The 56,388-nt window shown below is 74.9% G+C and carries 44 protein-coding genes, 1 tRNA gene and 2 pseudogenes (1 of these 47 only partly in view); 25 read left to right on the forward strand and 22 right to left on the reverse strand.

The annotated features are described in order from the left end of the window. Positions 1–239 precede the first annotated feature (239 nt). Positions 240–371, reverse strand: coding sequence for a hypothetical protein (locus ACIQOW_RS37285; protein ID WP_262987117.1), 132 nt, complete (start codon positions 369–371; stop codon positions 240–242). A gap of 214 nt (positions 372–585) precedes the next feature. Between ACIQOW_RS37285 and ACIQOW_RS37290 the strand changes: the two genes are divergently transcribed. After that, positions 586–3,888: a lantibiotic dehydratase gene (locus ACIQOW_RS37290; protein WP_401092276.1), complete on the forward strand. Its 3,303-nt coding sequence runs from the start codon at positions 586–588 to the stop codon at positions 3,886–3,888. Then, positions 3,885–5,072 (forward strand): lanthionine synthetase LanC family protein, encoded by a 1,188-nt coding sequence (locus ACIQOW_RS37295; protein WP_401092277.1) that lies wholly within the window; start codon positions 3,885–3,887, stop codon positions 5,070–5,072. The genes ACIQOW_RS37290 and ACIQOW_RS37295 overlap by 4 nt, the downstream gene beginning before the upstream one ends. A 291-nt stretch (positions 5,073–5,363) precedes the next feature. On the opposite strand, the gene ACIQOW_RS37300 is transcribed toward ACIQOW_RS37295, so the two are convergent. The 4 genes from ACIQOW_RS37300 to ACIQOW_RS37315 all read right to left on the reverse strand — a co-directional run bounded on the left by ACIQOW_RS37300 (position 5,364) and on the right by ACIQOW_RS37315 (position 10,269). Then, positions 5,364–7,733, reverse strand: a complete 2,370-nt coding sequence (locus ACIQOW_RS37300; RefSeq protein WP_401092278.1) for a hypothetical protein — start codon at positions 7,731–7,733, stop codon at positions 5,364–5,366. Continuing rightward, positions 7,669–8,730 (reverse strand): patatin-like phospholipase family protein, encoded by a 1,062-nt coding sequence (locus ACIQOW_RS37305; protein ID WP_401092279.1) that lies wholly within the window; start codon positions 8,728–8,730, stop codon positions 7,669–7,671. Before ACIQOW_RS37305 ends, ACIQOW_RS37300 begins: the two co-directional genes overlap by 65 nt. A gap of 333 nt (positions 8,731–9,063) precedes the next feature. Further along, positions 9,064–9,561 carry a carbonic anhydrase gene (locus tag ACIQOW_RS37310; RefSeq protein ID WP_188297080.1) on the reverse strand — a complete coding sequence of 166 codons (498 nt, stop codon included), beginning with the start codon at positions 9,559–9,561 and terminating at the stop codon, positions 9,064–9,066. Between the two features lie 276 nt (positions 9,562–9,837). Next, complete coding sequence (locus ACIQOW_RS37315; RefSeq protein WP_401092280.1) at positions 9,838–10,269, reverse strand: hypothetical protein; 432 nt, start codon at positions 10,267–10,269, stop codon at positions 9,838–9,840. Positions 10,270–10,432: 163 nt separating this feature from the next. Here ACIQOW_RS37315 and ACIQOW_RS37320 point away from each other — a divergent pair, with 163 nt between their 5' ends. The 7 genes and pseudogenes from ACIQOW_RS37320 to ACIQOW_RS37350 all read left to right on the forward strand — a co-directional run bounded on the left by ACIQOW_RS37320 (position 10,433) and on the right by ACIQOW_RS37350 (position 16,785). After that, entirely contained in the window at positions 10,433–12,610 is a 2,178-nt protein-coding gene (locus tag ACIQOW_RS37320) for an SdrD B-like domain-containing protein (RefSeq protein ID WP_401092281.1), read from the forward strand. 108 nt (positions 12,611–12,718) lie between these two features. Continuing rightward, positions 12,719–13,033: pseudogene (locus tag ACIQOW_RS37325) on the forward strand (transglutaminase family protein); the annotation flags it as partial. 41 nt (positions 13,034–13,074) lie between these two features. Then, positions 13,075–13,326 (forward strand): hypothetical protein, encoded by a 252-nt coding sequence (locus ACIQOW_RS37330; protein ID WP_401092333.1) that lies wholly within the window; start codon positions 13,075–13,077, stop codon positions 13,324–13,326. 160 nt (positions 13,327–13,486) lie between these two features. Continuing rightward, positions 13,487–14,221: a hypothetical protein gene (locus tag ACIQOW_RS37335; protein WP_401092330.1), complete on the forward strand. Its 735-nt coding sequence runs from the start codon at positions 13,487–13,489 to the stop codon at positions 14,219–14,221. A 191-nt stretch (positions 14,222–14,412) separates the two neighbouring features. Further along, positions 14,413–15,540, forward strand: a complete 1,128-nt coding sequence (locus ACIQOW_RS37340; protein ID WP_401092282.1) for an FAD-dependent oxidoreductase — start codon at positions 14,413–14,415, stop codon at positions 15,538–15,540. A 230-nt stretch (positions 15,541–15,770) separates the two neighbouring features. Beyond that, positions 15,771–16,514, forward strand: a complete 744-nt coding sequence (locus tag ACIQOW_RS37345) for an alpha/beta hydrolase (protein WP_401092283.1) — start codon at positions 15,771–15,773, stop codon at positions 16,512–16,514. 127 nt (positions 16,515–16,641) lie between these two features. Continuing rightward, entirely contained in the window at positions 16,642–16,785 is a 144-nt protein-coding gene (locus ACIQOW_RS37350) for a hypothetical protein (RefSeq protein ID WP_401092284.1), read from the forward strand. Positions 16,786–16,794: 9 nt separating this feature from the next. Here the strand turns inward: ACIQOW_RS37350 and ACIQOW_RS37355 are convergent, their stop codons facing one another. The 3 genes from ACIQOW_RS37355 to pepN form a co-directional block, all read right to left on the reverse strand. Continuing rightward, on the reverse strand, positions 16,795–18,633 hold the full coding sequence (locus ACIQOW_RS37355) for an FAD-dependent oxidoreductase (protein WP_401092285.1): 1,839 nt from the start codon (positions 18,631–18,633) through the stop codon (positions 16,795–16,797). A gap of 134 nt (positions 18,634–18,767) precedes the next feature. Next, positions 18,768–20,003, reverse strand: coding sequence for a cytochrome P450 (locus tag ACIQOW_RS37360; RefSeq protein WP_401092286.1), 1,236 nt, complete (start codon positions 20,001–20,003; stop codon positions 18,768–18,770). A gap of 171 nt (positions 20,004–20,174) precedes the next feature. Beyond that, positions 20,175–22,673, reverse strand: a complete 2,499-nt coding sequence (gene pepN, locus ACIQOW_RS37365) for an aminopeptidase N (RefSeq protein ID WP_401092287.1) — start codon at positions 22,671–22,673, stop codon at positions 20,175–20,177. A 205-nt stretch (positions 22,674–22,878) separates the two neighbouring features. Here pepN and ACIQOW_RS37370 point away from each other — a divergent pair, with 205 nt between their 5' ends. After that, on the forward strand, positions 22,879–24,114 hold the full coding sequence (locus tag ACIQOW_RS37370) for an erythromycin esterase family protein (protein WP_401092288.1): 1,236 nt from the start codon (positions 22,879–22,881) through the stop codon (positions 24,112–24,114). A gap of 23 nt (positions 24,115–24,137) precedes the next feature. Here the strand turns inward: ACIQOW_RS37370 and ACIQOW_RS37375 are convergent, their stop codons facing one another. Continuing rightward, on the reverse strand, positions 24,138–25,610 hold the full coding sequence (locus ACIQOW_RS37375) for an MFS transporter (RefSeq protein ID WP_401092289.1): 1,473 nt from the start codon (positions 25,608–25,610) through the stop codon (positions 24,138–24,140). Between the two features lie 229 nt (positions 25,611–25,839). Here ACIQOW_RS37375 and ACIQOW_RS37380 point away from each other — a divergent pair, with 229 nt between their 5' ends. Further along, positions 25,840–26,679 (forward strand): helix-turn-helix transcriptional regulator, encoded by an 840-nt coding sequence (locus ACIQOW_RS37380; RefSeq protein WP_401092290.1) that lies wholly within the window; start codon positions 25,840–25,842, stop codon positions 26,677–26,679. Between the two features lie 64 nt (positions 26,680–26,743). Here ACIQOW_RS37380 and ACIQOW_RS37385 read toward each other — a convergent pair whose 3' ends face one another. The 3 genes from ACIQOW_RS37385 to ACIQOW_RS37395 all read right to left on the reverse strand — a co-directional run bounded on the left by ACIQOW_RS37385 (position 26,744) and on the right by ACIQOW_RS37395 (position 31,722). Then, on the reverse strand, positions 26,744–28,039 hold the full coding sequence (locus ACIQOW_RS37385; RefSeq protein WP_401092291.1) for an SWIM zinc finger family protein: 1,296 nt from the start codon (positions 28,037–28,039) through the stop codon (positions 26,744–26,746). Then, a complete protein-coding gene (locus ACIQOW_RS37390) occupies positions 28,036–30,981 on the reverse strand; it encodes a DEAD/DEAH box helicase (RefSeq protein ID WP_401092331.1) in 2,946 nt (981 codons plus the stop codon). Before ACIQOW_RS37390 ends, ACIQOW_RS37385 begins: the two co-directional genes overlap by 4 nt. 99 nt (positions 30,982–31,080) lie before the next feature. Next, complete coding sequence (locus ACIQOW_RS37395) at positions 31,081–31,722, reverse strand: PadR family transcriptional regulator (protein ID WP_401092292.1); 642 nt, start codon at positions 31,720–31,722, stop codon at positions 31,081–31,083. Between the two features lie 64 nt (positions 31,723–31,786). Here ACIQOW_RS37395 and ACIQOW_RS37400 point away from each other — a divergent pair. After that, positions 31,787–31,906, forward strand: a pseudogene (locus tag ACIQOW_RS37400) (daunorubicin/doxorubicin resistance ABC transporter ATP-binding protein DrrA); the annotation flags it as partial. Positions 31,907–32,056: 150 nt separating this feature from the next. On the opposite strand, the gene ACIQOW_RS37405 reads toward ACIQOW_RS37400, so the two are convergent. Further along, positions 32,057–32,127, reverse strand: a tRNA-Cys gene (locus tag ACIQOW_RS37405). A gap of 194 nt (positions 32,128–32,321) precedes the next feature. On the opposite strand from ACIQOW_RS37405, the gene ACIQOW_RS37410 reads away from it, so the two are divergent. Beyond that, positions 32,322–33,143, forward strand: coding sequence for a hypothetical protein (locus ACIQOW_RS37410; protein WP_401092293.1), 822 nt, complete (start codon positions 32,322–32,324; stop codon positions 33,141–33,143). 7 nt (positions 33,144–33,150) lie between these two features. Here ACIQOW_RS37410 and ACIQOW_RS37415 read toward each other — a convergent pair whose 3' ends face one another. After that, positions 33,151–33,822: a polysaccharide deacetylase family protein gene (locus ACIQOW_RS37415; RefSeq protein ID WP_401092294.1), complete on the reverse strand. Its 672-nt coding sequence runs from the start codon at positions 33,820–33,822 to the stop codon at positions 33,151–33,153. 705 nt (positions 33,823–34,527) lie between these two features. On the opposite strand from ACIQOW_RS37415, the gene ACIQOW_RS37420 reads away from it, so the two are divergent. Further along, positions 34,528–34,719, forward strand: a complete 192-nt coding sequence (locus tag ACIQOW_RS37420) for a hypothetical protein (protein WP_188294869.1) — start codon at positions 34,528–34,530, stop codon at positions 34,717–34,719. A gap of 73 nt (positions 34,720–34,792) precedes the next feature. On the opposite strand, the gene ACIQOW_RS37425 is transcribed toward ACIQOW_RS37420, so the two are convergent. From ACIQOW_RS37425 to ACIQOW_RS37445, 5 genes are all read right to left on the reverse strand, one after another. Continuing rightward, a complete protein-coding gene (locus tag ACIQOW_RS37425) occupies positions 34,793–35,233 on the reverse strand; it encodes a VOC family protein (protein WP_401092295.1) in 441 nt (146 codons plus the stop codon). A gap of 77 nt (positions 35,234–35,310) precedes the next feature. Next, positions 35,311–36,513 (reverse strand): glycosyltransferase, encoded by a 1,203-nt coding sequence (locus ACIQOW_RS37430; protein WP_401092296.1) that lies wholly within the window; start codon positions 36,511–36,513, stop codon positions 35,311–35,313. A gap of 150 nt (positions 36,514–36,663) precedes the next feature. Continuing rightward, positions 36,664–37,329, reverse strand: coding sequence for an HAD family hydrolase (locus ACIQOW_RS37435; RefSeq protein ID WP_401092297.1), 666 nt, complete (start codon positions 37,327–37,329; stop codon positions 36,664–36,666). 54 nt (positions 37,330–37,383) lie between these two features. Further along, positions 37,384–38,919 carry an MFS transporter gene (locus ACIQOW_RS37440; RefSeq protein ID WP_401092298.1) on the reverse strand — a complete coding sequence of 512 codons (1,536 nt, stop codon included), beginning with the start codon at positions 38,917–38,919 and terminating at the stop codon, positions 37,384–37,386. Between the two features lie 139 nt (positions 38,920–39,058). Next, on the reverse strand, positions 39,059–40,534 hold the full coding sequence (locus ACIQOW_RS37445) for an amidase (RefSeq protein ID WP_188294864.1): 1,476 nt from the start codon (positions 40,532–40,534) through the stop codon (positions 39,059–39,061). 354 nt (positions 40,535–40,888) lie between these two features. On the opposite strand from ACIQOW_RS37445, the gene ACIQOW_RS37450 reads away from it, so the two are divergent. The 7 genes from ACIQOW_RS37450 to ACIQOW_RS37480 all read left to right on the forward strand — a co-directional run bounded on the left by ACIQOW_RS37450 (position 40,889) and on the right by ACIQOW_RS37480 (position 48,865). Further along, positions 40,889–42,025 carry a transposase gene (locus tag ACIQOW_RS37450; RefSeq protein WP_401092299.1) on the forward strand — a complete coding sequence of 379 codons (1,137 nt, stop codon included), beginning with the start codon at positions 40,889–40,891 and terminating at the stop codon, positions 42,023–42,025. Positions 42,026–42,361: 336 nt separating this feature from the next. Beyond that, positions 42,362–43,390 (forward strand): methyltransferase domain-containing protein, encoded by a 1,029-nt coding sequence (locus ACIQOW_RS37455; RefSeq protein ID WP_401092300.1) that lies wholly within the window; start codon positions 42,362–42,364, stop codon positions 43,388–43,390. A gap of 113 nt (positions 43,391–43,503) precedes the next feature. Then, positions 43,504–44,925: an iron-containing redox enzyme family protein gene (locus ACIQOW_RS37460; protein WP_401092301.1), complete on the forward strand. Its 1,422-nt coding sequence runs from the start codon at positions 43,504–43,506 to the stop codon at positions 44,923–44,925. Continuing rightward, positions 44,913–45,245, forward strand: a complete 333-nt coding sequence (locus ACIQOW_RS37465) for a Rieske 2Fe-2S domain-containing protein (protein WP_401092302.1) — start codon at positions 44,913–44,915, stop codon at positions 45,243–45,245. The genes ACIQOW_RS37460 and ACIQOW_RS37465 overlap by 13 nt, the downstream gene beginning before the upstream one ends. 39 nt (positions 45,246–45,284) lie before the next feature. Next, positions 45,285–46,622, forward strand: a complete 1,338-nt coding sequence (locus tag ACIQOW_RS37470; RefSeq protein WP_401092303.1) for an ATP-grasp domain-containing protein — start codon at positions 45,285–45,287, stop codon at positions 46,620–46,622. After that, on the forward strand, positions 46,619–47,317 hold the full coding sequence (locus tag ACIQOW_RS37475; RefSeq protein WP_401092304.1) for a LysE family translocator: 699 nt from the start codon (positions 46,619–46,621) through the stop codon (positions 47,315–47,317). The genes ACIQOW_RS37470 and ACIQOW_RS37475 overlap by 4 nt, the downstream gene beginning before the upstream one ends. A 174-nt stretch (positions 47,318–47,491) precedes the next feature. Next, on the forward strand, positions 47,492–48,865 hold the full coding sequence (locus tag ACIQOW_RS37480) for an FAD-binding oxidoreductase (RefSeq protein ID WP_401092305.1): 1,374 nt from the start codon (positions 47,492–47,494) through the stop codon (positions 48,863–48,865). Between the two features lie 98 nt (positions 48,866–48,963). Here ACIQOW_RS37480 and ACIQOW_RS37485 read toward each other — a convergent pair whose 3' ends face one another. Together ACIQOW_RS37485 and ACIQOW_RS37490 are read right to left on the reverse strand one after the other, a co-directional pair. Beyond that, positions 48,964–49,869 carry an Ada metal-binding domain-containing protein gene (locus tag ACIQOW_RS37485; RefSeq protein WP_401092306.1) on the reverse strand — a complete coding sequence of 302 codons (906 nt, stop codon included), beginning with the start codon at positions 49,867–49,869 and terminating at the stop codon, positions 48,964–48,966. Next, entirely contained in the window at positions 49,866–50,435 is a 570-nt protein-coding gene (locus tag ACIQOW_RS37490) for an RNA polymerase sigma factor (RefSeq protein ID WP_317620508.1), read from the reverse strand. The genes ACIQOW_RS37485 and ACIQOW_RS37490 overlap by 4 nt, the downstream gene beginning before the upstream one ends. Before the next feature lie 175 nt (positions 50,436–50,610). On the opposite strand from ACIQOW_RS37490, the gene guaD reads away from it, so the two are divergent. From guaD to ACIQOW_RS37510, 4 genes are read left to right on the forward strand one after another with little or no spacing between them, the layout of a single operon-like run. Further along, entirely contained in the window at positions 50,611–52,110 is a 1,500-nt protein-coding gene (gene guaD, locus ACIQOW_RS37495) for a guanine deaminase (protein ID WP_401092307.1), read from the forward strand. Continuing rightward, positions 52,107–52,679: a (2Fe-2S)-binding protein gene (locus ACIQOW_RS37500; RefSeq protein WP_401092308.1), complete on the forward strand. Its 573-nt coding sequence runs from the start codon at positions 52,107–52,109 to the stop codon at positions 52,677–52,679. The genes guaD and ACIQOW_RS37500 overlap by 4 nt, the downstream gene beginning before the upstream one ends. Beyond that, positions 52,676–53,680: an FAD binding domain-containing protein gene (locus tag ACIQOW_RS37505; protein WP_401092309.1), complete on the forward strand. Its 1,005-nt coding sequence runs from the start codon at positions 52,676–52,678 to the stop codon at positions 53,678–53,680. Before ACIQOW_RS37500 ends, ACIQOW_RS37505 begins: the two co-directional genes overlap by 4 nt. Next, positions 53,677–55,785: a xanthine dehydrogenase family protein molybdopterin-binding subunit gene (locus ACIQOW_RS37510; protein ID WP_401092310.1), complete on the forward strand. Its 2,109-nt coding sequence runs from the start codon at positions 53,677–53,679 to the stop codon at positions 55,783–55,785. The genes ACIQOW_RS37505 and ACIQOW_RS37510 overlap by 4 nt, the downstream gene beginning before the upstream one ends. Before the next feature lie 27 nt (positions 55,786–55,812). Here the strand turns inward: ACIQOW_RS37510 and ACIQOW_RS37515 are convergent, their stop codons facing one another. Beyond that, positions 55,813–56,388, reverse strand: partial view of a DUF5937 family protein gene (locus ACIQOW_RS37515; RefSeq protein WP_401092332.1) — the 3' portion only. The gene runs 510 nt beyond the window's last position; 576 of the gene's 1,086 nt are visible here — the last part of the coding sequence; the start codon falls outside the window, past its right edge; the stop codon is at positions 55,813–55,815.

Genomic DNA, 56,388 nt, shown 5'->3' on the forward strand with positions numbered 1-56,388 from the left:
GGGGGGGGGGGGGGGGGGGGGGGGGGGGGGGGGGGGGGGGGGGGGGGGGGGGGCGGGGGGGGGGGGGGGGGGGGCGGGGGGGGGGGGGGGGGGGGGGGGGGTTGGTGGGGGCGCCCCCGCGGGGGGGGGGGCGGCCGCGGGGGCCCCCCCCCCGCCGGGCCCCCCCCCCCCCCGCGCCCGGTCGTACCCGTACTACCGCTGGATCAGACGGACCGGCCCGATCGGGCCGGTCCCGCTGGTCAGATGCAGTACGGGCGGGTGCAGGACCCCTCACACGAGACACTGAACGCCGCGTCTTCCTGCTCGCCGGTCTCGGCGGCGACGAGGTCCTGCACATCGAGGTCGAACAGCTCCTGCATGTCGGTGGCCATGAGGGCCTCCCTTCGTCGGTGCCGCGACTGGCCGCGGCGGACTGCAGCGGACGTTAGGCACTCGTGCGGAGGCCCGACAATGACCGAGCACAGCTGAATAGACGGATTCAGCCAACTGTTGATGGCTTTTGATCAAGCATGGACAGTTTTCGATCATCGGGATAGAACGACCCGACGAAGCAGCGGTACGGGCGGCACGAGGCACGGGGGCACGGTGGGGAAGAAGACGGACGCAGCACGCCAGGACACGCTCTTCACCGCGACCGGCCCCGTCCTGCTGCGCGCACCCGCGCTGGCCCGCCGGCACCGCCACGCCGCCGGGTCCGGCGGGCCCGGTGGGGACACGCCCGCGGCCCACCTCGCCGAGGCCGCCGCCGATCCGGTCCTGCGCGAGGCGATCGAGGTCTCCAGCCCCTCCCTGGCCGACCTGCTGGACCAGACCGCCACCGCCACCGAAGCCCCTCGCCCCGCCGACGCCCCTGGCTCCGCCGAGGCCCCTCGCCCGGCCGCCCTGCGCCGCGGGGCCGAGGCCGTCGGCCGCTACCGGCTGCGGATGGCCACCCGCCCCACCCCCTTCGGTCTGATGGCCGCCGTCGCGCAGGCCCGCTTCGGCACCCGCGCCGAGGTCCGCTGGGACGGCGCCGAACGCCGCGCCTTCCGCCCCGACCTCGGCTGGCTCCTCCCGCTCCTGGACCGGCTGCGCACCGACCCGCAGGTGCTGGGCACCCTGCGGCTGGCCGTCGACCAGCAGGTGGCCCTGCGCGGCGACCGGCTCGTCCTGCCGTACCTGCCCGAACGGCGCACCGCCGCGGCCGGCGCCAGGTCCGCCGCCGGCGCCGCGGACACCGGCGCGCAGCCCGTCACCGAGCGGACCGTCCGCGCCACCGCCGTCGTCCGCGCCGCCGTCCGCCACGCCGCCCGCCCCCTGTGCCACGCGGACCTGCTCGCCGCGCTGGCCGCGGACTTCCCCGCCGCCCCGGCCGAGGCGATCGCCGCGCTCGTGCGCACGCTGGTCGCCCAGGGCTTCCTGCTGACCGACCTGACACCCCCGCCGGACAGCACCGACCTGCTCGGTCACGTCCTCGACCGGCTGCCCGACGGCCACCCCGTGGGCGCCGAACTCGCCGCCGTACGAGACCTGCTGGCGCAGGCCTCCGCGCTGCCGCGCGGGCAGGCCACCGCCGTGCTGCGCGAGGCGCGCCGGCGGATGACCGGCCTCGCGCCCGCCGACCGGCCGCTGCACGCCGACCTCGCGCTGGACGCCGAGGTGGTCCTGCCCGCGCGGGTCCGTACCGAACTGGAGCACACCGCCACCGTGCTGTGGCGGCTCTCCCCGCCGGCCACCGCCCCCGAGCACCTGCGCGCCTACCACGCGGAGTTCGTCGAGCGGTACGGCACCGACAGCCCCGTCCCGCTCACCGAAGTGCTCGACCCCGACACCGGCCTCGGCCCGCCCGCCGGCTACCGGCGCCCGGCCGGTGCCCGCGGCGCGGCCAACCCGCGGCCCACCCGCGCCCGCACCGACGCCGACGCGGCCCGCGACCGGGTGCTGGCCGAACTCGCCACCGGCGCCCTCGCCGACCGTGAGCCCGGCGCCCCGCTGCCCGAGGTCGTCCTCGACGACGACCTGCTCGCCCGGCTGGTCCCGTCGCAGGAGGAGCCGGGCGGCGCCGCCGACACCCCGCCGGCCTCCCTGGAGCTGTACGCCGAACTCGCCGCCGACTCCCTCGACGCCCTGGACGCCGGGCGGTTCCGCCTCGTGATCTCCCCGACGGCCGGCAGCGACCGCGCCGGTGCCACCTTCGGCCGCTTCGCCGCCCACCTCGCCGGTGCGGGCGCGGACGGCGGCGTCCTGCTCGCCGCCGCCGGCGCCTCCCCCACCGGTACTCCTGACGCCGGTGAAGTCCTGGACGCCCACCTGGAGTTCACCCCCTACCGCCCCCGCCACGCCAACATCGCCCTCACCCCCCGCTGGCTCGGCCACCGCGTCGCCGTCAGCGCCTTCCCCGACCCCGGCGGCCCCGCCGCCCTCCCGCTGGACGACCTCGTCGTCCTCGCCGACACCGAACGCCTCTCCGTCCACTCCCGCAGCCTCGGCCGCGAGATCCGCGCCACCGCCCACCACGCGCTCAACCTGCGCACCGGCGCCCCCAACGCGGCCCGCTTCCTCCAGGAGGTGGCGCTCACCGGCCAACGCCCCTGGCAGCCCTGGGACTGGGGCGCCGCCGCCAGCGCCCCCGCCCTGCCCCGCGTCCGCCGCGGCCGGGTCGTCCTCGCCCCCGCCACCTGGCGCCTCACCGCTCCCGTCCCCTCCGCCGACACCCCGTACGAGCAGTGGGCCGACGGCCTCGCCCGCTGGCGCCGCCGCTGGGGCGTCCCGGCCGCCGTGCGCCTGCTCAGCGGCGACCAGCGGATCAGCCTCGACCTCGACGACCCCTGGCACCGCCGCCTCCTGCACAGCCAGTCCCGCTCCGCCCGGCCCACCGTGCTCCAGGAGGACCTCACCGGCGACGGCGGCCTCACCGGGGACGGCGACGGCGACGGCGGCTGGCTGCGCGGCCCCGGCGGCGCCCACAGCGCCGAACTCGTCGTCCCGCTGCGCCGCGCCGCCCGCCCGTCGGCCCCGGCCCGCCCCGCGGCGCACCGGCCACTGCCCGCGCCCCACCCCCGTACCCCCGAACTCCCCGGCGGCCCCTGGCTGTTCGCCCGCATCGCCGCCGCCGAGGCCCGCCACGACGAGATCCTCGCCGACCACCTGCCCCGCCTGATCGCCGCCCTGCCCGGCGACGTGGACCGCTGGTTCTTCATCCGCTACCGGGACCCGGCCCCCCACCTGCGCCTGCGTTTCCACGGCACCCCGCCCGCCCTCGCCGCCGGCCTGCTGCCCATCCTCCACGACTGGGCGCACGACCTGCGCCGCGCCGGCCTCGCCGCCGACCTGCGTCTGGACGGCTACACCCCCGAGACCGACCGCTACGGCGGCCCCGACGCCCTGGCCCACGCCGAGCGCGTCTTCCACGCCGACAGCCTGGTCGCCCTCGCCGCCCTGCGCCTGGCCCGCGCCGCCCGCACCACGCCCGGGGAACTGCTCGCCGCCGTCAACCTCACCGCCACCGCCCAGGACTTCCTCACGGCCCGCCCCACCCCGCCACCCGTCGGCACCTGGATCGCCGCCACCTACCCCAAGTCCGAGCCCCACCACCAGGCCTTCCGCGCCCACCGGGGCACGGCCCTGCGCGCCATCGGCCCGGACGGCCCCACCACGCCCGCCGGCGGCCTGCTGCCCGCCGACCCCGATCTCACCGCCGCGTGGCAGCAGCGCGCCGCCCGACTCGCCCACTACGCCCCCCGCCTCACCCCGCCCTGCGCCGGACCGGCGCTCGCCTCCCTCCTCCACATGGGCCACAACCGCCTCGTCGGCATCGACCGCGAAGCCGAACGCCGCGCCTACGCCATCGCCCGCGGCACCCTCGAAGCGCACCGCACCCGCCCCACCACCCCGAGCGAGGGCCGATGACCCCCACCGAAGCCCTGCGGGCGGTCACCGCCCAGCTCACCGGCCCCGCCGAGCCCGGGTCCGTCCCCACCCCCGGGCTCGGGGCCGGCCGCAGTGGTGCGGCGCTCGCCCTCGCCGTGCTGGCCGGGGAGGACCCGGCGCTGCGCCGGGCCGCGCACGGACAGCTCGCGGACGCGGCGCGGGCGCCCGGCGCGATGCGCGGGGGCGGCCTCTACTCCGGTGCCGCCGCGGTGGCCTTCGCCGCCCGCGTCATGGCGCGGGCCCCCGGCGAGTACCGGGGGCTGCTGGACGCGCTGGTGCCCCGGGTCGGCGAGTCCGCCGCCGGGCGGGTGGCCGCACTGCGGGCCGATCTGGCGGCGGGGACGGGCCTGCGGGCGCACACCTTCGACGTGGTCTCGGGGGCGTCGGGTCTGGGCCGGCTGCTGCTGGCCCTGGAACCGGACGGGCCCGCGCTGGCCGGAGTGCTGGCCGCCCTGGTGGAAATGGCCGCACCGGCCGGCGGGGCGCTGCCGCGCTGGTGGACGGCGGGCGGCCCCGGGCTTCCCGGCGCGGACTCCGGCCACCCCCGCGGTCACGTCAACCTCGGTCTGGCGCACGGGATTCCGGGCCCTCTCGCGCTGCTGGCCCTGGCCCGGCTGCGGGACGTACGGGTGCCCGGCCAGGACGAGGCGATCGAGGCGCTGGCGCTCTGGCTCGCCGCCCGCGGGATGCCCGCCGGCGGCTGGCCGATGACGGTGCGCGTCGAGGACGTGGAGGAGGGCCGGCCGCCCGCCGACGCGCCGACCCGGGCGGCCTGGTGCTACGGCACCCCGGGCGCGGCCCGGGCGCTCTTCCTCGCCGGCACCGCGCTGGGCCGCGACGACTGGCGGACCACCGCCGTCACCGCGCTCACGGACGCCCTGGCCGGGCCCGCCGCATGGCACCTGGCCGGCGCCGGGCTCTGCCACGGCACCGGCGGCCTGCTGCGGATCGTCCAGCGCATGGCCGAGGACTCCGGTTCCGCGGCCCTGGCCGCCCACCTGCCCGCCCTCGCCGCGGCCACCGCCCGCGACCTCGCCGCCGCCCTCGCCGCCGGCGAGCCCGCCACCCTCCTGGAGGGCACCGCCGGCGCGGCCCTGGCCCTCCACGCGCACGCCCACCCCGGCGCCGCCGCGGGCTGGGACGCCTTCCTCCTCCTCGGCTGAGCCCGCTGCCAGCCGCCAGCCGTCAGAGTCAGCGGTCAGCTCAGGACGGCGAGTTCGGCCACCACGGCGCGGTGGTCGCTGCGCGGCAGGGCGTGCTCGGTGACGTCGACGGCGGTCAGCGCGGGCCCGTGCAGGACGTGGTCGATCTGGATCACGGCCGGGACGCGGTAGTCGGGGTGGTCCTGGGGCCAGGTCGGGAAGAGGCCCGCGCCGAGTTCCTCGTGGGTGTCGGTCAGGCCGGTGGCGATCAGGTCGCGCGGAACCCGCCCCGCCCGTCATCGGCGAGCGGCGTCACCGGCCGCCGAGGCGGCCGATCCGTTCGGCGGTCAGACAGGCGCGCACGATGGCCACCCGGACCAGCGGGCCGCCGAGGCCGCACTTGATGACGTAGAAGAGGATGAGGTTGGTCGAGGTGACCGCCAGCGCGTACACGTAGACGTCGTGCAGGAGTCCCAGGTAGAGCAGGGTGCCGACGGTGAGGACCGCGACCGCGTAGAACATCGAGGTCGGCGACCACTGGGTGAACGCCGCCAGACCGGTGATCTTGCTGTCGTCCTCGGGCACCGTGGTCAGCCCGAGCCGCCGGGAGCGCGCGATGACGGCGCGGACGTACGCCAGGGTGAGGAGGTTGGCGAGCCAGGTGAGGATCTGTCCGATCGCCGAGTTGACGGGCCACCAGCGCGGTTCGACCAGGGTGATGGCCAGCACCAGGCCGCACGGGACCACCGCCATGATCCGCATGATGGTCTCGGTGGCCAGGGCGAGCCTGCTCAACGAGCCGGCCCTGCGGCCGATGGCGAGCGGTGTCAGGCCGGAGAACAGCATCTGGTAGTACTTCGGGGCGGCGATGGCGTAGGACAGCCCGACCATGCGGGCCGGAAGGTTGGCCCGCCAGTCCGGCACGGTGTAGTCGGAGTGCCGCCACGAGTCGACGACCGGCAGGCCTTCACGGTCGCCGCCCAGGTGCTGGACCAGCTCGATCAGCCGGTTGTCCCAGGACAGGTTCAGGTCGCGGAACAGCCAGGTCAGGACGGCGAAGTTGGTGAGCGCCCACACCAGGGCCGACAGCAGCGACCAGCCGAGCAGCCAGGTGGCCAGCGGTGGCCGGCTGCCGGTCGCCGACGGGGTACCGCTTCGCCTGCGGCCGCGCCACAGCCGCCACTCCCGGCCGGGGTCGCCCGCCAGCGGCCGGGCCAGCTCGCGCAGCGCCCGCCACCCGGTTTCGACCCGCAGCTCGCCGCTGTCGCGCTCGGCGGCCCGGACCAGTTCGAGTTCGGCGAGGAAGCCCTCCTTCAGCCTGGCGTAGGAGAAGTCCCGCCGCTCCGGATCGGAGAAGATCAGCAACCGCCGCTCCGGGACGGCGTCGACCAGGTCCTCCAGGAACCGGGCCAGCTGCGGGGCCCGCATGTAGAAGACGTCCGGCACCACCCGCTCGGTGCTCTCCACCCCGGTGCCGAACAGCATCAGCAGCCGGCCCAGCGAGTAGAGGTCGGCCCGCAGGATGTGGCCGTCGCCGGACCGCACCTCGGGCGCGATGTACGAGGACGCCACGCCGGTGGCGCCGGTGATGGTGTGCGTGTACAGGTAGTTCCGGCCGAGGTCGACCAGCCGGAAGGTCCCGTCGGCGGCCGAGACGATGATGTTGGACGGCGAGAGGTCCGCGTGGACGCCGCCCGGCCCGCCGTGCAACGGGTTGTCCGCGGCGACCTGCTGAAGCTCCGCCAGCGCGTCGAACAGCTTCGACCCCTGCTCGCGGAGCCGGTCCAGACTCAGCCGCAGCTCGCCCGCGGGCCGGCCGGCGGCCTCGGCCCGGACGGTCTCGGCGAGGGTGCTGCCCTCGATGAACTCCATCATGATCCAGGTGTCGAAGCTGGCCCACACCCGCACCAGGTGCCGCAGGCCCTGAGCAGCCGACCCGTAGGTCCGCGCGTACTCCCGGGTCGCCTTGGCCAGGGTCTCGATCCGGGTGAACGGGTAGAGGACCAGCTTCAGCGCGAAGTCGGGGCGGGCCCCGTGCACCGCCCCGGTGGTGCTCCCGCGGAGGATCACGGACGTGCTGCCGTGACGGTGGAAGCGCAGGTTCGGGGCCATCGCCCGCCACTCCCGGACCGCCTGCTCGCTCTCCGGGGCGGGACGGCGCCCGGCGGCGGGCTCGGGGCTGTAGACGGCCGACACCACCCGGCCGACCTCCTCGTCCGCGGCGAGCACACCGCAGACCGCCGGGCAGTCGTGGGTGAGGGCACTCGCGTCCGCACCGCCCGCCGGGTCCGCGGCCGGAAGGCGGGAACGCTGCGCCTCGGACTCGGCCAGGCCGATCAGCGTCAGCAGGAACAGCCCCGTGAACCCGAAGACGTCGGCGCAGTCCTGCCTGAACGCTTCGCCCTGCTCCCGGTAGCCGGCGCACCAGGCCGTCAGACGGGCGATCACGGCCGTCCGTGAGCCGAGCCCGAAACGGGTGTCGAACGAGCGCTCGTCCACCGGTATGTCCTGCAGCACCCGCCGCCAGGCGGCTTGCCGGCCGGCGAGCCGCCTGGCGCCCTCCGGCCCGGCCGGCGACAGGCCCAGCGCCGATCGCAGGGAGGCCGTCCGGTCCTGGCTATAGCCCGTCAGGTCGCGCAGGGCCGCGAGCACCGGATCGAGTGCCACTCCTTGGGGCGCCATTCGCGGTCTCCACCACCGTCAGCCGGGGTATGGCATGGATGCGGCCCTGGGCGATCATCGCGGTGGGTCGGTTCTCCAACGCGCAGAAGGCCGTCTCGTAGGCCGTGCGGGCATGTTCGAGCAGCAGGTGCCGGTCCATCTCGTGCCGCTTCAGTTCCGGCATCCAGGGCAGCGGAGCGAGGTCCAGCACGTGCGGCCCGACCCCGCCGGACGAGTGCCGCTCACCGCGCAGCCACTCCTGGTCCCGGTACTTCTGCCGGATCGCCGCCAGGTAGCCGCGTCCCAGTCCGGTACGGAGCCGTTCGAGGTGCAGGTAGGTGAAGCGGTGCATCGGGGACACGCTTCCGCCGACGCGCTCGCGCATCGGACGGGTGCTCAGCGAGAGCACGTGCGTACAGCCGTCGTCGAGCGCGAGCCGGAACGGGAGCGCCGTGAGCACGCCGCCGTCCACCGCCCGTCTCCCGTCGGAGGTGCGCGCGGTGCCCGGGACCGCGATCGGCAGCCAGGCGGAGGCGCGCAGCGCCGTCTTGAGTTCCTCCTTGGAGGAGAAGTCGCGCAGCACGACCGTTCGCAGGGCGTCGACATCGGTGACCGGAACGGCCAGCCGGGCCGGAGAGTCGATCACCGCCGCGTAGTCCAGCGGTTTGACCCGTTCCATGACGTGCTCGAAGGAGTAGTCGAGATTCAGAATGGGCTTTCGCTGCAAGGCCCTGGAAAAGTCGACGAACCTGCGTGTCGTCAGGTCGTCGTAGTAGATCGAGAGCGAATACCAGGTGTTCCCCGCAAGGAAGTAGGCGCCGTTGATCCCGCCCGCCGAACACCCGTAGACCACGTCGAAGGCGTTCTTGAAGCCGTGATCCTCCAACTGGCACAGCATGGCGGCCGACACCACCCCGCGCATGCCCCCGCCCTCGACCGCGAGCGCGACCCGCGCACCGTCGGCGCGGCTCCCCGGCAGGCTGCCGGAGTCGCGCCTGGCCCGCAGGATTTCGAGCACGGGATGATCGGGATCCCAATACCCTTGTCCAGATATGAACCCGTCGGTCACAGTGACGTACTGTGCCACACGCGGAACGCGCCCGGCAGTGTTTTTTCACGGGACGACGGGGCGAAGATGCGGAGCGCCGGCCACCGCTTTCGCAAGCGGGGGGCGGCAATTCCGTTTACCGAGCGGGAAACCGGGCTCGGGAATTCCTGGCGCCGAAGTCGAATGCGGAGAGGCAGCGGCGGTCGGCCGCTGGGGGAAGACCACCGCCGCCTTCCGGGCCGGCCCCCTGATGACAGGTCCTAGCCGGGCCGGACGGGCCCGCCGCACCGGGGCGCCGTCGGGTCAGAGCACGACCTCCTTGAGGAGGCCGGTGGCGACGTCGAGGACGAAGCCGCGGACGGAGTCCGTGTGCGGGACGAAGGGGCTGGTGCGGATCCGGGCGGCGGACTGCCGGACGTCCGTCTCCAGGTCGGTGAAGGCCTCGGCGGCCCACGGGGGTTTGACGCCGGTCTCCTCCCGGATCGACTCGCGGAAGGCGTCGTCGCCGAAGGTGAGCATGCCGCAGTCGGTGTGGTGGATGAGGATGATCTCCCGCGTGCCGAGCAGCCGCTGGCTGATCGCCAGCGAGCGGATGGCGTCGTCGGTCGCCACCCCGCCGGCGTTGCGGATCACGTGCGAGTCGCCTTCGGCGAGGCCGAGCGCGCCGTAGACGTTGAGCCGGGCGTCCATGCAGGCCAGGACGGCCGTGTGGCGGGCCGGCGGGAGCGGGAGCGGCCCGTCGAAGGCCGAGGCGTAGTCGGCGTTGTTGCGCAGGTAGAGGTCGGTGACGGTGTCGGTCATGGTGGACGGCTGTCCCTTCGGTGCGGTCGGATCGTGGTGGGCCGGGGCACCCGGGAGCCCCCGTCCTCGCGGACCGGTGGGTGCGCGAGGCGCGGGCGGCACGAGGCGGCGGCCGCTTCTCGGCAGCCGCTTTCGCGACGGGTGTGCCCCGGGGCGCGGCGCGGACGGGCCGCCGGTCGGAGCGACGGCGGGTCCGCGCGGCGGAGGAGGCGGGCGGCCGTCACGGCGGCGCCGTCCGGCAGGGGGCGGAACGGCGCGGCCGGACCGGCCGGGCGATCAGACGCCGACCGGACAGCCGGTGGAGTGGACGCGGCCGAAGTCGATGTGACGACGGCGGACGAGCACGGTCATGCGGGCACCGTACTGCCCGGCGGAGCCGCCCGGGCGGGAATCGCCCGTTCTCCACTCCCCCGGGTGACCGCACCCCGGGGGACGCCGGCGGCGGCACCGGGTCGGTACGGCCGGCCGGCCGCCGAACTGCCAGGTGTGCACCTCGACGTCGGCGTACCGGTCCGCCGTCAGGACGGCGTGTGCCGTCTCCGCGTCCGGCGCCGGGACCAGCACCGCCGTGCCGAGCGGCGGGGAGCCGGGACGGTCGCGGTGGTAGCAGAGGAATTCCATGATCGTGTGGTCCCGTCGGGGAGGTGGCCCGGTCGAGCGGGTTTCGCCGCCGGGGACGACGCCCACCCGGATCGGCTGCGAACTCATGAGGTCGCATCCGAACTTGATGCGATTTCCGGCGCCTTCTCCGTCACACACACCGGTGAACCTGTCCCGAAGCGGGGGCGTGGTCGGCCGGTTGCCGCTCTCCTGGGGTCCTGTCCGGATCGGGCGTCCGCCCGCCGATCACGAGAGTGGGGCCCAGGTGGGGATGAGAAGACGAAGGACGGGCGTCGCGCGGGCCGCGGTGCTCGCCGTCGCGCTGGCCGGCAGCGGGTCGCTGACGGCGCCGGAGGCGTTCCCGCAGAGCGCGGAAGGAACGGTGACGGTCCGGGTGGTCCGGGCGGTGGACGCCTCGGGGGTGTGGACGCCCGCGCTGGAACCGGGGCTGCCGGGTGTGAGGGTGACGCTCACCGGCGGGGACCGGGTCCGCGTCGAGGGCACCACGGCGGCCGACGGGACGGTGACGCTGGCACCGCCGGCGCGCAGCAGGGAGCACGGCGGCGGGTACCGGGTGCGGGTGGTGAATCCGCGGCCGGGCGTGCTGTTCCCCGCCTTCGCCTCGCGGCAGGGGCTGGACGGCGCGCCGGACCGGCTGAGCTCCAACGAGGAGTTCGTCGACCTCTCCGGCGGCGCCGACGTCTCGTACACCACGGGGCTGTGGAGCCCCGGCGACTACTGCCAGAAGAACGCGACCCTGGTGACGACCTGTCAGAACACCACCTGGCAGGGCGGTGCGCAGCGCACGCTGGTGTCGTTCCCGTACGGTGCGCGCGGCCAGGACGGGGTGGACGTGAACGTCACGGACATCGCCACCGACGCGCAGACCGGCACGCTGTTCGGCATCGCGTGGAACCGGGCCGACCGGCGGGTGTTCTCCTCGGCGGCGGCCAAGCGCACCACGGGGTACGGGCCCGGTGGCGCCGGCGGGATCTACGTGACGGACCTGGCGCGGAAGCGGACCACGCTGTTCGCCACCGTCCCGGACGCCGGGGGCACGGCGCACGGGCCGGGGGCGGACGAGGCGTTCCTGGCGGTGCCGGGCAGGGAGAGCCTCGGCGGGCTGAGGGTGACGGACGACGGCAGGGACCTGTTCGTCGTCAACCTCAACGACCGCCGGCTGTACCGCTACGACGCCACGGCGGCGACCGCGTCGGCGCCGAAGGCCGTCTACGCCATCCCGGATCCGGGCTGTCCCGCGGCCGGGGACTGGCGTCCCTTCGGTCTGGGCCTCCAGGACGGGACCGGGTACCTCGGCGGTGTCTGCTCGGGCGAGTCGACGGGCCGGGCGTCGGACCTGCGGGCGGTCGTGCTGCCCTTCGACCCGGCCACCGGCCGGTTCCGGCAGGCCGTGCTGGACCAGCCGTTGGACTACCCGCGCCAGTCGACGGTCGGTGCGGGCCCGTGCGACGGCGCGGGCTGGTTCCCGTGGACGGACACCTACCCGGCGACGCAGAACGGGCAGGTCTGCTCCGGCTACCGCGCCCAGCCGGAGCCGGAGCTGGCCGAGGTCGGTTTCGAGACGGACGGCTCGATGCTGCTGGCCTTCCGCGACCGCCTCGCCGACCGGGCGACGGGGCAGGCGGCGGCGGGCGGCGCGGTCGGTGAGGTCCTGTCGGGCGGTGACCTGAACAAGGCCTGCGCGGCGGACGGCGGCTACGTGATGGACACCGACAACGGCTGCGGGCTCTCGCCCCGGGGCACCCGCTTCTTCGACACCAGCCGGATGGGCTTCCACCACAACGCGTCCTACGCGGGGATGGCGTTGTCCAAGGTCGAGTCCACCGTCGCGGTCTCCGGGTTCGACCCGAACAGCACGGCCTTCGGCTACGGCACGTCGTTCCTGCGGCGGGCGGACGGCGGGCAGGACCCGGTGTCCGGGCTGCGGCTCAACCCGGCGGACGTCCCCGCGCCGTTCGGCAAGGGCGCCTCGATGGGCGACCTGGAGGTGCTCTGCGACCGGGCGCCGCTCCAGATCGGCAACCGGGTCTGGTACGACGCCGGGCGCACGGGCGTCCAGCAGCCGGGCGGGCTCCCCGTGGCGGGTGCCACCGTCCACCTGTACGACGGGGCGGGCACGCTCGTCGGGACGGCGAGGACGACGGCGCGCGGCGAGTACTACTTCGACGACTCGAACGTGGACGGCGGCCTCACGCCGCGCACCGCGTACACGCTCCGGCTGGACGAGCCGGCCGACTACGCCGAGGGCGGTCCGCTGTACCGGTGGGTGCCCACCAGGCACGGCGTCGGTGACGATCCGCTCATCGACTCCGACGGCGTCGCCCCGCCGGGGGGACGATATCCCGAGCGGGCGCTGACCACCGGCGGACCGGGCGAGAACGACCACTCCCTCGACTTCGGGTTCCGGCGCTGCGGCTGCGGGCACTGACCCCGGTCGTGCGGGACGGGGCCCCGGGGCGCTTCGGTGCCCCGGGGCCCCTGTCCGAGGAGTGGAATCCCGCCCGCGGCGGACGGTGCGCGCGGCACCGTGGACGGCATGATCCTGCGACCGAAGACCGACGACCCCGCCGCCTACCTCGCGGCGGACGAGGTGATCGACCACCGGCACCCGGAGCTGCGCCGGCTGGCCGCCGAACTGGCCACGCCGGAGGCCGCGTTCCACCACGTCCGCGACCGGGTCGCCCACTCCGCGGACGCGGGCGCGTACAGCGGGGCGTTCCGCGCCTCCGGGGTGCTGGCGGCGCGCAACGCGATCTGCCACGGCAAGTCCCATCTGCTGGCCGCGCTGCTGCGGGCGCAGGGGGTGCCGGCCGGCCTGTGCTACCAGCGGCTGGCGGACGGCTCGGGCGGATTCGTGCTGCACGCCCTCAACGCCGTTCTCCTGCACGGTCGTTGGTCCCGCCTGGACGCCCGGGGAAACCGGGAGGGCTGGACGCGCGGTATGACCTGGAGCGGGAGCGGCTGGCCTGGCCGGTCCGGCCGGAGCTGGGCGAGCGGGACTACCCCGGGGTCTTCGCCGCACCGCCGGCCCCGCTGGTCCTGGCGCTCGCCCGGGCCGTGCCGGGCCGGCAGGGCTACGGCTACCTGCCGGCGGAACTGCCGGGCGAGGCGGCAGCCGGTTCGGGTGAGGCGGCGGCTCGGTAGGCTGCGGCGCGTGTTCGAGTCGTGCCCGCCGGTCAGCGGGCGGCGCACCGGCCGGCCCTGTCCGCACCTCGGGTTGCGGCGTCCGGACCACCGCCGTGAGCGGAGGCCGCGCGATTCGCATGACAGCCGCGGCCGGCTTCGCGATCATGGGCCGGTGGCCATGGAACCGGACCTTCTCAGCCTGGACATCGTCTGCCCACCGCCCGGCGAGGGAGGCACCGAGATCCGCCCGATCGTCAACGGCCGGGACCTCCTGGCCGGCCTGTCCCCCCGCGGCGGAGAGGGAGGCCCCCGGTTCGTGGGAGCAGGGCCCCGGTACCTGCTGCGCCGGACCAGGCCGCTGCGTGCCACGGCGACGCCCCACGAGGTTCGTCTCGCTGGGGCCGGGTGCGGTCTGGAGCGGTGCTGCGGTGCTCTGTACGTGACGGTCAGGCGGGACGGGGAGCAGGTCGTCTGGGCGGGCTGGCGCGACCCGGCCGATCAGGACTTCGACCTGCCGGAGCTCCGGTTCGCCGCCGATCGGTACGAGGCCGAGGTCCGGCGGGCCGAGGAGGACCGCGGCTGGAAGTGGCCGGCGGCGGTGGTCGCGACGCTGCTGGAGGCGGGGCTGAGGGAACGCGAGGACTGGCTCGCCCGGTGGGAGTGCGAGCTGGAGGCCGTCTGGGCCTCCCGCGAGGAACCGGACCGGATCAGCGTCGTCCTGCGGCATCCCCCTGGCAGGGAGGAGACGGATCTGCCCTGGGCCCAGTTCCTGATGACCCTTCCGATCTCCGCGGACGACCCGTCGGACCAGGCCGGGCGCCTCGAAGCACGGCTGACCGCGGGCGACCCCCGTGCCACGGCCGAGCTCTGCGGAGGTTCCGACCCCGACCAGGTGGGCTACCCGTGGCCGTAGCCGGCCGGCCCGGTCGGCGAATCGCCGAACGACCTGCGGTGTCGGCCGTCTGACAGACCTATACAGGTGGCCTGCCGGTCGTCCGGCGGGGCCGACGGCCGGATGACGGTGACACGAAGGCGGTGCCTGACACCGTCCAGGGAGCGGCCGGCCCGGATCGAGCGGGCGGCTCGATCCCGAAGGAGTCACCCATGCGCACACCCGTCACGATCATCGGCGCCGGGCTCGGCGGCCTCACGCTGGCCCGGGTCCTGCACGTCCACGGAATCCCGGTCACGGTCCACGAGGCCGAGCCCTCCCCGTCGGCGCGCTACCAGGGCGGGATGCTCGACATCCACGACGACACCGGGCAGCCCGCCCTGCGGGCGGCCGGCCTGCTGGACGAGTTCCGCGCCATCGTGCTGGAGGGCCGCCAGGCGATGCGGGTCCTCGGCACCGACGGGACGGTCCTGTTCGACGTGCCCGACGACGGCACCGGCGGACGCCCCGAGGCGCAGCGCGGCGACCTGCGGCGGATCCTGCTCGACTCGCTGCCCGCCGGCACCGTCCGGTGGGGGCGGAAGGCCACCGTCGTCCGGGCCCTGGGCGACGGCCGTCACGAGGTGGTGTTCTCCGACGGCACCGCCGTCACCACGGACCTGCTGGTCGGCGCCGACGGCGCGTGGTCACGCGTCCGGCCGCTGCTCTCCGCGGCCAGGCCCGAGTACGTCGGCAAGTCCCTCGTCGAGACGTACCTGGCCGACGCGCGCACCCGGTACCCGGCCACCGCGCGGGCGGTCGGCGACGGGTCGATGATGGCGTCGTCGCCGGGCAGGGAGATCTTCGCCCACCGGGAGAGCGGCGACACCCTGCACGCCTACGTGTGGATCACCGAGCCGCTGAACTGGTTCTCGGGCATCGACTTCACGGATGCCGCCGCGGCCGCCGCGCGGATCGCGCGGGAGTTCACCGGCTGGGCGCCGGAGCTCGTCGCGCTGATCACCGAGGGCACCGCGCCGGTCCTGCGTTCGCTCTACGCCCTCCCGGACGAGCACCGGTGGGACCGGGTGCCGGGGGTGACCCTGATCGGCGACGCCGCCCACCTCCAGGCCCCGAACGGCGAGGGCGCCAACCTGGCCATGCTCGACGGTGCCGAACTCGGCAGGGCGCTCGCCGCGCACCCCGACGACGTCGAGGCGGCGCTCACCGCGTACGAGCGGGCCATGTTCCCCCGCAGCGCGGAGGCCGCCGTCTCGTTCCCGGAGCGCGTCTCGGAGGGCTGGTCGGAGGGCGGCATGACCCCCGACATGATCGAGTTCATCACCGGGCAGGGCCGGTGACGAGCCGGATTCCGGCTCCCGCCGGGACGGCCGGGCGGGCCCCGGAGGCGGCGGATTTCCTCGGGACCGGTCCCGCGCCGGTCTGCTAGCCTTCCGAAGGCCGTGCGAGAGAACGAGGAGGTGGTACCCGTGAACGCAGTTTCGACATGGGTGCTCCCCTCCGGGGTCACGGTCGGGCGATAGGTCGTCCGGGAGCGCCGTTCAGAGCACTCCCGAAAGGCATGACCATCATGCGATTCACTTCCGAACAGCGCCTCGACGACGGCATCCTCGAACGCGAGTTCACCCTCGGCGAGATCCCCGGCACCCTGTGGACGCCCGCGTCCGCCTCCGCGTCCGCACCGGCTCCGCTGATCCTGATCTGCCCCCCGCCGCTCGGACTGGGCAGGATGTACCCCCGGCTGGCGGGGCGGGCCCGGTACTACGCGGCGGAGTACGGCTTCGCCGCGGCCACCATCGAGCTCCCCGGGAGCGGCGACCGTCCCCGCTGGGCCGCCGCCGACCGGGCCCGCGCCGACCTGCGCCGGGTGATGGAGGCCGGCGGGCCGGTGAGCGGCGAGATCGTCGATGCCCTGATCCTCCCGCTGGTCGAGAAGGCCGTCCCGGAATGGCGGGCGGCGCTCGACAACCTCCTCGCGCTGCCCGGGATCGGCGGCCCGGTCGGATACGAGGGGGGAATCATCTCCATCGGCGTCCGGCTGGCGGTGGTCGAGCCGCGCGTCTCGGCCGCCAGTCTGTTCGCCGGGAGTCTGGTGCCCGCCGCCGTCTTCGAGGAGGCCCGGCAGGTCACCATCCCGCTGCACGTCCTGTTGCAGTGGGACGACGAGGGGAACCCCCGGCAGGCGGCCCTGGACCTCTTCGACGCCTTCGGTTCCAGGGAGAAGACCCTGCACGCCAACATGGGCGGGCACACCGGCGTCCCGCAGTTCGAACTCGACGCCGGGGCCCGGTTCTTCGCCCGGCACCTGAAGTGACACCGGGCCGCCGGGCCGCCGGCGGGCGGTAGCCCGTACCGGCCGACGGCACTCCCCCGCCGGTGGGACGTCGCCGCCGTGCCGGGCGGGATCCCCGGCCTCACCGGGGATCCCGCCCCACGTCGAGATGGCCCTGAGGAAGGGCGGCGGGACGTACACCGTCGACTTCTGGCTCAACGCCCGGCAGGAGCTCGGCCGGTTCCGCGAGTTCGGCGAGCAGGACGGCGAGGCGAAGGCCGCCACCGCGGGCCCGGGCCCGGAAGCCGCGTAGCGGCGGCGGTCATCCGAGGTCGAAGGTGTTCGGCAGGCCGAGGCGGTAGCGGGCCTCGTCGAGCAGCTTGAGCGGTTCCAGCTCCGGGGGCCGGAAGAGGAGCCGGATCCGGCAGCGTTCGGCGGTCGAACCGTCCGCGTCCAGCAGGGCGTTGACGGCGCGCCGCGCGGACTCGTTGGCCCCTTCCATGGTGGCCAGGTCGACGTCGGTGCGGACGTAGTCGCCGGCCAGGAAGAAGTTGCCCACCGCGGTCGTGGCGGAGGGCCGGTGGTACAGCGTTCCGGCGGGGTGGACCAGCAGCTGCTCGCGGTTGGCCGGCGCCGGCCCGCCCAGACCGGTGACGGCCGGGTCGAGGAACCACGAGTGCACGTCCGCGTCCGCCGGCCACCCGGCGCCCGGCCGTTCGAGGGCCCGCCGGCACTGCGCCCAGACCTCGCGGGCCACCTCCTCACGGGTGCACTCCTTGGCCGTCCTGCCGTAGAGGATCCCGGGCCGGTCCCACTCCGAGACGCAGACCGAGAGGCAGTCGCGCACCGTTCCGTCGCCGTAGCCGGCCGCGAAGTCCCGGTCCCAGAACTGCGCCTGGCCGACCGCGGTGAGCGCCCACGGGGAGTCCAGGCAGACCGCGTGGCCGTGCACCAGCCGCACCGGGCGGCGCAGGTAGAACTGGATGCCCGTCATCCAGTCCGTGCCGATCGCGTCGCAGCGCGCCAGCTGGGGATCGGCGGCGCGCAGGCGCGGACCCCAGGTGGCGCGGGCGTGCTCGACCGGCAGCGCGCTGAGGTAGTGGTCGGCCCGCACCGTCTCGGGGGCCCCGCCGCCGGCCGGAGCGACCCGGACCCCGGTGATCCGGCCGTCGGCGTACAGCACCTCCCTGACCTCGGTCCCGGTCCTGAACACGACGCCCAGCGACGACAGGTGTGCCGCCCACGGGTCGATCCAGGCCTCGCTGGTGGGGCCGTTGAGCACCCGGTCGGGCTGTCCGTCGACGCCCCGCCCGAGCAGCCCGTTCAGCAGGAAGGCCTCGACGACGGTGCGGGCCACCGTACGGGTGCTGGCCTGCTCGGCCCGGGTCGCGACCAGGTCCCCGGACAGGCCGACGCCGAGGAGGCGCTGGTAGTCGTGGGACATCCGCCCGGCCCTGATGAAGTCCCACCACGGCACCCGTTCCCACTGCTGCTCGCGGCGCACGTCGCAGCTGGTCAGGTGGACCAGGACCCGGTCGACGAAGTAGGCCAGCTCGTCCGCGGGCAGGTGCAGCACCTCGTCCAGCGCGCCGGTCAGGGTCCGCCGCAGGGCGTCCGGGGCGAGGTCGCCCAGGTCGAGCGGCCGGGTGGTGAGGGTCCGGAACGGCAGGAGCAGGCCCGGGCGCGGGGCGTCGTAGGCCAGCAGCGCCTGGGTGGCGTCGCGCAGGTTGTCGTGGACGCCGCCGGGGTTGCCGGCGCAGGGGATGCGGCGCAGGGTGTCCGGCAGGTTGCGGTAGAAGCCGGGGAAGAACCGGAAGCCGTGCTCGCCCGGCAGCGCCCGGCGGCCGCCGGTCGCGCTGCCCGGCACGTCCATGCTCCTGGCCTTGCCGCCGAGCGCGGCGTGGTACTCGTACACCGTCACCCGGTAGCCGCGCTCGGCCAGTTCGTGCGCGGCGCTCAGCCCGGAGACCCCGCCGCCGAGGACCGCCACGCTCCGCCCGGAGCCGCCGCGGGCGCCGGTGCCCGCCCCGCGCGGGAGCGCGGCGGCACCCGCCGCGGGACCGGCGGCCACGGCACCGCCCAACACGGCGGCACGGGTGAGGAACTGACGTCGCGTCCGGCCGCTCACCGCAGCGTCCCGCGAACCCTCGGCCGATCCCATGATGCGCGCACCTCCGACTCCCCGGTCACCCGAACGGCGGGGTGACCCCGGTGTGCAACGACGGGACCCGGCTCCGGTCACCGGTCCGGGCCGAGGGCGCTACGGGAAGGCCGCGACGATGCGGTCCGGGGGTGTCACGCCGGGGCGGGCGTCGGGACGATCCAGAGCTCGGACGGGCCGCTGATGATGACGGACTCCAGCCGGGCCGGCGGCGTCCTGGACGGGTCCAGGACGCTGTCGGGGTAGGCGCCGAAGAGGCCGTCCAGGGCGACTTCGGTCTCCAGCCGGGCCAGGGGCGCGCCGAGGCAGAAGTGCGGGCCGTGGCCGAAGGACAGGTGCTCCTTGTCGGGGCGCGTCGGGTCGAAGTCGTCCGGCCGGTCCGGGTGGGCCTCCGGGTCCCGGCCGGCCGCGCCGAATCCGAGCAGGATCGGCTCGCCCCGGCGGATGACCACGCCGTCGCCGAGGTCGACGTCCTCCAGCGGGTAGCGGAGCGGGAGGTGCATCGCCGGGCTCTCGTAGCGCAGGGTCTCCTCGATGACGTCCGCCCAGCCGAGGGTGCCCTCGCGGACCCCGGCCAGGTGGCGGGGGTGGGTGAGGAGGGCCTGGACGGCGCTGGTGATGAGGTTGACCGCGGTCTCGTACCCGGCGCCGAGCATCAGGAAGAGGACGTCGCGGGACTCCTCCTCGCTGCGGCCCGTCTCGCCGCCGGTGCTGACGGCGGCCACGTCGCTGGCGAGGTCCGGCCCGGGCTCGCGTCGTTTGAGCTCCAGCAGTTCGGTCAGCACCACGTTGATGTCCGCCCGCGAGGCCGTCATCTGCTCGGTCGTCGCCGTCGTCGTCAGCAGGGTGCCCATCGCCCCGTCTATCCGGGGCCGCAGGTCGGCGGGTACGCCGAACAGGTCGCAGATCACCGTCATGGTCAGCGGGAGGGCGAGGGCGCGGCGGATGTCCACGGCCTCCCCGGGGGCGAGCGCGCCGACGAGGGCGGCGGCCGTCGCCTCGATCCCGGGGCGCAGCGCGGACACCCGGCGGGGTGAGAAAGAGGGTGCCATCCGGCGTCGGGCCGAGCGGTGTTCGGCGCCGTAGAGGTTGAAGAAGTTCTGCTGGAAGGCGATCGGTCCCATCGGCCATCCCTCGGGTACCGAGGCCAGGCCGGGCCAGTGCTTGCGCGGGTCGCGGGAGATGCGCGGGTCGCTGGTGAGGGCGCGGATCACCGAGCTGCGGGTGACGGACCAGGCGATGATGCCGTCGGGGAGTTCGACCCGTACGGCGGGTCCGGCGGAGCGCAGCTGCGCGTTCTGCTGGTGGAGGGTGCGGGCGGTCATGTCCAGGACCGGGCAGCCGCTGTGGTCCTGGGGTGTGGGAGCCATGGTGTTGCTCCTCGGGATCTCTCGGGGTGCCCCGTCAGGCCGTGCCGGGGCCTGTGCTCCGTTCTAGTGGGGTGCGGCGCGGTCGTCAACGGGGCCGCGCTCCGTTCGGATGCGCGGCCCCTGCTTTCCCCCTGCCGGGGGTTACTGCCGGTCGGGTTACTGCCTGTCGGGTTACTGGCCGGTCAGTGCCCGGGCCCGGACGGCGCGGCGCAGCGTGTCCAGCTGGTCCACCAGTCCGCGCCGGGTCGCCGCGGTGAGGTCCGGGTCGGCCAGGCAGGCCTCGGCCGCCCGTACGGTCCGTTCGGTGGCGGCGAAGGCGGGGAAGGCCGCGGTGGCGAGCACCCGGGCCAGGGCGGGGCCGCGGCGGGCGGTGGCCGGGCCCAGTTCCTCGAAGTAGCGCGTGGTCAGCCGGTCGAGCAGTTCGGCCTGTTCGGGCTGCCACAGGCCCCTGGCGGTGGCGGTGGCCAGGTAGTTGGAGAGTTCGCCGTGGAACAGGGTCTGCCAGGCGGCTTCCTTGGCGGCCGGGTCGGGCAGTGCGGCGCGGCAGCGGGCGGCGCCCTCCTCGCTGGTGTCGCTGGGGTCGGCGGCGAGTTCGGCGGCGATCTCCGGTTCTCCCGCCGCGCCGAGCACGCACAGTCGCAGCAGCAGGTGCCAGCGCAGGTCCGGGTCGAGCACCGGTCCGCCGGGCACCGTGCCGGCCGCCAGCCAGTCGCGCAGTTCGGTGGCCTGTGTCCGGTCGGCGGCGGTGTTGATCACGCCGCGGGCGGCCACCAGGCGCAGGCCGGTGCGGTCCGGTTCGCCCTCGGTGCGCCGCAGCAGGGTGCGGCAGACCTGTGCCAGGGTGGCGAGGGCGGCCGGGCGGGCGGCCGGCGGTACGGCGCAGTCCGCCACGAAGTCGCGGGCGAAGGAGAGCACCGCGTCCACCAGGTGGACGGAGGTCTCGCCGGGCAGGTGGGCGGCGACCAGCTCCAGGTACTCGCCGGGCGTCAGTTCCCCGTCGCGCACCTGGTCCCGGGCGGCGCTCCAGAGCACCGCCCTGGCGAGTTCTTCGGGCACGGCGCCGAGCGAGGACCGCACGGTCTTCCAGGAGCCGGGGTCGAGGCGGATCTTGACGTAGCTGAGGTCGGTGTCGTTGAGCAGGGTCAGCTCGGTGGCGGCAGCGGGCCGCACGGGCGCGGCGGTGGCGTCGGCCGTCAGGTCGAGCGGCACGCGGCCGGCCAGTTCCAGGGTGCCCTCGGCGGTGCGCCGGTAGTGGGCCGCGGTCAGCTGGTGCGGGCGGGGCGTGCCGTCGGGCGAGGTGTGTTCGATCCGGCCGTCGGTCAGCCGCAGGGTGTCCACGCCGGTGGTGCGCAGCCAGCGGTCGGCCCAGCCGTGGACGTCGCGGCCGGAGGCCGCCGCCAGTGCCCGGAGGAGGTCGTCGAGGGTGGCGTTGCCGAAGGCGTGTTCGTCGAAGTAGTCGTTGACTCCGGTGAGGAAGGCGTCCTCGCCGAGCCAGGCGACCAGTTGGCGCAGTGCGGCGGCGCCCTTGGCGTAGGAGATGCCGTCGAAGTTCTGCAGTGCCTGGGCGGTGTCGTCGACGGTGCCGGGTGCCACGGGGTGGGTGGAGGGGCGCTGGTCGGCGTCGTAGCCCCAGGGCTTGCGGTCGGCGGCGAAGCCGGTCCAGGCGCCGGTGAAGCGGGTGGAGGCGGCGGTGACGCTGTAGGCCATGTACTCGGCGAAGGACTCGTTCAGCCAGAGGTCGTCCCACCACTTCATGGTGACCAGGTCGCCGAACCACATGTGCGCCATCTCGTGGACCACGACCAGGGCGCGTTCCTCGCGCTTGGTGTCGGCCACGGCGGAGCGGAAGATGTACTCGTCGCGCAGCGTGACGCAGCCCGGGTTCTCCATCGCGCCGGCGTTGAACTCCGGGACGAAGCACTGGTCGTAGCTGTCGAAGGGGTAGCGGTGGCGGAAGACCCGGTGGTAGTGGTCGAAGCCCTGGCGGGTGATCTCCAGCAGTTCGGCGGCGTCGGTGTCCAGGTGGGCGGCGAGTGAGCGGCGGCAGTGCAGGCCGAGCGGGATCCCGTCGTGCTCGGCGCGTACGGAGTGCAGGGGGCCGGCGACCACGGAGACCAGGTAGCTGCTGATGGCCGGGGTGGTCGCGAACTCCCAGCGGCCGGGCGTGACCTGGCGGCCCGTGCTGTTGCCGACCACGGTCCACTGCGGCGGCGCGGTGACGGTGACGGTGTACCGGGCCTTGAGGTCGGGCTGGTCGAAGGAGGCGAACACCCGTGGGCCGTCGTCGAGGAAGGACTGGGTGTAGACGTAGTCCTCGCCGTCGGCGGGGTCGGTGAAGCGGTGCATGCCTTCGCCGGTGTGGGAGTAGGCCATGTGGGCTTCGACGGTGAGTTCGTTGTCGGCCGCGAGGCCGGTCAGCGGGAGGCGCCCGGCGCGCAGCGTGGTGGCGTCCAGTTCGCGGCCGTTCAGCACCGCTCGGTGGAGGGTGGCGGGTTTGACGTCCACGTAGGTGTCGGCGCCGGGCGTGGTGCAGCCGAAGCGGATCACGGTGGTGGAGCCGAACACCTCCCGGCCGAGGGTGAGGTCGAGATCGAGGTGGACGGTGCGGACGTCGAGCTGTCGGTGGCGCTCGGCGGCCTCGGTGCGGGTGAGTACTGAGGTATCGGACACGGGGATCATGCTGCTCCATCCGGCGGGCGGGCGACACCCGCTTTTCGGCAGAGGAGGCCCGGACGGCGCCGCCCTCTCCCCTCGGGGTCCGCCGTCCGGGCCCGCCGCCCACCGCACAGAGCCCGGCCACCGGGACGTCCACGCACCGGCGGCCGGGCGTTCGACGCTTGACTTCAAGTCGGCTTCAGGTACCAGACTGCGGGGCATGCCGAACGACACCGCAGTCACCCGCCACCAAGCCGCCTCCGACCGGCTCTTGACGGACAGTCAGGACAGCCTGGACAGTCAGGACGGCCGGGGTCCCGATGCCCTCCCGCTGTCCGCCGCCGTGCTCGACGAGATCGCCGGACGGCTGGCCTCCGGGCGGCCGGCGGTGGTCGGCCTCGGGGAGTCCACGCGCTTCTCGCGGGAGACCTTCGGGGTGCGGGACCAGCTGTTCCGCCGGCTGGTCCGGGACCACGGCTTCCGCGCGCTGGCCGTCCAGGACGGCGCGGGTGCCGCCGCCGCCCTGGACGCGTACGTGTCCGGCGGCGGGGGTTCGGCCGCGTCCGCGCTGGCCGGTGCCTGGCGTCCGTGGCGCACCGCCGGGATGGCCGCCGCCCTGGAGTGGATCCGGGCGTTCAACCGGGACCACCCGGGCGATCGGGTCCGGATCTTCGGCGTGAAGCCGGTCCAGGCGGGGCCCGCCGACTACGACGCCGTCCTGGAGCAGGTGCGCGCGGCGGCGCCGGAGCTGCTCGCGCGGGTGGCGGCCCATCTGGAGCCCGCCCGCACCGCCCACGGGACCGAGGAGCACGTGCAGCGGGCGCGGGGAGTCCACCCGGGCCGCCCGTTCGCCGAGCACGCCCGCGACGCACTCCGGCTGGTCGAGTCCCTCCCGGGTGCCGGCGACGCGGTCGCGAGGATGCGCCTGATCGTGGAGTACCACGAGCGCAGCGTCGCCGGGCGGGGCACCTACGCGGGCGAGGCCGAGGTGTGGGCCGACGTCGTCGCCGGCTTCCGGCGCAGGACCGCTCTGCGCACCGTCTACTGGGACGGCATCGCGCACACGTCGGCGGCCGACACGGTGCTGGGCCTGGTGCCGGATCGCGGTCCGCAGGCCACCGTCGGCAGCCTGCTGCGCGGGCGCTACGGCCGGGGGTATGTCTCCGCGGCGATCGGCTTCCACCACGGCGACCTCGGCGTCGCCGTCGCCCCGGAGCCGGCCGCGGACCTGGTCGACGCGAGGCTCGGCGAGACGGACCTGCCCGCCCGCTGGCTGGACCTGCGCCGGGAGGACGTGCGCCGCCGGTGGGACGGACCGGCGAAGGCCCGGGTCATCAGCGGTGTCTACACCACGGAGCGCGACGGCGCCGAGCACCTGGCCGTCGCCTCCCTGGCCGAGGCCTTCGACGTCCTCGTCCACATCCGCCGGACCTCCCCGGTGCGCCGGCTGCCGTGAGCCCGGGGCACCGGGAGGCGGTGTCAGCCGCGCCGCCCCGTGCGGCGAGCCGTGGCCGGGAGGCCGACGACGAGCAGCAGCGCGGCCGCCACGGCGTAGGCGAGGTGGTGGCCCGGCAGGGACAGGTCGCCGGGTCCGGCCGGGCCGGCGGCCTGGGCGAGGCCGGCCAGGACGGTGGGCCCGATGCCGCTGCCGATCTGCAGGGCGGTGGCGGTGACCGCGGAGGCGGTGCCGTGGGCCCGGTCCGGCACGTGGCGCAGGCCGGTGGCGGTGAGGGCGGGAAAGGCCAGGCCCTGTCCGACGCCGGTGACGACCAGGCCGGCCAGGACCGGTCCGGCGTAGGGGCTGTGCTCCCCCGCCGCGCACCAGATCAGCACGCCGCCGGCGGTGAGCAGCAGGCCCGGGACCAGGAGCGGGCGTGGTCCGCGGGTCCTCATCAGCCGCCCGGAGACCAGCGCGGCACCGGCGACGGCGAGGCTGACGGGAAGGACCGCCAGGCCGGAGGAGGCCGGGGACATCCCGCGCACCTGCTGGAGGTAGAGCGGCAGCAGGAACAGCGAGCCGGTGACGCAGAAGTAGAACGCGCCGGCCACCACCGCCGCGGTCCGCACGCCGCGGGTGCGCAGCAGGTCCCGGTCCAGCAGGACCGCGTCCCCGCCGCGGGTGCGGCCGCGGCGCCACCACAGGCAGCCGGCGGCGGCGGTGCCGGCCGCCACCGCGGCCGCGAGCGGGCCGCCGCCGGGGCGGGAGGCGAGGTCCGCGGCGAGGACGGTCAGGGTGATGGCCGTCACCAGCGCGCCGGCTCCCGTGAGGTCCAGCGGGCCGCGGCGCTGTCGCGCGCCCGGCGGCAGCCACCGTACGGCCGCCGCGGCGATGACCGCCGCGGCCAGGGCCTGGAAGGCGAACACCCAGCGCCAGCCGAGGGTGCCGGTGACCACTCCCCCGAGGACCAGGCCGGCTCCGTAGCAGCCCGCCTGCGCGGCGGAGAAGACGCCCAGGGCGCGCGAGCGCACCGGCCCGTCGGGGTACACCGAGGTCAGCAGGGCCGTGGCGGCCGGCATGGTGATCGCCGCCCCCGCTCCCTGGAGCACCCGCCCGGCCACGACCAGCCGGAAGTCGGGGGCGGTGAACGCCAGGACGGCGCCCGCCGCCAGCAGGGCCAGGCCGCCGACGAGCACCCGCCGGCGCCGCAGCCGGTCCGCCATGGCCCCGCCGCACAGCAGCAGGCCCGCGAACGCGAGCGCGTAGCCGGTCACCGCCCAGGACAGGTTCTGCGCCGAGGTGCCGAACCGCTCGCCGACCGAGGGCAGGGCGCTGTTGAGGACGGCGACGCCGCCGGCGTCCAGGCCCGCCGCCGCGCTCAGCACGGCCAGCGGCGCGTACCGGGCGGGCGCCGGAGCAGCGAGTGCCGGGATGTCAGATGTCGGGGCGTCGGGTGTCGGGGCGTCGGGACGGGTGCGGGCGGGCGAGGGCGGTTCGCCGGGGCGGACGGGCATCTGCGGGCTCCAGGAACGACGGACGAACGGACAGGCGGACGCGCGGACGCACCGACGCCCGGTGTTCCGGCCCGTCGGTGACCGGGCCCGCCCGCGTCGTGCGGTCCCCGGCGGCAGCCAGTCTGGGCCGCGGCGCGCACCGCGACGAGACACCGCCGCGGGCAGGCACCGCCGGGGGTGGCCCCGGCAGGGCTACCCCCGGCAGCGGGCGCGGCCCGATACTCGGGGCATGGCACCATCAGCGGCGATCCCCGAACTGGCCCACTTCCTGCGCACCCGCAGGGCCCGGCTGACGCCGGAGGCCGCCGGCCTGCCCAGGACCGGCTCCCGCCGGCTGAACGGGCTGCGCAGGGCCGAGGTCGCCGTCCTGGCCGGCATCAGCCCCGAGTACTACACCCGGCTCGAACAGGGCCGTCAGCGCCGCCCTTCGCCCGATGTCACGGACGCCCTCGCCGGCGCCCTGCAACTGGACGCCGACGCCCGCCGGCACCTCCACCGCCTCGCCGCCGGCGGCCCGGTGCGGCAGCCGGGCCCTGCCACCGCGGTCCCGGCCGTGCCGGAGGCGACCCTGCGGCTGCTCGACTCGCTCACCCCGTGGCCCGCGCACGTGGTCACGCCCATGCGCGACATCCTGGCCTGGAACGACGCCGAGTCCTGGCTGCTCTTCGACTACGCCGAACTCCCGGCCGGGCAGAGGAACTTCGCCTGGTTCGTGTTCTGCGACCCCCGGGCGCCACGGCTCCTCACGGACTGGGAGAAGACGGCCCGCGGCAACGTGCACCGGCTGCGTCACGCGCTGGCCGCCGATCCGCACGACGAACGCGGCCGGCGGCTGGTGGCCGATCTGACCGCGCGCAGCAGCCGGTTCGCCGCGATCTGGGAGGAGCACGACGTCCGCGGCCCGGCCACCGGGAGCCACGGGTTCCGTCACCCTGAGGCGGGCCGGCTCGACCTGGACTACACCGCCTACGTCATCCCCGGCACCGACGGCCTCGAACTCGTGGTCCTGACCGCGGACGAGGGCTCCCCCACCCACCGGGCGCTGGAGCGGGCCGCGGCGGGGCGCTGAGCAACGGCTCCGCGCGGCGCCGCTCGTCCGAACGGGGCCCGGGTACGGCCCGGGTGGCGGCGGGTCAGCCGTCGAGGAGTTCGGCGAGGGCCTCGGCCGGGTCGTGGTGCGGTGCGGCGGCCGGCCACCACCGGCCGTCCTCCTGCCGGTAGGGGTACCAGCGGCCGTCCCGGCCGTAGCGCAGCTGGAGCCCGCGGCCGGCCAGCGTCCAGCGGTTCTCCCGCACCTCCGGTTCGGGGAGTTCGCTCCGCTCCCAGCCCGCGGTGAGGGCGGTGCTCGCCCGGGCGGTGTCCTGCCGCGGCGGCGTCCACGCCTCCTCCAGCACGTCCAGCCCGGCGCTCCCGCCCAGCCGCCACGCCTCGGCCGCCCGGTCCAGCCGCTCCGGGCTGCCGCAGGCCTCCCGCACCCGGGCCAGGACCCGCGCCCCGGGGCGGGTCGCCGCGATCCGTACGCAGTCCCGCCAGAGGTCGAGCGGCGCCGGCGGCTCGGCGGTGAAACCGTGGGTGTAGGCGAGCAGTTCGCGGGCGCGCGCGGCCGCGTCGGTGACCAGCTGCTCCAGCGGGTCGGCCCCGGCCCCGACCGAGGAGGCGTCCTGGCGCACGGGCGGCCCTGGCAGCGGCGGCAGCTCGGGCAGCGCCGCCGGCTCACGGCCGAAGACCTCCTCGGCGGGAGTGCCGTCCGGCAGCCGCGCCGCACCGGGCTGTTCCTCCTCCTGCGCCTCCTCCGTCCCCTCGGCGTCCCCGTCCCCGAGGCCGCCGGGACCGTCGAGGCCACCGATCGCCTGCATCAGCAGGGCGGTCCGGAGTTCCTCCCGCGCCTCCTGGGCGCCGCACCCCCGCAACAGGAGCAGCAGCATCGCGTCCTCGTCCAGCAGCCAGGACACCTGGTAGCAGAGCGCGGCCGCGTGCTCGCAGGGGTGCTCGAACGCGTCGCAGTCGCAGTCCGCCTCCAGGTCGCCGTAGCCGGGCAGCAGCCGCACCCGGGCGTCCTCGGCGGCCTCCAGCAGGTCGGGCGGCAGTTCACCGGCGAGCAGTTCCCCGGCGGCGTCCGGCCGCTCGGCGGCCTTCTCCCAGAGCGCCTCCCACGCGTCCGCACCGAGCTCCTCCAGGGTGAGCACCGTCGTGAAGGGGGTGTCACCCTCGTGGCCGGCGGTGGAGATCCGCCCGGGGCCGACCGTGATCGGCCCGAGCCGGCCGGTGCGCGCGAAGGCCCGGCCCCTCTTCAGCGCCTCCTCGTCCAGGGAGGTGTCCTCCAGCGCGTCCGCCCAGGCCCTGCCCCACCAGGACTGGCCGCGTGCCCGGCTGCCCCGGCGCGCGGCGAAGGCCGGAAAGCCCCGCGCGCCCGTCTCGTCCCCGTTCATCCCGCGCTCCTCAGTTCGACCAGGTCGGCCAGCTCGTCGTCGGTCAGCCGCGTCAGTGCCTGCTCCCCGGAGCCCAGCACGGCGTCCGCCAGGCCCTGCTTGGCTTCGAGCAGGGCGGCGATGCGGTCCTCGACCGTGCCCTCGGCGATCATCCGGTGCACCTGGACGGTGCGCGTCTGCCCGATGCGGTAGGCGCGGTCGGTGGCCTGGGCCTCCACGGCCGGGTTCCACCAGCGGTCGTAGTGCACGACGTGGTCGGCGCGGGTGAGGTTGAGTCCGGTGCCGGCGGCCTTGAGGGACAGCAGGAAGACGGGTACCTCCCCGTCCTGGAACCGACGGACCATCTCCTCGCGGCGCGGTACGGGGGTGCCGCCGTGCAGCAGCAGCGTGGGGACGTCGCGCTCGCGCAGGTGCGTCTCCAGCAGCCGCGCCATGGTGACGTACTGGGTGAAGACCAGCACGGCCCCGTCCTCGGCGAGGATGGTGTCCAGCAGTTCGTCGAGCAGTTCCAGCTTGCCGGACCGGCCGGCCAGCCGGGCGCCTTCCGCCTCCCTGAGGAACTGCGCGGGGTGGTTGCAGATCTGCTTCAGCCCGGTGAGCAGCTTGAGCACCAGCCCGCTCCTGGCGATGCCCTCGGCGGCCCCGATCTGCGCCATGACCTCACGGACCCGGCTCTCGTACAGGGTCCGCTGCTCGGGGGTGAGGGAGACCGGGCGGTCCGTCTCGGTCTTCGGCGGGAGTTCGGGGGCGATGCCCGGGTCGGACTTCTTGCGGCGGAGCATGAACGGCCGGACCAGTTCGGCCAGTCGCCGTGCGGTGGGGCCGTACTCCCCCTCCTCCCCCGGCTGCGGCCCGAACTCCGCGCGTTCCCTGCGTTCGGCCTCGATGGCGGCGGTCCAGCGGCCGCGGAAGTGGCCGTGGCCGCCGAGGAGTCCGGGGGTGGTCCAGTCGAGGACGGCCCAGAGTTCGGAGAGGTTGTTCTCGACCGGGGTGCCGGTCAGGGCGATCCTGGCGCCGGCGGGGATCAGCCGCAGCGCCTTCGCGGTGCCGGAGTGCGGGTTCTTGACGTGCTGGGCCTCGTCGGCGACGACCGCGCTCCAGCGGTGCGCGCCGAGCCGCTCGGCGTCCAGGCGCATGGTGCCGTAGGTGGTCAGGACGAAGCCCGAGTCGGCGCCGTCCAGGGTGCGGTCGGGGCCGTGGAAGCGGCGCACCGGCGTGCCGGGGGCGAACCTGCCGACCTCGCGCTGCCAGTTGCCCAGCAGGGAGGCGGGGCAGACGACGAGGGTGGGGCCGGCGCTGTCCGGGTGCTCCTGGCGCAGCAGGTGCAGCGCGATCAGCTGGACGGTCTTGCCCAGGCCCATGTCGTCGGCGAGGCAGCCGCCGAGGCCGAGCGAGGTGAGGCGGTCCATCCAGGCCAGGCCGCGCAGTTGGTAGTCGCGCAGGGTGGCCGCGAGCGCGGCGGGCTGCTCGACGGGTTCGCCGTCGTCGGGTTCGGCCAGACGCCGGCGCAGGGCGAGCAGCCAGTCGCTGGAGGCGACCCGTACCTGCGTGCCGCCGATCTCGGTGTACCCGGTGAGGGCGGCGGCGAGCGCCTCGATGGCGGTGAGCGGCTTGAGGTCGCGTTCGGCGGCCTTGCGGGCGAGGTCGGCACCGACGAACACCCACTGCCCGCGCAGCAGGACCAGCGGCCGGCCGGCGGCGGCGATCCCGGCCGTCTCCTGCTCGGTGAGGGCTTCCCCGTCGAGGTCGAGCCGCCAGCGCAGGTCGACCGTGCCGCTCCCGCCGAAGAAGGACCGCAGGTCGGTGGGCGGGGTCCGCTCGCCGCCGACGACGGCACGGCTGGTGAGGGAACTGATGACCTCCGCGGGCCGGAGCACCTCGACGCCGTGGGCGGCGAGCCGGCCGGCGGTCTCACCGAGCAGGTCCCGGACCTCGTGGTCGGCGAGGTCCAGGGCGGAGGGCACCGGCAGCAGGCGGGAGAGCGGCTGCCAGACGTCGGCGGCCCGCCGGACGGCGAGGACGGTGTCGGCCTGGGCCCGCGGCCCGAACCCGGCTGCCCCGGCCGTGGCGAACAGCTCGCCGGCGTCGGCGCCGAGGGTCGGGTCGGCCAGGCTGGACACCCGGGGCACCAGGCGCAGGGCGGGCCGTCCGCCGTCGCCGGCGGGTACCAGGTCCAGGCGCAGGGACAGCCGTACGCCCGAGTCGAGGCCGGCGGAGATCTCCTCGGCCCAGGCGCGCAGGTGGGGGACGTACTGGGGTTCGGCGGCGGCGAAGGCCGGGCGGCCGGCCGCGGCGGGTGCGGCGGCGGTGCGCGGCAGGGTGTCGGCGACCGCGTCGACGAAGGAGCGGAGCAGGACGGCGGCGTCGGGCAGCAGCAGCGGGCCGCCCGGCGGGACGTGCAGCGGGACGGCGAGCGCCTCGGCCGGTGCCGCGGCGGCCAGTTCGCGCAGGCGCCGGACGTCCTCCGGGGCGAGCGGGCCGGCCCGCCAGGTGTCGTGGCCGGTGGCGGAGACGCCGGGGAGCAGCCGTTCGCGGGCGGCGAGGTGCAGGCCGAGGGCGGTGGCGGCGCCCCAGAACGCGGCGGACGGGCTGGGGGTGACGGCCGCGGTGCCGTTCGCCGTGCCGCTCGCGGCCGCTTCGGCGGTCACTTCGGCCGTGCCGCTCGCGGCTGCTTCGATGTGGAGCCGGCGGGCCAGGGTGAGGACGGGCAGCGCCTGGGCGACGGTCAGGCGCAGCACCGGACAGCGGCGGACCGCGAGGGTGCCGCCGTCGGCGGTGACCAGGTCGGCGTCCCCGAGGGGCGGTCGGGCCGCGAGGCCGGGGCCGGCCGGGCCGTCGGGGTACCGGAACACGAGGCTTCCGGTACGCGCCGGATCGCCCGGCTCGAAGGCCACCGCGCACTGCGCCAGCAGGCCGGCCTGCTCACGCGACATCCACACCATCTGTTCCGCCCCCTGCTTCTTCGTCCGGTCGGCTCCGCCGTCCACCCGGCGTTTCACCCGGTCCTGTGCCTGGGCCCGGCCCTGTACGTGAGCCCGGCCTCAGTGGTGGGGGTCCTCGGGATGCGGCCCGGTGGCGTACGGGTTCGGCTCGCCCTCCGCGAGCACCCCGACGAACGGTTCGCCCTCCCCGGCGAAGGTGTACGCGCCGCCCTCGATCCGCCCGATCAGGCTGTGCGTCCACTCCGCCTGGCTGTCGGCCGAGTGCACCCACATGTTCATGATCTCGCCGATGTGCCCGAGCTGTTCGGGGCCGTCCTGCGGCATGTAGTACCCCGTGACCCCGGCCCGCCAGTGTTCGAGCGCCGCGATCCGCTCCCTGAGGAGCGCGACGGCCTCACTCCGCGTCAGGTCGACGATGAACCCGATGCCGGCCGAGAGCACGTCCATCTTCTGGTCGTACGAGGTCAGGGCCTCGCGCAGCAGGTCGAAGTACTCCGCGGTGCCCTTGTCGGTGATCTCGTACTCGACGCGGGGCGGGCCGCCGACGGCGCTCGGTGCGACCTCGTGCTCGACGAGGAGTCCCCGCTTCGCCATCTGCTTGAGCGCGTGGTAGATCGAGCCCGGCTTGGCGTTGGACCACTCGTGGGCCCCCCAGAACTCCAGGTCGTTGCGCACCTGGTAGCCGTGTGCCCGTCCGTGCTGACGGACGGCGCCGAGGACCAGGAGCCGGATCGCTGACATGATCCGATCCTTCCTGACCGAGCCCCGAGTAGTCAAGTTTGATTAGTGACTGAAGGGGGACGCTTTGACCGACCACGATCCGGCGATCGTCGTCGAGGGACTGCGGAAGAAATACGGCGGCAGGCAGGCCCTCGACGGCCTCGACCTCACCGTCCGCAGCGGGACCGTCCAGGGGATCCTCGGCCGGTTCAGGCGCCTGAGCCGCTAGCGGACACGGCTCCCGAGCGGGGCGACGCGGGCGCTGACGCGGAAGCTGACGCGGGAACTGACGCGCGAGGTGACCGCCACCGGACGGGTGGCGGTCACCTCGCGTTTCGCACACGGTCGGGAGAAAAGGTGGAGACAGGAATCGAACCCGTCTGAACGGCTCTGCAAGCCGTCGCCTCGCCACTCGGCCACTCCACCCCGGCAACGGTGGAAACATTACACGCGTATGAACCGGAACTCCCCGGAAATTGCCGTTCTTCACTCAAGAAGACCCTTAATGCGTCTAGTGTTATTTCTCTCGACATGGCGCCGAAATGGTCCGGCGGCCGGCGCGAAGAAAGTCAGTTTGCGCTAGCCTGTGCCGATATCTCCAACCCGATGGGATTTCATTGATGGCCGTCGAGGAATCACGGTTCACCCGTACCACGGAGCCGCGCGGCGAATCCGCCGCGAGCCGGTGCCAGTACAAGAGCCTGCCCCTGCGCGACCTTCCCCCGCTCGGCGTCGTGCGCCGCGCCCGGATCGCCCGGGAGGTGCTGCGCGAGCGCCGCGCCGACGTCCCGGCGCCCGGCCGGCCCTCCCGCTTCGCCGAGGGGGACTGGGTCCGGGTGAAGGACGAGGCCCTGGTGCGCTCCACCCTCGACGCCGGGGACCGCCACCGCGGCCTGTGGTTCACCCGCAGCCAGTGGTCGTTCTGCGGCGGCGTCTACCAGGTCGAACGCGTCGTGCGCCGCATGATCGACGACCACTACCGGGTACGGCGCCTGTCGGGCACCGTCGCCCTGGCCGGCGCCACCTGCCACGGCGCCGACGGGACCCAGGGCTGCGGGATGGACTGCGCGCTGCTGTTCCGGGACGAGTGGCTGGAGCCCGCCGCCGCGCCGGTCCCCGCCGCCCGGCCCGTCACCCTGTGGGCGACGGTGCGCAGCCTGGCGGAGATCCACGAAACCCTCGGCTCGGACGGGCGCCTGCACGGCGTCCCCTTCCAGCCGGGGATGGAGCGCCACGCCGGCACCCGCCACAGTGCCACCGAGCTGCGCCACCGGTCCCTCGCCTGGTGGCAGCACCCCACCGGGGGGCGCTGGTTCATCCTCCACGGCCTGCGCTGCGGCGGCGAGCCGCTCGCCACCGGCTGTGACCGCCGGTGCGCCCTGCTCTGGCACGAGTCCTGGCTGAGCCTGGAACCCGCCGCGGAGCCCGCCGCCGTCCGCTGAACGGGCGTCAGCGCCGCCAGCGGTCGCGCACCAGCTTGGCGGTCAGGTGCAGCGGCCCGTCCCGGTCGCCGACGTAGCAGCGGGGAAGCGCGTACACCCCGCTGTGGGCGCCGGGGCTGACCGCGCACCCGTACCCGTACCCGGCCTGTGCCACCGCCTCCACCGCGGCGGCGTCGAGCGAGCCGTACGGGTAGCAGAACCCCTCGACCGCCTCGCCGGTGAGGTCCTCCAGCACGTGGCGGCTGTCGGTGACCTGGGCCGTCAGGTCCGGCGCGTCCAGGCCCGCCAGCCGCCGGTGCGTCAGCCCGTGCGAGCCGATCTCCGCGCCGGCGGCGGCGGCTTCGCGGACCTGGCGCGCGGTCATCAGCGGCTTGCGCGGGCCCTGCCGGTCCCAGTCGTTGTATCCGCCGAGCCGGTCGGCCACCACGTAGACCGTCGCGGTGAAGTCGTACTCCGCGAGGGCGGGCATGGCCTCCTCCACGAAGTCGCGGTACCCGTCGTCGAAGCTGAGCCCCACCAGGCCCGCCGCGGTGCCGTCCCGGTGGGCGCGCATCAGGGCGCCCACCGAAACCCCGCGCAGCCCGCGCGCGGAAAGCCAGCGCAGTTGGCGGCGGAACCGTGCGGGATCGACGGTGATCAGATAGGGATCCTCGGTCGCCGTCGCCACCGAGTGGTACATGAGTGTCCACGGGAAGGATCCCGCTCCTGCGCCGGTCTCCTTTTCCGGACTATTGCGTGGTCGAATGATCTGCATGTTTCGCTCCAGCCGTCCGGTGGCACCGCCTGTGCAGGTGGACCTCGAAGAAATTGCATTGTGGCAGCGTCGGCCCCGGCTTCCGTCAGTGCCGGGCGACGCCGCGCCATTTCACCCGGATGCCGGAGCAGGGTTTTCCCGACGGTATCGTCCCCCGGGGATATCGGCGGCCTGACCGCGGCGCGCTCGCGGTCAGACGCCGTCAGGGCGTGCCGGTCGGTGTCCCGGGACGCGTGCCCGCGCTCCAGCCGGGTGTAGTGCTCGACGCTCATCGCCGCGAGGCCGGCGACCTCCTCCCGGCGCAGTCCGCTGACCTTGCGGGTGCCGTGGACGGGGATCCCGACCTCGTCGGGGTGCAGCCGTGCCCGCCGGGATACCAGGAAGTCACGGAGCGCCTCGGCGATGTCCATGTCCGTGGTTGTCGTCGTACGGCCGACTCCCTTCCAGGAGGCCCGATCACGGCATCCGACGCTCTGCCAGGTCAGACCGTGACCTCCCTGGCGGCCCTGCCGTCGGCCATCCTCGTGCTGTCGTCCCCGGGTCGGGGGCGGCAGGGGCGGCGTGCCCCTGTTCGCACATCGTCCGGCCCCGCCAGGGCGGGGGCCGGCCCGTCAGGAAGGGGGCCGATCCATGGCCACCAGCACCACCACCGTCCGTCCCGGCCGGCGGCGCGCGGCCGTCGCGCTCGCCGGTCTGGTCGCGTTCGTCGGCCTCGGTGTGGCGACGGCGACCACGGCCTCGGCGACCGAGCGGTCGCGCAGCTGCTACGTCGAGGTCTACTACGGGGGCGTCTGGCACAAGGTCAAGGTCCAGTGCGCCTGAGCCGCCGGTAGGCCCGTCCTCCGTACGGCCCGCCCCGGCCCCGCTCCCGCAGGCGGGGGCGGGGCGGGGCCGGTCAGGTGCGGGCGGGGGCCGCGGCGACGCAGAACTCGTTGCCCTCCGGGTCCGCCATCACGACGTGGTGGCCCTCGAAGGTCTCCAGGACGCTCCCGCCCGCTGCCACCAGACGCGCGGATTCCGCCCTGATCCGGGCCCACCGTTCGGCCGGGCCGCCGTGTCCCGGCACCCGGATGTCCAGGTGGAGCCGGTTCTTGGCGGTCTTCGGCTCGGGGACCCTGAGGATGCACAGCCGGGGCCCGGCGCCGTCGGGGTCGCAGAGCCACGCGCCGTCGTCCGCGCTGTCGTCCTCGGGGAGGTCGAACTGCGCGAGCCACTCGGCGCGGGTCCTGAAGGGGGCGGGCGGCGGTTCGTCGACGTACCCCAGGGCCGTCTTCCAGAACTCCGCGAGGACTGTCGCGTCCGCGCAGTCGAGGGTCAGATCGATCACTGCTGCCATGGCAGGACCGTACGGCAAGCCTCGGACAGCGGCGCCCCTCGGACGAAACCGGGACAGGGCCGGGACCGGGGACGCGGTCAGGTGTCGAGGCGGCCGAAGTCGGAGTCGCAGGGCCAGCTGCAGAAGCCGGCGCGTTCGACCTCCTCGTAGAAGGGGGTGCCGTCGTCACCGCGGTGCGCGGCGCGGTCGTGGTGGAGGTGGACGATGGGGTCGCGGTGGCGGTCCATCGGGCCGTAGCGTTCGGCGCGCCACACGAAGTCCTGGTCCTCGCCGCCCCAGCCGCAGAAACGTTCGTCCATGCCGCCGATGCGGGTGAAGAGGTCCTCGCGCAGCCAGACGCAGCCGCCGGGGGGCCGGCGCAGGTGGACGCCGCGCAGTCGGTGCTGGCCGGGGTCGGGAGCGGCGTCGAGGCAACGGGTGCGTACGGCCCGGGCGCTGGAGGCGGGGTCGAGGAAGAGCATGTCCTCGAACGGCCAGTGGGCCTGGGTGCCGGGCTCCCGGAAGCGTTCGACGGCCCGGGCGACGAAGTCGCGGTCGACGAGGATGTCGCCGTCCAGGACGCAGACCAGTTCGGCGGGTCTCGCGCCGTGGACCACGCCGACGTTGACGGTCCAGGACTTGTTGAACCGGCCGGAGTCGGGCGCGAACAGGTAGGTGTCGCAGGCGTCGGTGAACAGGTCGCGCCAGCGCGGGCGTTCGTCGTTCTCGACCACGACGACGCGGTAGCGCTCGCGCGGGTGGGACTGGTCGGAGAGCGCGTTGAGGACGGCGGCCAGGTTGCGGACGCGGCCGGTGGAGTCGTCGGGGGCGCGGAACGGGATGACCACGGCCGCGTCGACGGGGTGGCAGCCGCGGTGCGGCTTGGAGCCGAGGGCGTCCAGCAGTTCGGTGGTGGTGGGGGGCCCGGCGGGGGCGGACGTTCCGGGTGTGCCGGGCTGGACGATCAGCCGTGACAGCGACTCGGTGCGGGCGGCGGCGGCGCGCAGCGCGTCGACCGCCGCGTCCTCGCCGTCGGGGCGGCCCAGCAGGTCGGTGAGCGCGGCGGTGAGGTGTGCGGCGGCGGTGTCGTCGGCGGGGTCGTCGGCGAGGCGTCTGCCGGCGGAGCGGGTCCGGTCGTCGTCGAGGGCGGTGAGCGCGTTCGCGGCGGTGTGGTGGGCGTCGGCGGACCAGTCCCAGTAGTCGGGGGCGACGGCGCGCGCGAGCGGGTCGTGGACGAGGATCAGGCTGCTGGTGGCGGCGGCGGCCAGGACGGTGGGTGCGGAGGGGCGGGCAGCGGGCATGGCGGTGTCTCCCCGGCGGTTTCGGGCTGGTGTGGTGGTTGCCGCGGTCGGGGCGGCGCGGCGGTGCGATGCCATGGTGGCACGGTGACGTGACGCGCGTGTTGCGCGTGGTGACGTCGTGCGTGCGGTGACGTGGTGCTGCGGGTGGGGTCAGTTCGCGTCGGTGGACGGGGTCCAGCGCAGCGGGGTGAGGTCGGGCACGACCAGGTCGGCGTGGGCGAAGTCGCCCGCGCCGTGGGAGGTGGTGAGGGCGACGCAGCGCAGTCCGGCGCTCTTGGCGGCCTGGACGCCGGCCGGGGCGTCCTCGAAGGCGAGGCCGTCGACGGGGTGGACGCCGAGCGCGCTGCACGCGGCGAGGTAGCCCTGCGGGTCGGGCTTGCCGACGGTGACGTCCTCGGCGGTGATGATGACCTGGAACAGGTCGGCGCCGCCGACGTGGTCGAGCATCTCGGCGGCGTGGGTGCGCAGGCCCGAGGTGACGACGGCGAGGGGGACGCCGCGGCTGTGCAGGTCGGCGAGGAGGTCGGCGGCGCCGGGGACGGCGTACGGCGGCGGGCTGTCGGGGCCCATGAGGTAGCCGCAGGCCTCGTCGAAGAGTTCGTCGACGGTGTGGCCGGGGAAGTCGTGGACGTGGTCGGCGAGGGCTTCCTTGCCGCGCCGTCCGACGAAGGTCGCCAGGACCGCGTCGTCGCAGTGCACCCGGTGGGTGGTGAACAGGCGGGTCCAGGCGGCGCGGCTGCGGTGTTCGGTGGCCACCAGGGTGCCGTCGAGGTCGAACAGCGCGGCCTTGGCGTGGAGGTGGTGGAGCTCGGTCATGGCGGGTCGTCCTCTGGGTCGGGTCTTCGTGGTGCGGTGGTGGGTGCGCGGGGTTCAGCCGGCGGTGGGCGCGCCGGGTCGCTCCTTGGTGGTGAACACCGTGGCGGCCGGGTCGGTTGCGTCGGCCGGGTCGGTCGCGTCGGATGTGACTGCCGGGTCGGACGTGACCGCCGGGTCGGGTGCGGCGGCGACGGCGCGCAGGGCGGTGTAGCCGCAGAACGCGGTGATGAGGGCGAGTCCGGCGCAGGCGAGGGTCCAGGCGGTGCCCGGCCCGGCCCAGCTGCTGCGGCTGAGCCAGGGGTAGAGGGCGCCGAAGAGGGCGACGCCGGTGACGCCGACCACGGTGGAGAGGGTGTTGACGGTGCCGCTGAGCGTCGCCGCGTGGCGGGACGGTACGGCGGAGGTGAGCAGGTTGAGCAGGGAGGTGTTGTTGAGGCCGAGGCCGAAGCCGCCGATGCACAGGACGGCGGTGAGCGGCCAGATGGCGGTGCCCTCGCCGGCCGGGACGACGGGGGCGAGGGCGTAGGAGACGGTGAGCAGGGTGCAGCCGAGGAACGGCAGCCGCCGGATGAGGCCGTGCGAGGCGCGGCCGATGACGGGGCCGGCGAGGCCGAAGGCGAGGACCCAGCCGAGCGGGACGAGTCCGGACTGCCAGGCGGGCAGGTGCAGGTGGTCCTGGAGGTGCAGGGAGAGCAGGTAGAGCATGGAGATGTAGGTGAGCGTGCAGCCGGAGGAGGTGATGAGCGCCCAGCGGACGGTGGGGGTGGACAGCGGCCGCAGGTCGAGCGCGGGGGTGCCGCCGCGGGCGATGACGCGCCGTTCGGTGCGCACCAGCTGGATGGCGAGCGGGGCGGCGGCGAGCAGCAGGAACCAGATCCAGTCGGGCTTGGTGAGGCTGAGCGGGATGAGGACGGTGAGGGAGGCGGCGGCGAGCAGCAGCGTGCCGGGGATGTCGTTGTCGCCGCGGCGGGCGGTGCCGGCGGCGGGCCGGTCGTGCGGGAGCAGGAAGACGCCGAGCAGCAGGATGAGGACGCCGATGGGCACGTTGAGCAGGAAGACGGCGCGCCAGCCGGTGCCGAGGATGTCGGCGGAGACGACGGTGCCGCCGAGGATCTGGCCGGCGGCGGCGCCGCCGGAGAGGGTGACGGCGTTCCAGCCGAGGGCGCGGGCCCGGGCGGGGCCGGTGTACCAGCGGTGGATGCCCATCAGGACCTGGGAGATCATCAGGGAGCCGGCGGCGCCCTGGAGGCAGCGTCCGGCGATGAGGACGGGGGCGCTGGTGGCGAGTCCGCAGGCGAGCGAGGAGAGGGTGAACAGGGCGAGGCCGCACAGGTAGACGCGGCGTACGCCCAGGCGTTCGCCGAGCCGGGCGGCGGGGGCGAGGAGGACGGCGGAGCACAGCGCGTAGGCGGTGACCATCAGGGTGAGTGCGGAGCCGGTCACCTGGAGGTCGGCGCTGACGGCGGGCACGGCGAGGTTGACGATGGCCAGGTCGATGTTGGCCATCGACTGTCCGATCAACAGGACCAGCAGGGCGGTGCCGCTGGGTCCGGTCCCCCGGCCGGCGGGCTGCCGGGTGGTGGCTTGCACGGGTGTCTCCCCTTCGTCGCTCCCCCGGCGGGCTGGGTCGGGTCGTCGGCCGAGGGGGGTGGTTCGTCTGCTGGAACACCGGCCGGGCCGGTCGGGTTGCGCCCGGACCGGCCGGTGGTGGCGAGGGTGGTGGCCGGGATCAGGCGGTGGTGGCGTCCAGGTCGAGGTCCTGGTAGCTGCCGGCCCAGGGGAGGCGGGCCTCCAGGGCGGCGGCGGCCCGGATGACCAGGGCGTCGTTGCGGCGGCGGGCGGCGAGTTGCAGGCCGACGGGGACGCCGTTGCCGGCCCGGCCGACGGGCACGGAGGCGGCGGGGCTGGCGATCAGGTTGAACGGGCTGGTGAGGGACCAGCCGACGAACGGGTCAACGCTCTGGCCCTGGACGGTGTCGGGGCCGACGGTGTCGCGGCCGGCCGAGTTGGGGATGCCGGCGACGGCGTTCACCGGGCTGACGATCAGGTCGTAGCGGTCGAAGACGCTCTCGAAGGCGTAGAGGACGCGGGTGCGGTCGAGGTCCTCCAGCCGGAAGTCGACGGCGCTGAGCGACTCGCCGACGCGCACGGAGTCCAGGTAGGCCTGGTCGATGGAGCCGGCGTAGGTGCCGAGCAGGTCGAGGCCGTTGTCGCGGGAGATGGCGGCGGATTCGGCGTGGGCGACGGACAGGTAGCGGCGCCACATCGCGGTGAGGTCGGCGTGCGGCAGCGGCAGGGTGAAGTCGATTTCCTCGACGGTGGCGCCGGCGTCGCGCAGGGCGGGCAGGGCGGCGCGTACGAGGGCCTCGACCTCGGGCTCGACGGGGTAGCCGCCGAGGTCGGGGCTGTAGGCGACGGTGAGGCCGGTGAGGTCGCCGTGGAGCGCGTCGACGAGCCTGTCGGGGGCGGGGTAGGAGTACGGGTCGTACGGGTGCTCGCCGGACATCAGGTCGACGCCGAGGGCGGCGTCGCCGACGGTGCGGGCGAGGGTGGCGTAGCAGACCATCGGGTTGTAGCGGCGGAACGCGTTGGGCTTGGCGGGGACGGCGACCCGGCCGAAGGTGGGCATCAGGGTGAAGACGCCGCAGAACGCCGCGGGCACGCGCAGCGAGCCGCCGGCGTCGGAGCCCTGGGCGAGCGGCACCATGCCGGAGGCGACGGCGGCGGCGCTGCCGCCGGAGGAGCCGCCGGCGTTCATGGCGCGGTTGAAGGGGGTGGAGGCGGGGCCGAACAGGGCGCTGTCGGTGGTGGCCTTGAAGCCGAACTCGGGGGTGTTGGTCTTGCCGACGACTATCGCGCCGGCCTGTTCGAGGCGTTCGACGCAGAGGATGGTCTCCTGCGGGACGTCCTCGGCGAAGACCAGGGAGCCGCGGGCCATGCGGACGCCGGCGACCGGGTCGAGGTCCTTCACGCCGATGGGGACGCCGTGCAGCGGGCCGAGTTCGGCGCCGGAGGTGACGGCGCGTTCGGCGGCGGCGGCCTGTTCGAGGGCGCGCTCGCCGCAGACGGTCACGAAGGCGTTGACGGCGGGGTTGGTCTTCTCGATCCGCTCCAGCGCTGCCTGGACCGCCTCGACCGGGGAGATCTCCCGCCGGCGGATCGCCTCGGCGAGCCTGGTGGCGCTCAGTTCGGTGCTTTCGGTCATCTCACGCCTCGCACTGGTTCGTCGGGTGGGCTCCAGGAGCCGGGCGTGAGAGGGAACACCGGGCAGGGCTTCCGGGTTGCACGGCGTCCGCGGGGCGGCGGGACGGTACGGGGGCGGCGCGGGACGGACGGGGCCGGCCGGGCGGGTGGGGCCGGTGGGACGGAAGGGGCCCGGCGGGGGCGCGCGGGGGCGCGCGGGTGGACGTCGCCTTCCGCCCGGTGCGCCCTGAACGCGACCCCTCCTGCTGCGCGCGGATACCTCAACGTCGGTTACACGATCAAGACTTACTCCGCACCCGATGCTCGGCTAGTCTCGCCATGGAATCGACAGGTCTAGACCTATCGGAGATCCGGCATGGCCGTCGCGTCCCACTCCCCCCTTGTCCGATCCGGTGGCCCCGCCACCCCGTACCCGGACCTGCTGCGGGTACTGGGCGAACACTTCACCCGGGCCGAGCCGCGGGACCGGGCGCTGGCCTACGTCCGCGCGCTGCTGGCCGCCCCCGGCCGGGACAGCGCCGCGCGGATCGCCGCCCGCTCCGGCGCCGACAGCGCCTGGAGCACCCAGCGGCTGCTCACCCGCACGGTGTGGGACGCCGACCGGCTGCGCGACAGCGTCCGCGCGCACGTGGTGCCCCTGCTGGGGGCGTCCGGCCCGTGCGCGGTGCTGAGTCGGCACGAGACGGCCCGGGTGGGCACCGGCGCGGTCGCGGTCGCCCCGGCCGGGGTGGGCAGGGCCGGCCGGGACCGCAACACCCAGGTCGCTGCGCTGCTGTGCTACGTGTCGAGGAACCGGGCCGCGCTGATCGACCGCGAGCTGCACCTGCCCTCGCGGTGGACCTCGGACCCCGAGCGCTGCGCCAGGGCCGGCGTGCCGCCGGAGCGGGTGCGCCCGCACACCATGGCCGATCTGGGCCAGGAGATGCTGGAACGCGCCCTGGCGGCGGCGATGCCGGTCGGCTGGGTGTTCGGCGGCCCGGACTTCGCCGATCCGCAGCTGCGCCAGTGGCTGTGCCGGCGGCGACTGCCGTTCTGCGTCGAACTTCCGCAACTCCCCTATCCACAGAGCGAGTCGGACGCCTCGGCGGTTCGTACGGAGCCGGGCAGGGAGGAGGCCTGGCAGCTGCTGGGCCGCGGCCTGGGCCCGGTGTACGGGCATCCGGCGCCGGGCTTCCGGCTGACCCTGCTGTCCCGCCGGCTGCCCTCCGGGCACAGCTCGTGCTTCCTGCTGCACACACCGAGCACCGCACCGGACGTCCCCGCCGCGCGGGCGATGGCGGCGGCGGGCGCGGCGGCGGCCCGGGCGGTCCACGAGGCCGACACCCGGGCCGGGTTGAGCAGTCATCAGGTCCGCACCTGGGTGGCCTGGTACCGGCACACCACGCTGGCGATGACGGCGGCCGCGCTGCGGCTGGAGGGCACCTTGCACCTGGAGACGGCGCCGGGGGCGGCCGGGGGGCCGCCCGGGGCCGGACCGGGCGGCCCGCCGTGACGGGGCGCCGCCCGAAAGGGCCGGCCGGAAGCGGCAAGTACCGCTCCTTTTAAGGCGTGCTTGCCGCTCCGAGTCAGGTGATGTTCTAATTGTTTCGACGGAAGGCGGTTTGCGCACGCAAGAATAGCGGACCCGGCCTTCGCTTTCCGCACCGCAGAACATGTCCGATATCTGGAGCAGAATTTCTGCTCGAACGCCGCGAAGCCCGGCGAGTTCCCCGTGAATTCGCCGCGGATTCGGGCGTTTCCTGTCGGCCCGCACCGTCCGTTCATCTGTGCATGCAGCGTGTTTCGATAAGCCATTCCTACCGGGAGCCTGCGAAACGACATGCCTCACTTGACGAGTGTCACCAGCCTGACGGCTGAGGGAGAGGTCCGGCTGGCCCTGGCGGGCCTGCGCGCCAGGGCCCAGGAGCTGAACCGGATCGCGGAGGACACGGCCCGGTTGCTGGCCGAACCCGACGCCCTGTCCCCGGAGTACCCCGAGTTCCGCGAGTTCGCCCGGGAGGCGGTGCCGCGCTGGCACTTCGCCATGCTCAACGACCACGAACGCAACGACGCGCTGGCGACCGCCCTGGAGCGGATCGTCCCGCGGGACGGCACGGTGCTGGACATCGGCGCGGGCACCGGCCTGCTGGCGATGATGGCCGTCCGGGCCGGCGCCGCCCACGTGTACAGCTGCGAGGCGAACCCGCTGATGGCGGAGGTCGCCCGGCAGGTCCTGGCCGACGAGGGCTTCGCCGACCGGGTGACCGTGCTCGCCTGCCGTTCCGACCAGCTGACGGTCGGCCGGGAGCTGCCCCGCCGGGTCGACGCGGTGATCTCCGAGATCGTGGACTGCGGCCTGATCGGCGAGGGCATCCTGCCCTCGATCCGGCACGCGCGCCGCGAACTGCTGACCCCGGACGGGGTGATGCTCCCCGAACAGGGCCGCCTGCTGGGGGCACTGGTGCAGAGCGAGAACGCGGTGAACCTGAACCGGGTGAGCCGGGCCGGCGGCTTCGACGTGTCACGGCTGAACGTCTTCGCCACGCCCGGGCACTTCCCGATCCGGCTGCACACCTGGCCCCACCGGGTCCTGTCGGAGACGGTGGAGCTGGCCTCCTTCGACTTCGCCGCGGACCCGCTCGGCCCGGGCTCCAGCAAGCTCTCCGTCCCGGTCACCGAGTCGGGCACCGTGCACGCCCTGGTCGCCTGGTTCGAGCTGGACCTCGGCGGCGGCGTGACCCTGCGCAACTCGCCGGACAACGTCGGCTCGCACTGGATGCAGGCACTGCTGCCGCTGGCCGAGCCCGTCGAGGCGCAGGCCGGCTCCACGCTGGAACTCGACCTCGCCTGGAGCGACACCCGCCTCTCCCTCGTCTGACGCACCGCCGCACCCGCGCACGACCCCACCCAGCCCGGCCGCCGCGCGCCCCGTGGCCTTCGCGCGCCGCCGCCGGCCCGCCGCCCCACCATCAGCGGAAGGCAGACCAGAACATGTCGCACACACCTGTTCCCTACGAACCGTTCGAGCTGCGCGGCGACGCGCTCCGCGAGGCGGTCCTGGCCTACGCCGCCAACCCGCTCTACAAGGACAACGAGGAGTGGGAGAACTCCGACACTCCCTACCGCCGCCAGCTGCGCCCGCAGGTGCTGCCCTACCTGGACTTCGACCGCGTCGCGCCCCGCGACCGGATCCTGGAGTACAGCAGCCTGGCCGCCCAGCGCCTGCTCACCAGCATCTACGAGGCCGACCTGGTCTTCTTCCCGAAGGCGGGCCTCGGCGCCCAGGCGCAGGAGCTGCGCGACTACTACAGCCCCGGCAACCGGGCCCGCGGCGAGCTGATCCGCCCCGCGCTGGAGCGCTTCGCCTTCGGCTTCCTCGACCAGGAGGTGGAGGTCAGCGGCGACTGGACCACCGAGAGCCTGCTCGCCTACCTGGAGGACCTCGACGTCCACGCCAAGGGCGAGGCCTCCCCCGCCGAGAAGGCGATCCGCGATTCCTCCGACCCGCAGCGCGCGGCCAGGATGTGGCTGATCCAGTTCGCGCCGGACTTCCTGTCCGAGGCCTCGCCGATGGCCAGGAACGTGCTCGGATATTACGGCGCCGAGCAGTCGGAATGGTTCAAGATCCTTATCGACGAGTACGGCTACGGCGTGCACGGAACGAAGCACAGCACCCTTTTCGAGGCCACCCTGGAATCGGTCGGACTCGGCTCCGACGTCCACCGGTACTGGCAGTACTACCTGGTCTCCAGCCTGGCCCTGAACAACTACTTCCACTACCTCGGCAAGAACCACGAGCACTTCTTCCGCTACGTCGGCGCACTGTTCTACACCGAGAGCACCCTGGTGGACTTCTGCCGCCGCGCGGAGAGCCTGCTCGCCGACGTGTTCGAGGGCAGCGCGGACGCCCGCTACTTCTCCGAGCACGTCCACATCGACCAGCACCACGGCCGGATGGCCCTGGAGAAGCTGGTCAAGCCGCTGATCGAGCGCCACGGCGAGCAGATCATCCCGGAGATCGTGCGCGGCATCGAGGAGTTCCGCCTGCTGAACGGCATCGCGGACGACGACTTCGCCACCCAGATCGCCTGGATGGACGACGCGGACCGCTACAAGGACCTGCACGAGCCGGTGTACGCGGCCATCACCGAGGGCCGGATCACCCCGCCGCTGGCGGACATCGTGGAGCCCTTCGGCGAGCTGTCCAACACCCACAGCCACGAGGGCGACGAGCTCTGCCACATCGTCAGCGGCACGATGCGCTTCGTCAGCGGCTTCAACTCCTACCGGATCCTGGAAGCCGGCGAGGGCACGGTGATCCAGCGCAACCGCCTGCACGGCGCGATCATCGAGTCCGAGGAGTGCGTCTACCAGATCTTCTCCGTGGGGGACTACCGCGCATGCCTGTCGTGACGTTCAAGGCCGGCGGCGCGGACAACTGCGCCCGCGTCGCCGGCCTGCCCTACGTGTACATCCGCACCGAGGCGGGCGGATCGGTGCTGCCCGCCTCCTGCCCGCACCGGGGCGGCCCGCTGAACCTGGGCACCCCCGACCCCACCGGACGCCGGCTGGTGTGCCCGTGGCACGAGCGGGGCTCCTCGCTCAGCCGGCTGCGCCGCCAGGTGCCGGCCGTCCGCTCCGGCGACACCGTGACCGCGGTGCTGCCGGGCCCCGCGGACGCCGACACCGAACTCTGCCACCTCCCGCTGTCCCCGGCCCTCGCCGGGGCCTGAACCGCCCCCGGGGGCCGCCCCCGGAGACAGGACGCTCCCGTGACCGCCCCGTCGTCCCCCCAGGTCGCCGTCATCGTCGACCCGTTCTCCTCCGGTGCCCAGTACGCGCCCCAGTTCGCCTCGTTGGGCATCCCGTCGGTGGCGGTCAGCTCGCTGCCCGAGGTGCCCGCGGCGTACGCGGACTCCTGGGACGCCGCGCGCTACCGGCAGTTGCTCGCCTTCGACGGCGACCTGGAGAAGCTGGTGGCGCAGCTGCGCCCGCTGTCGCCGCGCTGTGTGCTGGCGGGCGCGGAGAGCGGTGTCGAACTGACCGACCGGCTCACCGAGCGGCTGCTCCCGGAACAGGCCAACACCCCGCAACTGTCGGCGGCGCGCCGCGACAAGGGCGCCATGGCGCAGGCGCTGCGCGCCGCCGGCGTGCCGACGATCCGTCAGATCTGTACCGACGACCGGGCGGCCGTCGAGGCCTGGATCGAGCGGGAGGGCCTGGCCGGCCGCGACCTGGTGGTCAAGCCGCCCAAGAGCGGCAGCACCGACGGGGTGACCAGGGTGCCGGCCGGCACGGACTGGCGGGTGCCGTTCGACGCCCAGCTGGGCCGGATCAACCAGTGGCACAACCTCAACGACCGGATGATGGTGCAGGAGTACGCCCGGGGCACCGAGTTCGTGGTCGACACCTTCAGCCACCGGGGCCGGCACACCGTGGCCGACATCTGCCGCTACAGCAAGATCGACAACGGCGAGCAGATGGCCGTCTACGACAGCCTCACCTGGGTCTCCCCCGACGACCCCGCGGTGCCGGCGCTGACCCGCTACGCCGAGGCCGTGCTCGACGCGGTCGGCCTGCGGCACGGCGCCGCGCACATCGAGATCATGCTGACCGACGAGGGCCCGCGCCTCATCGAGATCAACTCCCGTCCGCACGGCGGCGGTCACCCGGCGTTCAACCTGACCGCCACCGGCGACAGCCAGCTGCACCGCGCGGTGCGCTGGTTCGCCCGCGAGGAGACCGCCCCCAAGGGCTACCGGCTGCTGCGGCACATGACCGTGGTCTTCCTGATCGCCCGCAGCTCCGGCACGGTGTCCGGCGCCGCCGCCCTGGACGGGATCAAGGAGCTGGCGTCGTACCACCGTTCGGCGGTCAAGCTCCAGGACGGCGACCGGCTGGAGGTGACCCGCGACCTGCTGGGCACCCTCACCCTCGGCTTCGCGGTGCTCGCGCACCCCGACCCCGCGCAGGTCGAACGGGACGTGGCCGCCGTCCGCGCCATGGAGGCGGCCGTGGTCATCACCCCCGACGACTCCCCCGGCGGATCCGCCGCCGACTCCCCCGGTGCCGCACCGGTGGCCGCGGCACCGGACCACGCCGCCCGATGACCCCGAGCGCCCTCGCCGTCGCCGCCAGCCCGGCCTTCCTGGCCAGCTGCGCGGCGGTGGTGTGCAGCCCGGGCCCGGACAGCATGCTGGTGCTGCGCCTGGTCAGCCGCACCCGCCGGCGCCCGCCCGTGCTGGCCGCCGCCGCGGGCATGCTGCTCGCCGGCACCGGGTACGCGGTGCTGGCGGTCACCGGCAGCATGGCGGTCGTGGCGCTGCGGCCCGGTCTGCTCCTCGCCTGGCAGGCGGCGGGCGCGCTCGTGCTGGCCGTGACGGGCGCCCGCGCCCTGTGGGAGGCGCTGCGCCCCCGCCCGGCCGGCCCCGGGGCGGGACCGGGAACGGAGGGTGCGGAGGGGACGGGGACGGAGGGCGCGGGCGTCCACCGGCTGCCCCGGCACCTGCTGCTCGGCTTCCTGTCCACCGCGGGCAATCCGAAGGTCGGCCTGTTCCTGACGGTGTTCCTCCCGCAGTTCCTGCCGGCCGGCAGCCCGTCGGCCGGGGCGCTGCCGCTGCTGGCGACGGTCTACCTGTCGATCGGCGCGCTGTGGCTCCTGCTGCTCACCGAGGTGGGCGTACGGGTCGTCACGGCGCGCGGCGCGAACGGCCGGGCCGCGTTCCCGCCGCTCGCCGAGCGGATCGGCGGCGCCGTGGTGGGGCTGGTCCTGCTGGTCCTCGCCGTCGGCCTACTCCTTCGGTGACCTGCCGGCGGGGCCCCGGACGGCCTGCGCGACGGCCGGCGGCGAGGACAGCGACGGACTTGGGAGGGGCTGGTGGCGATGAACGGCCAGGACGGCGGCACGGATCGGCGGCCGGCACCGGCCCCCGGGGCCCGCGGCCGGACGCCCCGGCCGGACCGGCGGGCGGACCGGCGGGTGGACGGGCCCGGGTGGCACTCCCTCGGAGCGGACCTGGCAGGCGAGTTGGTGCTGCCCGGGGACGCCGGGTACGAGGCGGGTCGGCTGCCGCGCAACCTGCTGTACGCCGACCGGGCCCGCCCCGGGGCGATCGCGTACTGCGCCGGGCCCGACGACGTCGCCCGGTGCGTGCGGTTCGCCCGGCGCCACCGCCTGCGGCTCGCGGTGCGCGGCGGCGGCCACTGCTACGGGGCCTGGTCCAGCCGGGTGCCGCTGGTGGTCGACGTGTCCCGGCTGACCGGGGTCCGGATGGAGGGCGCCGGCCACGCCGAGATCGGCGCGGGCACCGCGCTGATCACCGTCTACGAGGAACTGGCCCGGCACGGCGTGACGGTACCCGCCGGAAGCTGCCCGACCGTCGCCCTGGCCGGGCTGGCCCTCGGCGGCGGCCACGGGGTGGTCAGCCGGGCGTACGGGCTGACCTGCGACAGCCTGGTCGGCGCCGAGGTGGTGCTCCCCGACGGCCGGACCGTGCGCTGCGACGAACGGACCGAACCCGACCTGCTGTGGGCCCTGCGCGGCGCGGGCAACGGCAACTTCGGCGTGGTCACCTCGCTGCGGATGCGCACCCACCCGGCCGCCGACCTGACCGGGTTCCGGGTCTCCTGGCCGTACCGGGAGGCGGGCACCGCCCTGGAGCACTGGCAGGAGCGGGCGTTCGGCGCCCCCGACCGCCTCTGGTCGCACTTCCTGCTGGAGACCCGTCCGGGCGGCCCGGTCGCCGAGGTCGCCGGGTTCCTGCTCGGCGGCGGCGGGGAGGAGGAGGCGGACCGGTGGCTGGACGGACTGACCGCCGCCGCCGGGCCCGCCCGCGAACGGCAGGTCGCCCGCCGGTCGTACCTGGACACCGTACGGTCGAACGCCGGCGGCCCGGCCGTCATCGAGCGCCCGGACGAGCAGCGCGTCGCCTTCACCGCGGCCTCGCACTTCTTCGACCGCGCGCTCGACCCGCGGACCGTCCGGGACGCCCTCGCGGTGCTGGGGCGCGCGCCCGACGGCGTGTGCGCCTCGATCTCCTTCAACGTCCTCGGCGGCGCCGTCAACCGGGTGCCCGCCGACGCCACCGCCTTCGTCCACCGCGACGCGCGCTTCCTCGCCCAGTGCTACGCCTGGTGGACCGGCGACGGCCCCGCCGACGCCGCCGTCCGCTGGGTCGGCGAGGCCCGCGAGGCGCTGCGCCCGCACGCCTCCGGCCACGCCTACCAGAACTACCGCGACCCGCGGCTGGCCGACTGGCGCCGGGCGTACTACGGCGCCAACCTGCCCCGGCTGGAACGGCTGCGGGCGCACTACGACCCGGACCGGCTGCTGGACTTCCCGCAGGCCCTGTGAACGGGCGGCACCGGCTCCCCCGGGAGCCCGCGGGAGCCCTCGGCGGTCCTCGGGGAGCCGTAAGGAGGTCAGGCGGGCGGAGGTCGGGCGGGTCGGGGTCAGGCGGGCAGCGGGCGGCAGCTGAGGCAGGCCCGGTAGCCGGCCGCCCTGGCCGCCGCGGCCGAGCCGAACGGCACCCGGTGCCGCTCGGTGATGCGGCGGGCGTCGGCGCAGGTCGGGTAGCAGAAGATCCGGGTGGTGGCGCTGCCCAGGAAGTGGGTGCCGTCCGAGGAGAACCGGTCCAGGCGTTCCCCGTCGATGCCCTCGTGGGCGCGCAGCCGCTCGACCAGGCCGGCGGGCAGCCCGCAGTCGAGGGGCCCGCCGTCCTCGTCGCCGATCCGGTGCACCGGGATCAGCACGGGAACGGGGTTGGCGCGCACCGCCGCCAGCAGGTCCGCCGCGTCCGCGTCCGGGATCCCCGCCTCGCGGCCCAGCCAGCGCGGGGGCCGCAGCTGGCCGCGGGGGATGGCCCGCACCGCTTCCAGGATGCTGCGCTGCGCCTGCGGCAGGGGGCCGTAGTCGTAGCGCAGCATCCGGTCGCGGCCGGTGCGCAGCGCCCCCACGACGCCGGGCAGCGGCTTTCCGGTGGGCAGTGCGGTACGGCCGGTGCGGCGCAGGTGTGCCTCCTCGAAGGCGGCAGCGTCGGGGTACCAGTCGACGGGTGCGGCGCCGACGACGGCGCCGCGTCCGTGGGCGACGAACAGTGCGGTGACCGGGCCGCCGACCAGGGCGTACCGGTCGTACTCGCGCTCGGCGACGCCGGCCCGTTGCAGGATCCGGATCGCCAGGTCGGCCGGCATCGGCACGCGCAGGGCGTCGAGGCCGGGCACGGTGTCGGCGCCGGGCGGCGGGATGTCCGTGATCCGCGCGGTGGACGCCTTGGGCGTGGCCGTGCCGTTGACCGTGCGCCGGGCCGCGCCGTCCGGGGCCGGTCCCTCCGGTGCCGGGTCCGGGTGTCCGCTCATCCTCTCACCTCCTCTACCGCCAGCCTGGGCTGTCCGCGCAGGGCTGCCAGCCCCCGTGACACCTGGGCCTTGACGGTGCCCACCGGGCATTCCACGAGCTCCGCGATCTCCGCGTAGCTCAGCTCCCCGACGTGCCGCAGGACCACCGGCAGCCGGTGGTGTTCGGGCAGTTCGGCGAGCGCGGCCACCAATCTCCCCCGTTCGTCCGCGTGCTCCGCCCGCTGTTCGGGGCCGGGTTTGCCGTCCACGAGCGGCAGTTCCATGATGTCCACCCCTTCCGCGGCGGCCGGGCGCCGGGTCAGTGTGCGGACGTGGTTGCGCCACACGTTCGTGCCGATCGCCAGCAGCCAGGCCCTCGGCTGGAGGGCCCGCCGCCGCTCCGGCGGGTAGTCGCGCAGCGCCGTGTAGGCCCGCAGGAAGGTGTCCTGCACCAGGTCTTCCACGTCGCGCGACGCCCCGTTGAGGCGCAGCAGCACCGAGTACACGGCGCCGCCGTGGGTGCGCACGAGTTCGGCGAACCCACGGTCGAGGTCTGCCGCGAGCAGCTCGGGGAGCGGAGGAGGCATCTCGTCCATCGTCTCTGAGAACACCACCGCCGGCGGAACGGTTGCACCGGTGCCGGACGTCCGCTCGGCGGGGGCCGGGTGACACGGGTGGGTGTGAACCGTTGGGGTGGCTTTTCCCGGGTTTTCCCGGGGGCGGGCTCAAGGCGGGCCGTCCGGTGGTCCGAGAAAGACGGACATGGACAGCGACGAACGGGCCGGACGCCCCGGCGAGCCGACGGGACACGTGACGGACGGCGGCGAGGGCGCGGGTGCGGGGCACGGCCGCGGCCGGCGGGTGACGGTGTTCCTGGGGACGGTCCTGCACTTCCTGGACGATCCGTGGCTGCCGGACAAGGAGGGCCAGGACGATCCGGAGGCGTACCGCCTGTTCGATCCGGGGGCGCTGGTGGTGCGGGACGGTCTGGTGGTCTGGGCCGGTCACCAGAGCGCGTGCCCGCGGGAGTTCGTCGACCACGGGCGGGTGGTCGACCACCGCGGCCACCTGCTCGTGCCGGGCTTCGTCGACCCGCACATCCACTCCGGGCAGGTGGACTCCGTCGCCAGCCCGGGCGGACAGCTCCTGCCGTGGCTGCGGGACTACGTGTACCCGTCCGAGATGCGCTTCGCCGACCCGGAGTACGCCAGGGACGCCACCTCGTTCTTCTTCGACCGGTTGCTGGAGTGCGGCACCACCACCGCGTGCGTCTACACCACCGTCCACCCGCACGCCACCGAGGCGTTCTTCGCGGAGGCGCACCTGCGGAGGCTGCGGATGGTCTCCGGCAAGCTGCTGATGGACGACGACAACGGCGGCACGGTACCCGAGGACTACCTGGACCGGTCCGTCGAACAGGCCGAGGAGGACTGCCGCGAGCTCATCGGCCGGTGGCACCACACCGGGCGGCTGCGCTACGCCGTCTCCCCGCGGTTCGCCCTGACCTCCACCCTGGAGGCGCTCCGGATGGCCGGGCGCCTCTACCGGGAGTCCCAGGACACCGGCCGGCCGCTGTGGGTGCAGTCCCACCTCGCCGAGAACCGCGACGAGGTGGACGCGGTGATGGCGAAGTTCCGTGACACCCTGAACCCGCGCTCGTACCTCGACGTCTACGACCAGTGCGGCCTGGTGGGGCCCCGCAGCATGTGGGGCCACTCCGTGTGGATCGACGACGAGGACCGCAAGCTGCTCGCCGCCACCGGCGCCGGCGCCGCGTTCAACCCCACCTCGAACCTCTTCCTCGGCAGCGGCCTGTTCGACCTGGACGACGCCGCCCTCGCCGGGGTCCGGGTGGCGCTGGGCACCGACGTGGGCGGGGGCACCAGCTACTCGATGCTCCAGACCATGAACGAGGCCTACAAGGTCGTCGCCCTGGCCAACACCTACCCCGACCGTGTCCCGGAGGAGAAGCGCAGGACCCTCACCGCCCTGCGCGCCTTCTACCTGGCCACCCTCGGCGGCGCCCGCGCGCTCCACCTCGACCGGCACATCGGCAGCTTCCGGCACGGCCGCGAGGCCGACTTCGTGGTCCTCGACTGGGCCGCCACCCCGCTCCTCAGGCGCCGCACCGAGGCGGCCCGCGACTTCCACGAACGCCTCTTCGCCCTGGCCACCCTCGGCGACGACCGCGCCGTCCGGCAGACCTACGTCCTCGGCGAGCCCGTGCTGCGGCACCGGCGGGCCTGTCACGAGGCGTCATGAACCGCTCCGGGACGGGGAGTTCGCGCGCGGTGGAGCGGGACATCACCCTGCGGGTCGACGGGGTCGCGCGCCGGCTGACCGTCGACACCCGCACGACGCTGCTGGACGCCCTGCGCGAACGGCTCGGGGTGACGAGCCCCAAGAAGGGGTGCGATCACGGGCAGTGCGGCTCGTGCACGGTGCTGTCCGGCGGCCGGCGCGTGCTGGGCTGCCTCACGCTCGCGGTCACCCAGGACGGCGCCGAGGTCGTCACCGCGGAGGGGCTCGCCGCCGGCGGCCTGCACCCGGTGCAGGCGGCGTTCGTCGACTGCGACGCGCTCCAGTGCGGCTACTGCACCCCGGGGCAGGTGGTCTCCGCGGTCGGGGTGCTCGACGAGTTCGCGAAGGGCTGGCCGAGCGCCGTCACCGGGGGCCGGGGAGCGCCGAGGCTGGACCGCGCCGAGGTGGCCGAGCGGATGAGCGGCAATCTGTGCCGCTGCGCGGCCTACGTCAACATCGTGACCGCCGTGCTGCGGGCGGCCGGGCAGGCCGGCGATCCGGGGGCTGCCGTTCCGGAGGTGGCCGGGTGAAACCGTTCGACTACCGCTCCCCCGCCGACGCCGAGGCCGCCGTGCGCGGCGTCGCCGGGGATCCGGGCGCGGTGTTCCTGGCCGGCGGGACGAACCTGGTGGACCTCCTCAAGCTGGGGGTCGTCGAACCCGCTCTGGTCGTGGACGTCACCGGTGTGCTGCCGGCCGGGGTCGAGGAGCTCGGCGGCGGCGCCCTCAGGATCGGCGCGGGTGTCGGCAACAGCGAACTCGCCGCGCACCCGAGGGTGCGCGAGTGGTTCCCGGTGCTGTCGCAGGCGCTGCTGTCGGGCGCGTCGGGGCAGTTGCGCAACATGGCCACCGTCGGCGGCAATCCGCTGCAACGCACCCGCTGCGTCTACTTCCAGGACGTCACCACGCCGTGCAACAAGCGGGAGCCGGGCTCGGGCTGTTCCGCGATCGGAGGGTGGACCCGCAACCACGCGATCCTCGGCGGGTCCGAGCACTGCGTCGCGGTCCACCCGTCCGACATGGCCGTGGCGCTGGCCGCGCTCGGGGCGCGGGTGCGGGTGCTCGGCCCGGACGGCGAGCGCACCGTCCCGTTCGTCGGCCTGCACCGGCTGCCCGGCGACACCCCCGAGCGTGACACGGTGCTCGGACACGGTGAGCTGATCACCGCGATCGACCTGCCGGCGCGGCCCGTCGCCCGCCGCTCGGCCTACCGCAAGGTCCGCGACCGCGCGTCGTACGCGTTCGCCCTGGTCAGCGTGGCCGCGGCGCTCGACGTCGAGGACGGGGTGATCGTGGACGCGCGCGTCGCGTTCGGTGGCGTCGCGCCCGTGCCGTGGCGCGCGTACCGGGCCGAGGAGGCGCTGCGCGGCTCCCCGGCGTCGGAGGCGAGCTACCTGGCCGCCGCGGACGCGGAACTCGCCGCTGCCCGGCCGGCCGCGGGGCCGGACGGCGGCAACGCGTTCAAGATCCCCCTGCTGCGCCGCACCCTCGCCGCCACCCTGCGCGGCCTGGCCGAGGAGGACACCCGATGACGTTCCCGGACGAGCCGGCCGCCGTCGGCCGCGACCTGCCCCGCCGGGACGGCGCCGTCAAGGTCCTGGGCACCGCCACCTACGCGTACGAGACCGCGCTGGACGGCCCCGCCTACCTGCACGCCGTCCAGTCCACGATCGCCCGGGGCCGCGTCACGGAGCTGGACACCGCCGCCGCCGAGGCGCTCGACGGTGTGGTCGCGGTGCTCACCCCCGGCACCGCGGAGCGGCTGGCCTCCACCGGGGACAGGGAGCTGGCGGTCCTCCAGGACGCGGAGGTCGCCTTCCGGGGCCAGGTCCTCGCGGTGGTCGTCGCCGACAGCTCCGAGGTGGCGCGGCACGCGGCGGCCCTCGTCCGGGTCGGCTACGCGCAGGTGGCGCACGACGTCGGGCTGCGGGCCGACCGCGCGGACCTGTACGCGCCGGCGACGGTGAACCCGGGCCTTCCCACCGACACCGCCCGGGGCGACGTCGACGCCGCGATGGCGGCCGCGGAGGTGACCGTCGAGGAGACGTACACCACCGCGATGTGCCACAACAACCCGCTGGAGCCGCACGCCACCACCGCCCTGTGGGACCCGGCGGGGGACGGCTTCCTCACCCTGTGGGACTCCACCCAGGGCGTGCACGCGACCCGTGCCGTGCTGGCGTCGCTGTTCGGCCTCGACGAGGCGCGGGTCCGGGTCGTCAGCCCGTACGTCGGGGGCGGGTTCGGCTCCAAGGGGCAGCCGCGGGTCAACGTGGTGCTGGCCGCGCTGGCCGCGCGTGCGCTCCCCGGCCGGCCGGTGCGCCTGGCCCTGACCCGCCGGCAGATGTTCTCCCTCACGGGCTACCGCACCCCGACCATCCAGCGGTGCCGGCTGGCCGCCGGGCGGGACGGCACGCTCACCGCCATCGCGGTCGACGTCGTCGAACAGACGTCGCGCATCAAGGAGTTCGCCGAGCAGACCGGTGTCCCGGCCCGCATGATGTACGCCTCGCCGAACCGGCGGACCACGCACCGGCTCGCCGCCCTCGACGTCCCCGTGCCGTCCTGGATGCGCGCGCCCGGCGAGTGCCCGGGCATGTTCGGCCCCGAGGTGGCCATGGACGAGCTGGCCGAGCGGCTGGGCATCGACCCGGTCGAGCTGCGGATCCGCAACGAGCCGGACGTCGACCCCGAGTCGGGCAAGCCCTTCTCCAGCCGCGACCTCGTCGGCTGCCTGCGCGAGGGCGCGGCGCGGTTCGGCTGGTCGGAGCGCGATCCGCGGCCCGGTGTGCGCCGCCGCGGCGACTGGCTGGTCGGCACGGGCGTCGCGGCCTCCACCTTCCCGGCCTTCCGCATGCCGAGGTCGACGGCGACGGTCCGGCGGGAGGGCGGGCGCTACGTCGCCGAGACCGGCGCGGCCGACCTCGGCACCGGTACCTGGACGACGCTGGCGCAGATCGCCGCGGACGCGCTCGGCGTGCCGGTGGAGCGCGTGGAGGTGCGGATCGGCGACACCGACTACCCACTGGCGTCGGTGGCCGGGGGTTCCTCGGGCATGGCGACGTGGGGCTCGGCGGTGGTCGAGGCCGCGCGTGCCCTGCGCGACAGGTACGGGAGCGAGCCGCCGGACGGGGCCGAGGCGTCCGGCTCCGTCGGGCCGGCCGACGACCGCTACGCGATGCACGCCTTCGGGGCGCAGTTCGCCGAGGCGCACGTCCACGCGGACACCGGCGAGGTGCGGGTGCCGCGCCTGCTGGGGGTGTTCGCCGCGGGGCGGATCATCAACCCCCGTACGGCGCGTTCGCAGTTCGTCGGCGGGATGACGATGGGGCTGTCCATGGCGCTGCACGAGAGCGGCGTGCTCGACCCCCGCACCGGCCACGTCGTCAACCACGACCTCGCCGACTACCACATCACGGCCAACGCGGACGTCGGCGCGGTCGAGGCGTACTGGCTCCCCGAGCACGACCCCCACGTCAACGCCATGGGGTCCAAGGGCATCGGGGAGATCGGCATCGTCGGCACGGCCGCCGCGGTGTCGAACGCGGTGTGGCACGCCTGCGGGGTACGCGTCCGGGACCTGCCGATCACGCTGGACAAGGTCCTGCGCGCGCTGGAGGAGCGGCCCGGGCGATGACCGCGGAGGGCGCCGGGGGCGCCCGGCTCAGCGCAGCACGGACTCCAGGAAGTCGCTGCCGAGGCGGGCCACGACCGAGAGGTCGAGCTGGTGGAGGACGTAGCGGCCCCGGCGCTGGGTGAGCAGCAGCCCGGCCTTCTTGAGGACGGCGAGGTGGCGGGAGACCTCGGGGGCGGTGATGCCGTAGGCGTCGGCCAGCTCGCTCGTCGAGAACGTGCCGCGGGCGAGGTTGCGGCACAGCCGCATCCGCATCGGGTGGGTCAGCGCCTCCAGGCGCAGCGTGACCGTCTCGACGGGCTCGGTGCCGCCGACCTCGTGGGTGGCGACCGGGTACTGGATGACGGGCTGCCAGCCCGCCGCGTAGATGGCGAAGAGGTGCGGCCAGCCGAAGACGCTGGGCAGCAGGGTGAGGGTTTCGCTGCGGGTCTCGGTGCGGCCGTGCACCAGCTTGTCGACGACGATGCGGCTGCCGTGCGCGTCCTCCTCCAGGCTCAGTGCCGGTGATGCCGCCGTGAGGGCCTGGGCCAGGCCCTTGCGGCGCAGCAGTTCGGTCTTGTTCCTGGCGTCGGTGGCGAGCTGGACGCGGACCCGGCGCCAGGTGTC

It is taken from the genome of Kitasatospora sp. NPDC091335 (genome assembly GCF_044757205.1).
Lineage (GTDB): Bacteria > Actinomycetota > Actinomycetes > Streptomycetales > Streptomycetaceae > Kitasatospora.

What these genes read in the sequence shown, in the direction of transcription:
- ACIQOW_RS37415 (WP_401092294.1), bottom strand. Translation starts at nt 33,822, where the DNA reads ATGTACCACTCGGTGGCGACGGCGACCGAGGATCCCTATCTGATCACC.
- ACIQOW_RS37295 (WP_401092277.1), top strand. Translation starts at nt 3,885, where the DNA reads ATGACCCCCACCGAAGCCCTGCGGGCGGTCACCGCCCAGCTCACCGGC.
- ACIQOW_RS37340 (WP_401092282.1), top strand. Translation starts at nt 14,413, where the DNA reads ATGCGCACACCCGTCACGATCATCGGCGCCGGGCTCGGCGGCCTCACG.
- ACIQOW_RS37450 (WP_401092299.1), top strand. Translation starts at nt 40,889, where the DNA reads ATGGCCGTCGCGTCCCACTCCCCCCTTGTCCGATCCGGTGGCCCCGCC.
- ACIQOW_RS37380 (WP_401092290.1), top strand. Translation starts at nt 25,840, where the DNA reads ATGGCACCATCAGCGGCGATCCCCGAACTGGCCCACTTCCTGCGCACC.
- ACIQOW_RS37320 (WP_401092281.1), top strand. Translation starts at nt 10,433, where the DNA reads ATGAGAAGACGAAGGACGGGCGTCGCGCGGGCCGCGGTGCTCGCCGTC.
- guaD (WP_401092307.1), top strand. Translation starts at nt 50,611, where the DNA reads ATGGACAGCGACGAACGGGCCGGACGCCCCGGCGAGCCGACGGGACAC.
- ACIQOW_RS37345 (WP_401092283.1), top strand. Translation starts at nt 15,771, where the DNA reads ATGCGATTCACTTCCGAACAGCGCCTCGACGACGGCATCCTCGAACGC.
- ACIQOW_RS37335 (WP_401092330.1), top strand. Translation starts at nt 13,487, where the DNA reads ATGGAACCGGACCTTCTCAGCCTGGACATCGTCTGCCCACCGCCCGGC.
- ACIQOW_RS37395 (WP_401092292.1), bottom strand. Translation starts at nt 31,722, where the DNA reads ATGTCAGCGATCCGGCTCCTGGTCCTCGGCGCCGTCCGTCAGCACGGA.
- ACIQOW_RS37315 (WP_401092280.1), bottom strand. Translation starts at nt 10,269, where the DNA reads ATGAGTTCGCAGCCGATCCGGGTGGGCGTCGTCCCCGGCGGCGAAACC.
- ACIQOW_RS37350 (WP_401092284.1), top strand. Translation starts at nt 16,642, where the DNA reads ATGGCCCTGAGGAAGGGCGGCGGGACGTACACCGTCGACTTCTGGCTC.
- ACIQOW_RS37420 (WP_188294869.1), top strand. Translation starts at nt 34,528, where the DNA reads ATGGCCACCAGCACCACCACCGTCCGTCCCGGCCGGCGGCGCGCGGCC.
- ACIQOW_RS37285 (WP_262987117.1), bottom strand. Translation starts at nt 371, where the DNA reads ATGGCCACCGACATGCAGGAGCTGTTCGACCTCGATGTGCAGGACCTC.
- ACIQOW_RS37500 (WP_401092308.1), top strand. Translation starts at nt 52,107, where the DNA reads ATGAACCGCTCCGGGACGGGGAGTTCGCGCGCGGTGGAGCGGGACATC.
- ACIQOW_RS37410 (WP_401092293.1), top strand. Translation starts at nt 32,322, where the DNA reads ATGGCCGTCGAGGAATCACGGTTCACCCGTACCACGGAGCCGCGCGGC.
- ACIQOW_RS37300 (WP_401092278.1), bottom strand. Translation starts at nt 7,733, where the DNA reads ATGGCGCCCCAAGGAGTGGCACTCGATCCGGTGCTCGCGGCCCTGCGC.
- ACIQOW_RS37465 (WP_401092302.1), top strand. Translation starts at nt 44,913, where the DNA reads ATGCCTGTCGTGACGTTCAAGGCCGGCGGCGCGGACAACTGCGCCCGC.
- ACIQOW_RS37485 (WP_401092306.1), bottom strand. Translation starts at nt 49,869, where the DNA reads ATGAGCGGACACCCGGACCCGGCACCGGAGGGACCGGCCCCGGACGGC.
- ACIQOW_RS37425 (WP_401092295.1), bottom strand. Translation starts at nt 35,233, where the DNA reads ATGGCAGCAGTGATCGATCTGACCCTCGACTGCGCGGACGCGACAGTC.
- ACIQOW_RS37435 (WP_401092297.1), bottom strand. Translation starts at nt 37,329, where the DNA reads ATGACCGAGCTCCACCACCTCCACGCCAAGGCCGCGCTGTTCGACCTC.
- ACIQOW_RS37510 (WP_401092310.1), top strand. Translation starts at nt 53,677, where the DNA reads ATGACGTTCCCGGACGAGCCGGCCGCCGTCGGCCGCGACCTGCCCCGC.
- ACIQOW_RS37445 (WP_188294864.1), bottom strand. Translation starts at nt 40,534, where the DNA reads ATGACCGAAAGCACCGAACTGAGCGCCACCAGGCTCGCCGAGGCGATC.
- ACIQOW_RS37310 (WP_188297080.1), bottom strand. Translation starts at nt 9,561, where the DNA reads ATGACCGACACCGTCACCGACCTCTACCTGCGCAACAACGCCGACTAC.
- ACIQOW_RS37385 (WP_401092291.1), bottom strand. Translation starts at nt 28,039, where the DNA reads ATGAACGGGGACGAGACGGGCGCGCGGGGCTTTCCGGCCTTCGCCGCG.
- ACIQOW_RS37375 (WP_401092289.1), bottom strand. Translation starts at nt 25,610, where the DNA reads ATGCCCGTCCGCCCCGGCGAACCGCCCTCGCCCGCCCGCACCCGTCCC.
- ACIQOW_RS37460 (WP_401092301.1), top strand. Translation starts at nt 43,504, where the DNA reads ATGTCGCACACACCTGTTCCCTACGAACCGTTCGAGCTGCGCGGCGAC.
- ACIQOW_RS37390 (WP_401092331.1), bottom strand. Translation starts at nt 30,981, where the DNA reads ATGGTGTGGATGTCGCGTGAGCAGGCCGGCCTGCTGGCGCAGTGCGCG.
- ACIQOW_RS37490 (WP_317620508.1), bottom strand. Translation starts at nt 50,435, where the DNA reads ATGCCTCCTCCGCTCCCCGAGCTGCTCGCGGCAGACCTCGACCGTGGG.
- ACIQOW_RS37360 (WP_401092286.1), bottom strand. Translation starts at nt 20,003, where the DNA reads ATGGCTCCCACACCCCAGGACCACAGCGGCTGCCCGGTCCTGGACATG.
- ACIQOW_RS37355 (WP_401092285.1), bottom strand. Translation starts at nt 18,633, where the DNA reads ATGGGATCGGCCGAGGGTTCGCGGGACGCTGCGGTGAGCGGCCGGACG.
- ACIQOW_RS37475 (WP_401092304.1), top strand. Translation starts at nt 46,619, where the DNA reads ATGACCCCGAGCGCCCTCGCCGTCGCCGCCAGCCCGGCCTTCCTGGCC.
- ACIQOW_RS37430 (WP_401092296.1), bottom strand. Translation starts at nt 36,513, where the DNA reads ATGCCCGCTGCCCGCCCCTCCGCACCCACCGTCCTGGCCGCCGCCGCC.
- ACIQOW_RS37370 (WP_401092288.1), top strand. Translation starts at nt 22,879, where the DNA reads ATGCCGAACGACACCGCAGTCACCCGCCACCAAGCCGCCTCCGACCGG.